Annotated in this window: 53 protein-coding genes and 5 pseudogenes (2 of these 58 running past the window's edge); 33 read left to right on the top strand and 25 right to left on the bottom strand. The window is 61.4% G+C overall.

The window, feature by feature from the left end; translation table 11 throughout:
- From ACFSNN_RS18600 to fnr, 7 genes and pseudogenes are all read left to right on the top strand, one after another.
- Nucleotides 1-449, top strand: partial view of an oleate hydratase gene (locus ACFSNN_RS18600; RefSeq protein ID WP_134462781.1) — the end only. The gene continues 1183 nt to the left of window position 1, outside the view; the window shows 449 of its 1632 coding nt (coding positions 1184-1632); its start codon lies beyond the left edge, outside the window; the stop codon is at nt 447-449.
- A gap of 72 nt (nt 450-521) precedes the next feature.
- Nucleotides 522-836: pseudogene (locus ACFSNN_RS18595) on the top strand (divalent metal cation transporter); the annotation flags it as partial.
- Between the two features lie 196 nt (nt 837-1032).
- On the top strand, nt 1033-1869 hold the full coding sequence (locus ACFSNN_RS18590; RefSeq protein ID WP_134462779.1) for a universal stress protein: 837 nt from the start codon (nt 1033-1035) through the stop codon (nt 1867-1869).
- A gap of 223 nt (nt 1870-2092) precedes the next feature.
- Complete coding sequence (locus ACFSNN_RS18585) at nt 2093-3439, top strand: PAS domain-containing sensor histidine kinase (protein ID WP_134462777.1); 1347 nt, start codon at nt 2093-2095, stop codon at nt 3437-3439.
- A complete protein-coding gene (locus tag ACFSNN_RS18580; protein ID WP_106312983.1) occupies nt 3436-4086 on the top strand; it encodes a response regulator in 651 nt (216 codons plus the stop codon). The genes ACFSNN_RS18585 and ACFSNN_RS18580 overlap by 4 nt, the downstream gene beginning before the upstream one ends.
- Nucleotides 4087-4307: 221 nt before the next feature.
- Nucleotides 4308-4643 (top strand): annotated as a pseudogene (locus ACFSNN_RS18575) (response regulator); the annotation flags it as partial.
- An 87-nt stretch (nt 4644-4730) separates the two neighbouring features.
- The gene (gene fnr / locus ACFSNN_RS18570; protein ID WP_166799351.1) at nt 4731-5519 is read left to right on the top strand and encodes a fumarate/nitrate reduction transcriptional regulator Fnr; all 789 of its coding nucleotides are present in this window, start codon (nt 4731-4733) and stop codon (nt 5517-5519) included.
- An 81-nt stretch (nt 5520-5600) separates the two neighbouring features.
- On the opposite strand, the gene ACFSNN_RS18565 is transcribed toward fnr, so the two are convergent.
- A complete protein-coding gene (locus tag ACFSNN_RS18565; protein WP_134462773.1) occupies nt 5601-6587 on the bottom strand; it encodes a zinc-dependent alcohol dehydrogenase family protein in 987 nt (328 codons plus the stop codon).
- Nucleotides 6588-6680: 93 nt separating this feature from the next.
- The gene (locus ACFSNN_RS18560) at nt 6681-6965 is read right to left on the bottom strand and encodes a DUF1488 family protein (RefSeq protein ID WP_134462771.1); all 285 of its coding nucleotides are present in this window, start codon (nt 6963-6965) and stop codon (nt 6681-6683) included.
- 235 nt (nt 6966-7200) lie between these two features.
- On the opposite strand from ACFSNN_RS18560, the gene ACFSNN_RS18555 reads away from it, so the two are divergent.
- The 3 genes from ACFSNN_RS18555 to ACFSNN_RS18545 all read left to right on the top strand — a co-directional run bounded on the left by ACFSNN_RS18555 (nt 7201) and on the right by ACFSNN_RS18545 (nt 8450).
- Nucleotides 7201-7536 (top strand): c-type cytochrome, encoded by a 336-nt coding sequence (locus tag ACFSNN_RS18555; protein WP_208949567.1) that lies wholly within the window; start codon nt 7201-7203, stop codon nt 7534-7536.
- A 70-nt stretch (nt 7537-7606) separates the two neighbouring features.
- Nucleotides 7607-7981 carry a DUF3564 domain-containing protein gene (locus ACFSNN_RS18550; protein ID WP_134462769.1) on the top strand — a complete coding sequence of 125 codons (375 nt, stop codon included), beginning with the start codon at nt 7607-7609 and terminating at the stop codon, nt 7979-7981.
- 37 nt (nt 7982-8018) lie between these two features.
- Nucleotides 8019-8450 carry a hypothetical protein gene (locus tag ACFSNN_RS18545; RefSeq protein WP_134462767.1) on the top strand — a complete coding sequence of 144 codons (432 nt, stop codon included), beginning with the start codon at nt 8019-8021 and terminating at the stop codon, nt 8448-8450.
- A gap of 142 nt (nt 8451-8592) precedes the next feature.
- On the opposite strand, the gene ACFSNN_RS18540 is transcribed toward ACFSNN_RS18545, so the two are convergent.
- Nucleotides 8593-8922 carry a chaperone modulator CbpM gene (locus ACFSNN_RS18540; RefSeq protein ID WP_134462765.1) on the bottom strand — a complete coding sequence of 110 codons (330 nt, stop codon included), beginning with the start codon at nt 8920-8922 and terminating at the stop codon, nt 8593-8595.
- Nucleotides 8919-9860: a DnaJ C-terminal domain-containing protein gene (locus ACFSNN_RS18535; RefSeq protein ID WP_134462763.1), complete on the bottom strand. Its 942-nt coding sequence runs from the start codon at nt 9858-9860 to the stop codon at nt 8919-8921. The genes ACFSNN_RS18540 and ACFSNN_RS18535 overlap by 4 nt, the downstream gene beginning before the upstream one ends.
- A gap of 508 nt (nt 9861-10368) precedes the next feature.
- On the opposite strand from ACFSNN_RS18535, the gene madL reads away from it, so the two are divergent.
- The 3 genes from madL to ACFSNN_RS18520 are packed head-to-tail and all read left to right on the top strand — an operon-like array spanning nt 10369 to nt 11697.
- Nucleotides 10369-10764: a malonate transporter subunit MadL gene (madL, locus tag ACFSNN_RS18530; protein WP_134462761.1), complete on the top strand. Its 396-nt coding sequence runs from the start codon at nt 10369-10371 to the stop codon at nt 10762-10764.
- Nucleotides 10765-10778: 14 nt separating this feature from the next.
- Nucleotides 10779-11546 carry a malonate transporter subunit MadM gene (gene madM, locus ACFSNN_RS18525; protein ID WP_134462759.1) on the top strand — a complete coding sequence of 256 codons (768 nt, stop codon included), beginning with the start codon at nt 10779-10781 and terminating at the stop codon, nt 11544-11546.
- Nucleotides 11547-11568: 22 nt separating this feature from the next.
- A complete protein-coding gene (locus ACFSNN_RS18520; protein ID WP_279631171.1) occupies nt 11569-11697 on the top strand; it encodes a hypothetical protein in 129 nt (42 codons plus the stop codon).
- Between the two features lie 11 nt (nt 11698-11708).
- On the opposite strand, the gene ACFSNN_RS18515 is transcribed toward ACFSNN_RS18520, so the two are convergent.
- From ACFSNN_RS18515 to ACFSNN_RS18495, 5 genes are all read right to left on the bottom strand, one after another.
- Nucleotides 11709-12623, bottom strand: coding sequence for a LysR family transcriptional regulator (locus ACFSNN_RS18515; RefSeq protein ID WP_134462757.1), 915 nt, complete (start codon nt 12621-12623; stop codon nt 11709-11711).
- A 285-nt stretch (nt 12624-12908) separates the two neighbouring features.
- Entirely contained in the window at nt 12909-13217 is a 309-nt protein-coding gene (locus ACFSNN_RS18510) for a hypothetical protein (protein ID WP_134462753.1), read from the bottom strand.
- Nucleotides 13218-13272: 55 nt separating this feature from the next.
- The gene (locus ACFSNN_RS18505; RefSeq protein ID WP_134462751.1) at nt 13273-15039 is read right to left on the bottom strand and encodes a RecQ family ATP-dependent DNA helicase; all 1767 of its coding nucleotides are present in this window, start codon (nt 15037-15039) and stop codon (nt 13273-13275) included.
- A 292-nt stretch (nt 15040-15331) separates the two neighbouring features.
- Nucleotides 15332-17119, bottom strand: a complete 1788-nt coding sequence (locus ACFSNN_RS18500) for a glycoside hydrolase family 15 protein (protein WP_134462749.1) — start codon at nt 17117-17119, stop codon at nt 15332-15334.
- 106 nt (nt 17120-17225) lie between these two features.
- Entirely contained in the window at nt 17226-18224 is a 999-nt protein-coding gene (locus tag ACFSNN_RS18495) for an SDR family oxidoreductase (RefSeq protein ID WP_134462747.1), read from the bottom strand.
- Nucleotides 18225-18461: 237 nt separating this feature from the next.
- On the opposite strand from ACFSNN_RS18495, the gene ACFSNN_RS18490 reads away from it, so the two are divergent.
- The 5 genes from ACFSNN_RS18490 to ACFSNN_RS18470 are packed head-to-tail and all read left to right on the top strand — an operon-like array spanning nt 18462 to nt 24764.
- A complete protein-coding gene (locus tag ACFSNN_RS18490; RefSeq protein ID WP_134462745.1) occupies nt 18462-20306 on the top strand; it encodes a thiamine pyrophosphate-requiring protein in 1845 nt (614 codons plus the stop codon).
- Between the two features lie 10 nt (nt 20307-20316).
- On the top strand, nt 20317-21438 hold the full coding sequence (locus ACFSNN_RS18485) for an enolase C-terminal domain-like protein (RefSeq protein ID WP_134462743.1): 1122 nt from the start codon (nt 20317-20319) through the stop codon (nt 21436-21438).
- Between the two features lie 17 nt (nt 21439-21455).
- The gene (locus ACFSNN_RS18480; protein ID WP_134462741.1) at nt 21456-22451 is read left to right on the top strand and encodes a hypothetical protein; all 996 of its coding nucleotides are present in this window, start codon (nt 21456-21458) and stop codon (nt 22449-22451) included.
- Entirely contained in the window at nt 22448-23113 is a 666-nt protein-coding gene (locus ACFSNN_RS18475; RefSeq protein ID WP_134462739.1) for a gluconate 2-dehydrogenase subunit 3 family protein, read from the top strand. Before ACFSNN_RS18480 ends, ACFSNN_RS18475 begins: the two co-directional genes overlap by 4 nt.
- A complete protein-coding gene (locus ACFSNN_RS18470; protein ID WP_134462737.1) occupies nt 23103-24764 on the top strand; it encodes a GMC family oxidoreductase in 1662 nt (553 codons plus the stop codon). The genes ACFSNN_RS18475 and ACFSNN_RS18470 overlap by 11 nt, the downstream gene beginning before the upstream one ends.
- Before the next feature lie 59 nt (nt 24765-24823).
- Here the strand turns inward: ACFSNN_RS18470 and ACFSNN_RS18465 are convergent, their stop codons facing one another.
- Entirely contained in the window at nt 24824-25585 is a 762-nt protein-coding gene (locus tag ACFSNN_RS18465; RefSeq protein WP_377688789.1) for a DUF72 domain-containing protein, read from the bottom strand.
- Nucleotides 25586-25756: 171 nt separating this feature from the next.
- Entirely contained in the window at nt 25757-26194 is a 438-nt protein-coding gene (locus ACFSNN_RS18460) for a hypothetical protein (RefSeq protein ID WP_134462733.1), read from the bottom strand.
- 150 nt (nt 26195-26344) lie between these two features.
- Here ACFSNN_RS18460 and ACFSNN_RS18455 point away from each other — a divergent pair, with 150 nt between their 5' ends.
- On the top strand, nt 26345-27649 hold the full coding sequence (locus tag ACFSNN_RS18455) for an ATP citrate lyase citrate-binding domain-containing protein (RefSeq protein ID WP_134462731.1): 1305 nt from the start codon (nt 26345-26347) through the stop codon (nt 27647-27649).
- 10 nt (nt 27650-27659) lie between these two features.
- Complete coding sequence (locus ACFSNN_RS18450; RefSeq protein ID WP_134462729.1) at nt 27660-30359, top strand: CoA-binding protein; 2700 nt, start codon at nt 27660-27662, stop codon at nt 30357-30359.
- Nucleotides 30360-30478: 119 nt separating this feature from the next.
- Here ACFSNN_RS18450 and ACFSNN_RS18445 read toward each other — a convergent pair whose 3' ends face one another.
- Entirely contained in the window at nt 30479-32593 is a 2115-nt protein-coding gene (locus ACFSNN_RS18445) for an acetate--CoA ligase family protein (protein WP_208949566.1), read from the bottom strand.
- Nucleotides 32594-32616: 23 nt separating this feature from the next.
- Nucleotides 32617-33399, bottom strand: a complete 783-nt coding sequence (locus ACFSNN_RS18440) for an enoyl-CoA hydratase/isomerase family protein (RefSeq protein WP_134462727.1) — start codon at nt 33397-33399, stop codon at nt 32617-32619.
- 285 nt (nt 33400-33684) lie between these two features.
- Here ACFSNN_RS18440 and ACFSNN_RS18435 point away from each other — a divergent pair, with 285 nt between their 5' ends.
- Nucleotides 33685-35016, top strand: coding sequence for an MFS transporter (locus tag ACFSNN_RS18435; RefSeq protein WP_134462725.1), 1332 nt, complete (start codon nt 33685-33687; stop codon nt 35014-35016).
- Between the two features lie 13 nt (nt 35017-35029).
- On the opposite strand, the gene ACFSNN_RS18430 is transcribed toward ACFSNN_RS18435, so the two are convergent.
- Nucleotides 35030-35821 carry an IclR family transcriptional regulator gene (locus ACFSNN_RS18430; RefSeq protein WP_134462723.1) on the bottom strand — a complete coding sequence of 264 codons (792 nt, stop codon included), beginning with the start codon at nt 35819-35821 and terminating at the stop codon, nt 35030-35032.
- A 226-nt stretch (nt 35822-36047) separates the two neighbouring features.
- Here ACFSNN_RS18430 and ACFSNN_RS18425 point away from each other — a divergent pair, with 226 nt between their 5' ends.
- The 3 genes from ACFSNN_RS18425 to ACFSNN_RS18415 all read left to right on the top strand — a co-directional run bounded on the left by ACFSNN_RS18425 (nt 36048) and on the right by ACFSNN_RS18415 (nt 37653).
- On the top strand, nt 36048-36875 hold the full coding sequence (locus ACFSNN_RS18425) for a substrate-binding domain-containing protein (RefSeq protein ID WP_244322928.1): 828 nt from the start codon (nt 36048-36050) through the stop codon (nt 36873-36875).
- Nucleotides 36876-36939: 64 nt separating this feature from the next.
- Complete coding sequence (locus ACFSNN_RS18420) at nt 36940-37155, top strand: hypothetical protein (RefSeq protein WP_134462721.1); 216 nt, start codon at nt 36940-36942, stop codon at nt 37153-37155.
- Between the two features lie 318 nt (nt 37156-37473).
- On the top strand, nt 37474-37653 hold the full coding sequence (locus ACFSNN_RS18415; RefSeq protein WP_134462719.1) for a hypothetical protein: 180 nt from the start codon (nt 37474-37476) through the stop codon (nt 37651-37653).
- Nucleotides 37654-37862: 209 nt separating this feature from the next.
- On the opposite strand, the gene ACFSNN_RS18410 is transcribed toward ACFSNN_RS18415, so the two are convergent.
- Nucleotides 37863-38540, bottom strand: a complete 678-nt coding sequence (locus tag ACFSNN_RS18410) for a carboxymuconolactone decarboxylase family protein (protein ID WP_208949565.1) — start codon at nt 38538-38540, stop codon at nt 37863-37865.
- A 167-nt stretch (nt 38541-38707) separates the two neighbouring features.
- A pseudogene (locus ACFSNN_RS18405) lies at nt 38708-39019 on the bottom strand (xanthine dehydrogenase family protein molybdopterin-binding subunit); the annotation flags it as partial.
- Nucleotides 39020-39322: 303 nt separating this feature from the next.
- Between ACFSNN_RS18405 and ACFSNN_RS18400 the strand changes: the two are divergent.
- From ACFSNN_RS18400 to ACFSNN_RS18385, 4 genes and pseudogenes are all read left to right on the top strand, one after another.
- Nucleotides 39323-39676, top strand: a pseudogene (locus ACFSNN_RS18400) (MFS transporter); the annotation flags it as partial.
- 352 nt (nt 39677-40028) lie between these two features.
- Entirely contained in the window at nt 40029-40217 is a 189-nt protein-coding gene (locus tag ACFSNN_RS18395; RefSeq protein ID WP_341868459.1) for a hypothetical protein, read from the top strand.
- 121 nt (nt 40218-40338) lie between these two features.
- Nucleotides 40339-40958: pseudogene (locus ACFSNN_RS18390) on the top strand (aldo/keto reductase); the annotation flags it as partial.
- A 203-nt stretch (nt 40959-41161) separates the two neighbouring features.
- Nucleotides 41162-41929: an SDR family oxidoreductase gene (locus ACFSNN_RS18385; protein ID WP_134462717.1), complete on the top strand. Its 768-nt coding sequence runs from the start codon at nt 41162-41164 to the stop codon at nt 41927-41929.
- Nucleotides 41930-41950: 21 nt separating this feature from the next.
- Here ACFSNN_RS18385 and ACFSNN_RS18380 read toward each other — a convergent pair whose 3' ends face one another.
- Nucleotides 41951-42859: a LysR family transcriptional regulator gene (locus tag ACFSNN_RS18380; RefSeq protein WP_134462715.1), complete on the bottom strand. Its 909-nt coding sequence runs from the start codon at nt 42857-42859 to the stop codon at nt 41951-41953.
- A 45-nt stretch (nt 42860-42904) separates the two neighbouring features.
- Here ACFSNN_RS18380 and ACFSNN_RS18375 point away from each other — a divergent pair, with 45 nt between their 5' ends.
- The 3 genes from ACFSNN_RS18375 to ACFSNN_RS18365 all read left to right on the top strand — a co-directional run bounded on the left by ACFSNN_RS18375 (nt 42905) and on the right by ACFSNN_RS18365 (nt 45086).
- Nucleotides 42905-43096 carry a hypothetical protein gene (locus ACFSNN_RS18375; protein WP_134462713.1) on the top strand — a complete coding sequence of 64 codons (192 nt, stop codon included), beginning with the start codon at nt 42905-42907 and terminating at the stop codon, nt 43094-43096.
- 233 nt (nt 43097-43329) lie between these two features.
- Nucleotides 43330-43653, top strand: a complete 324-nt coding sequence (locus ACFSNN_RS18370) for a carboxymuconolactone decarboxylase family protein (RefSeq protein ID WP_134462711.1) — start codon at nt 43330-43332, stop codon at nt 43651-43653.
- Between the two features lie 251 nt (nt 43654-43904).
- Nucleotides 43905-45086, top strand: coding sequence for a porin (locus ACFSNN_RS18365; RefSeq protein WP_166799403.1), 1182 nt, complete (start codon nt 43905-43907; stop codon nt 45084-45086).
- 111 nt (nt 45087-45197) lie between these two features.
- On the opposite strand, the gene ACFSNN_RS18360 is transcribed toward ACFSNN_RS18365, so the two are convergent.
- Both ACFSNN_RS18360 and ACFSNN_RS18355 read right to left on the bottom strand, forming a co-directional pair.
- Nucleotides 45198-46223: an NAD-dependent epimerase/dehydratase family protein gene (locus ACFSNN_RS18360; protein ID WP_134462707.1), complete on the bottom strand. Its 1026-nt coding sequence runs from the start codon at nt 46221-46223 to the stop codon at nt 45198-45200.
- Nucleotides 46224-46324: 101 nt separating this feature from the next.
- On the bottom strand, nt 46325-46582 hold the full coding sequence (locus tag ACFSNN_RS18355) for a hypothetical protein (RefSeq protein WP_244323100.1): 258 nt from the start codon (nt 46580-46582) through the stop codon (nt 46325-46327).
- On the opposite strand from ACFSNN_RS18355, the gene ACFSNN_RS18350 reads away from it, so the two are divergent.
- Together ACFSNN_RS18350 and ACFSNN_RS18345 are read left to right on the top strand one after the other, a co-directional pair.
- Nucleotides 46464-47741 carry an MFS transporter gene (locus ACFSNN_RS18350; protein ID WP_244323068.1) on the top strand — a complete coding sequence of 426 codons (1278 nt, stop codon included), beginning with the start codon at nt 46464-46466 and terminating at the stop codon, nt 47739-47741. The two genes, ACFSNN_RS18355 and ACFSNN_RS18350, sit on opposite strands and share 119 nt — an antisense overlap.
- 111 nt (nt 47742-47852) lie before the next feature.
- The gene (locus ACFSNN_RS18345; protein ID WP_377688790.1) at nt 47853-48911 is read left to right on the top strand and encodes an amidohydrolase family protein; all 1059 of its coding nucleotides are present in this window, start codon (nt 47853-47855) and stop codon (nt 48909-48911) included.
- A gap of 266 nt (nt 48912-49177) precedes the next feature.
- On the opposite strand, the gene ACFSNN_RS18340 is transcribed toward ACFSNN_RS18345, so the two are convergent.
- The 6 genes from ACFSNN_RS18340 to ACFSNN_RS18315 all read right to left on the bottom strand — a co-directional run.
- Nucleotides 49178-50608, bottom strand: a complete 1431-nt coding sequence (locus ACFSNN_RS18340) for an aldehyde dehydrogenase family protein (protein ID WP_134465559.1) — start codon at nt 50606-50608, stop codon at nt 49178-49180.
- On the bottom strand, nt 50608-52362 hold the full coding sequence (locus tag ACFSNN_RS18335; protein ID WP_134462703.1) for an NAD(P)-binding domain-containing protein: 1755 nt from the start codon (nt 52360-52362) through the stop codon (nt 50608-50610). The genes ACFSNN_RS18340 and ACFSNN_RS18335 overlap by 1 nt, the downstream gene beginning before the upstream one ends.
- A 20-nt stretch (nt 52363-52382) precedes the next feature.
- Nucleotides 52383-53357 (bottom strand): Bug family tripartite tricarboxylate transporter substrate binding protein, encoded by a 975-nt coding sequence (locus ACFSNN_RS18330; protein WP_244322927.1) that lies wholly within the window; start codon nt 53355-53357, stop codon nt 52383-52385.
- Between the two features lie 100 nt (nt 53358-53457).
- On the bottom strand, nt 53458-54951 hold the full coding sequence (locus ACFSNN_RS18325; protein WP_377688791.1) for an MmgE/PrpD family protein: 1494 nt from the start codon (nt 54949-54951) through the stop codon (nt 53458-53460).
- A gap of 258 nt (nt 54952-55209) precedes the next feature.
- The gene (locus tag ACFSNN_RS18320) at nt 55210-56274 is read right to left on the bottom strand and encodes an amidohydrolase family protein (protein WP_377764981.1); all 1065 of its coding nucleotides are present in this window, start codon (nt 56272-56274) and stop codon (nt 55210-55212) included.
- Between the two features lie 85 nt (nt 56275-56359).
- A protein-coding gene (locus ACFSNN_RS18315; protein WP_134462697.1) for an NAD-binding protein crosses the window boundary here: on the bottom strand, nt 56360-56465 show its end. The gene runs 1745 nt beyond the window's last position; 106 of the gene's 1851 nt are visible here — the last part of the coding sequence; the start codon falls outside the window, past its right edge — the gene reads right to left on this strand; it ends in the stop codon at nt 56360-56362.

The raw sequence follows: 56465 nt of genomic DNA, 5'->3' as shown, positions 1-56465 counted from the left end.
AGCCGAAGGACGTCGAGGTGTTCTGGGGCTATGGGCTCTTCGTCGACAGACCTGGCAATTTCGTCGGCAAGCCGATGATCGAATGCACGGGGCGCGAAATCATGATCGAGCTGCTCGGTCATCTGCACGTTCAGGCGGAGGCGTCGCGTATTCTCGACGACGCGATCTGCATTCCGTGCCTCATGCCGTTCATCACCAGCCAGTTCCTGCGGCGCAAACGCGGCGACCGGCCCAAGGTGGTACCCGAGGGCTGGGCGAATCTCGCGTTCGTCGGGCAGTTTTGCGAGTTGCCGAACGACGTCGTGTTCACTGTCGAATATTCCGTGCGCTCCGCGCAGACCGCGGTGTACACGCTGCTTGGGTTGAATCGCTCGGCGCCGGAGGTGTACAAAGGCCAGCATGACCCTCGCGTGGTGTATGGCGCTGCGTCGGCGCTGCACAGCCACTAAGCGTCGCAGTTTTCGCGCCTCGTGCCGACGCGCTGACAGACCCTACGGCACACGTACGCTGAGAGAAACGCCGTGGATCTCGACGGAACCCCGCTGAAACTTCGCGGCTTGCTTCTAGCGCGCCTCAAGGAACATCCGCTTGCGCGGCTCGGACCCGGCCTCATCACGGGCGTCGCCGACGACGATCCGAGCGGCATCGCCACCTATTCGCAGGCCGGCGCGCAGTTCGGCCTGAACATGCTGTGGACCATGCCGCTCGCGTTCCCATTGATGGCGGCCGTCCAGTCCATGTGCGCGAACCTCGGCCGCGTGACGGGCAAGGGTCTGGCCGCGAACATCAAAGATGCGTTTCCGCCCGCCGTGCTCCATGCCGTGGTGTTGCTGCTGCCGGCCTAGACGCGGCACGCGGATCAGCAGGCCCACCCTTGCGCTTCGTCATGCGCGAGATGGCGTTTCAGCCCGCCGGCGAAAAGCCGCGCGGCGCCGCAGCCGCCGTTGATCTGCATCAAAGGGGCCGCCGCCATCGTTCCTAGACTCAAGCTCACTTATCCGCGCTTCACCGTCCCTTCCAGGAGCGACTGCCATGAGCTACAAAACCATCGTTGTCCACCTCGACACCAGCCCGAACGCCCATCCGCGGCTCGAAATCGGGCTGCGTCTGGCCAAACAGTTCGGCGCACATCTGACCGGCGCCTTCGCCGTCTTCAGCCCGGACCCTCGCTCGCTCTATGTCATGGCCGGGACTGCCGAGTATTACCGGCAGCATGAAGAGACGCGCGCGGAGCGGCGCGCGGCGCTCGAACGGCTGTTTCACGCCGAATTGCGGCGCGCCGAGGTGCCGGGCGAATGGGTCGCCATCGACGAGCCCGCCAGTCTCGCCGTGCCGCGTGCGGGCCGCTGCGCCGACCTCATCGTGGCAGGCCAGGACAATCCGGGCGATCCGGAATCGTATGTCGGCGACTTCTTTCCGGAAAACCTCATTCTGTCGTGCGGCCGGCCGGTGTTGCTTGTACCTTACGCAAGCAATGAAAGGTCGACGGGCGGGCGGGTCCTGGTTGCGTGGGACGGCAGCCGGGAAGCCACGCGCGCCGTGCACGACGCGCTGCCGTTTATGCGCACGGCGAGCAGCACGACAATTCTTACTGTCAACGGGATCCACGAATTCGAGCCCGCCCGAATCCCCGGCGCGGACATTGCCACCGTGCTCGCACGGCATGGCGTGCAGGTGGAAATCGTGGACATCGAAACCGGACCGGGCGGCTCGGTCGGCGAGGTGCTGCTGTCACAGGTAGCCGACAGCGGCGCCGATCTGCTGGTGATGGGCGCCTACGGCCACGCCCGCTGGCGCGAGCTGGTGATGGGCGGCGCCACGCGCACGATTCTCCGCTCGATGACCGTGCCCGTGCTGATGTCGCACTGAGCGGCGCCGGAAGCGCCCCGGTACGTCGGCGCCCACACTGGCGCAACGGCTACGCCGCCCGGCTGCACTGGCGTGTAGCGGGCGTTTCACGGAAAATGAACGCAAGCCAGTTGCTAGCCAGGCGCAAATGCCGCCGAACAAACGTGTCCGCCTCACGCGCCGCCGTGCGGGCATCGGCAGGCAACGCGACCCATCCTTTCGCAGCCTTTCCAAAGAGGCGCACATGCCCGTCAGTGGTAACCCGCCACCTTCCCGCACTGCCGCTTTGCGCGGGCTGTCTGGTTCGCTTGCGGCACCGCCGGCTCTCGTAGCGGCGACAGTGTTCGTCGTGACACTGGGCGTCATGCTGGCCGCACGGCGCTGGTTCGATCCCGTGCTGTTCATCTGTGTCGCCGCCGCTTGGCTCTTCGCCACGAGCGCGTTTGTGCTCGTGCGCACGCATCGCAATGCCGCTCATGCAAACGGCGAAACGAACGCAAGCATTAGTCAGTCTGCCTTGAACGAGGCTCGCATGATGGCGATCATTCGTTCGTCGATGGAAGCGATTATCACTATCGACGACCAGCAGCGAGTGGTCATCTTCAATCCCATGGCGGAACGGGTTTTCGGCTGCTCCGCCATGGACGCGATAGGCGCCCCGCTTGCTCGCTTCATTCCAGAGCGGTTTCGGGCGGCGCATGCGCAGCATGTCGCCCAATTCGGCGTGACCGGCGTGTCGGACCGGCAGATGGGCAATCAACGCGTGCTGGCGGGCTTGCGCGCCAACGGCGAGGAATTCCCGCTCGAGGCCTCGATCTCGCAGATTCGCGATGGCGACACGCGGCTCTACACGGTGATGCTGCGCGACATCACGGAACGCGTCAAAGCGGAGCGCGCGCAACGTCAGGCGCGCGAGGAACTGCGCGAGCTGTCGGCCAATCTGCAGAAGATCCGCGAAGACGAGAAGACGCGCATCGCCCGTGAACTGCACGACGATCTTGGCCAGCAACTTACCGCGTTGAAAATGGATATCTCGTCGGTCGAGCAGGCGCTGGATGCCTCGGCTGGCGCAGCGGTGCGCGACCAGTTGCAAGGCATGCGCCGGTTGATCGATACAACCGTCGCGTCGGTCCGCCGCATCGCGGCGGATCTGCGGCCGGTCATGCTCGACGACCTCGGGCTCATTCCAGCGATCGAATGGCTCGCCAACGACTTCACCAACCGCTACGGCATCGACGTGGAGCGTCAAATCGAGACCGGCGACGCTCGCTTCAGCCCGGCAGGCGCCACCGCGCTGTTCCGGATCGTGCAGGAGGCGCTGACAAACGTTGCGCGCCATGCGGACGCCACGCTGGTGACACTGAGCCTGCAGGCGAAGGAGCAGGCCTTCGAGCTCAGCATCGCCGACAATGGCCAGGGCGCGCACCGCACGGCCGAGCCGGCGGCCAAGTCCTTCGGCCTGCTCGGCGTTCGCGAACGCGCGCACATGCTCGGCGGGGCGGTCGATATTCATACCGCGCACGGCAAAGGCTTTGTGTTGACTGTCACCATTCCGGCGGAGACCGTACAAATGCAGGAGATACAAACATGACGCGCGTCCTGATTGCCGACGACCACGCGCTGGTGCGCGACGGTCTGCGCCATATCCTGCAGGGCGCGAGCGGCTTCGAAGTCACCGGCGAAGCGAACGATAGCGTCAGCACCGTCGCGCTGATCCGCGAGCGCGCAGCCGACGTGCTGGTGCTCGATCTGTCCATGCCCGGCCGCAACGGCGTCGAGCTGATCAAGCAGATCAAGGAAGAAAAGCCGGCCCTGCGCATCCTGGTGCTGACCATGCACGCCGAGCAGCAATACGCGGTGCGCGCGTTCAAAGCCGGCGCGTCCGGCTACCTGACAAAGGAAAGCGCGAGCGCCGAACTGGTGGCGGCCGTGACCAAGGTCGCCGCCGGCGGTGTGTACGTGAGCCTTGCGATGGCCGAGCGGTTCGCGCAAAGCCTGAACGAACCGACCGATCTGCTGCCGCATCAACGGCTGTCGGATCGGGAGTTCGACGTCCTGAAGCGTATTGCAGCCGGTCAAACGATCACCGAGATCGCGGCCGAACTGTGCGTGAGCAGCAAGACCGTCAGCACGTACAAGACGCGCATCCTCGAAAAAATGCAGATGCCACACGAAGCGGCGCTGGTGCGCTATGCGATGCGCCACAAACTGGTCAGCGACGAAGAAGACGGCATCTGAGCGCCTTCGCAGCCTTCCCCTGGCGGGTGGCGCCGCACTGTGCGCGCCCCGGAAACCGCTCGCCCCTCTGATCTGTAGCTCGATACACGCGCAGCTCGCGGCATCTTCCTCATCCGCCTGACCATCGTGTAGGAAACCCCCTACACGCCTTCCCGCTTGCCTACTCGAAGCTCATTCGGCGCCGATTTTATTTTGAGATAGCGCGGCCGATACTTCGAGCCATGAACTCAAGCCCTGAACACCGCGCGCTGCGTGTTTTTCTCGTCGACGATGCCGTGTTGGTGCGGCGCCGTCTGGCCGCGCTGCTCGGCGCACTCGACGGCGTGGAGATCGTCGGCGAAGCCGAGGAGCCCGCTGCGGCATTCGCCGGCATCGACACAGGTATGGCCGATCTGGTCGTGACGGAGTTGCATCTGAGCGGCGGCACCGGCATGGAGTTGCTAGGGCTGCTTGCACAAGGAATGCCGCATGTGATTGTCATGGTGTTGACGAATCATTCCGGCGCCTGGTTTCGGCGCGCATGCCTGAAAGGCGGCGCCCGCTACTTTTTCGACAAGACCGGCGAATTCGATCTCGCACTAAGCACGATCCAACGGATTGCTGGCGAACATCGCACGCACGCCGTCTTTCAACAGGAGCACACCATGTCTGACGTCGCCGCATCTCCCGCCATCGCGCCCGCGCTTGCCCGTCCGCAAGGATCGCCGCTCCCTGGACGAGTATCGGCAAACGCAAGCGCGTCGCGCAAGGGCGCACCGCGCTGCACGGCCTGCTCGATGCGCTCGATCTGCATGCCGCACGGCCTGACAGCCGAAGAATTGCAAAGGATCGAATCGCTTATCTGCCCGTCGCGAACCATCAAACAGGGCGAAACGATCTATCGCGCGAACGACGCGTTTCAGAGCATCTACGCAGTACGCGCGGGCTCGTTCAAGACCGTCGTCATGCATCGCGACGGCCGCGAACAGGTCACCGGCTTTCATCTCGCCGGCGACTCGCTGGGCCTGGACGGCGTCTGCTCCGGCCACCATAGTTGCGATGCTGTCGCACTCGAAGACAGCAAGGTTTGCATCATCCCCTTCCATCTTCTCGAAGCCATGTGCCGCGAAGTCAAAGCGGTCCAGCAACACGTGCACCGCATGATGGGCGGCGAGATCGTGCGCGAGTCATCGCAGATGATGTTGCTCGGCACGATGTCCGCCGAGCAGCGGGTGGCGACATTCCTGCTAAATTTGTCGGACCGCCTGAGAAAGCGCGGATATTCGCCGGCGGAATTTCACCTGCGCATGACGCGCGAGGAAATCGGCAGTTATCTGGGAATCAAGCTCGAAACGGTCAGCCGGATGCTCTCTAAATTTCAGCGCGACGGACTGCTCGATACGCACGGCAAGGACATCCGGATTCTCGATCACGAAGGCCTCGTGCGGGTTTGAGTACGGACGTCGCTCGCGATCCGGCCGTCGGCCGCGAACACCACGATCGTGAGGCGACGCGGACCGCCGGGCCCGGCCACGCTAACGGACGGCGAGCACTGCCGCACCGGTGAGCCTGCCATCGCGCAGGTTGCTTAAGGCCTGATTGGCGTCCGTCAGCGGATACGTCGTCGTTTTGATCTCGAGGCGCGTCTCGCCAGCAATGCGCATGAAGGCGAGCCCGTCATCGCGGGTCAGATTCGCAACCGATACCACGCGACGCTCGCCCCACAGAAACGCGTACGGAAACGACGGGACGTCGCTCATGTGAATCCCGCCGCAGACCACCACGCCACCTTTCGCGACCGCTCGCAATGCTGACGGAATGAGTGCACCGACCGGCGCGAAAAGCAAAGCCGCATCGAGCTCCTCCGGCGGTGCCTCCGCGCTGCTGCCCGCCCACGCCGCGCCGAGACGCAGCGCGAGTTGCTGGGCCGCGTGATCGCCCGGGCGCGTGAACGCGTACACGGTGCGCTGTTGATGACGCGCGACCTGCGCGACGATATGCGCCGCGGCCCCGAAACCGTAAATGCCGATGCGTTGCGCGTCGCCCGCCATGCTCAACGTGCGATAGCCGATCAGGCCTGCGCATAGCAGCGGCGCCGCTTCGATGTCGCTGTACTGCTCCGGCACGTGAAAGCAGTAGCGGCTGTCGGCAACGGTGCGCTCCGCGAAACCGCCGTCGATCGTGTAGCCGGTAAAACGGGGATCGTCGCAAAGATTTTCCCGCGCCGACAGGCAGTAGCGGCAATGCCCGCACGTGTGGCCAACCCAGGGCACTCCCACCCGGTCTCCGAGGACGAACCCCGTCACGCCCACGCCGAGCCCGGCTACCGTGCCGACGATTTCGTGACCTGGAATGACAGGCTGTTTGGGATGCCCGAGCTCATGGTCAACCAGATGAAGATCGGTGCGGCACACGCCGCACGCGTGAATATCGATCAGGATCTGGCCGGCGCCGGGCACGGGATCCGGCAACTCCTGCTCGCGCAGAAACGACGTACTGCCGTCGAATAGCATCGCACGCATTGGCTTCTCCTCGAACTTGCTGAGCGGCGAATAACCGGCTTCGTGCCGGCGTGACGCATCGAAAGAGGCGTGCGCTCCGCCGTCCCACGGGATTCACTCGCAAAAACGGAAGTAGCCGCTGTGCATCAGCACCGGCTTGGCACCGATCTCGTTAAGCAGTCGCCTTACTGCGTGTTCGATCGGATGCCGGTTGGAGTTGAATGCGGTGATCAGATCGTCTTCGCGCAGCGAGACGGCGCCGAAATGATCTTCTAGCGCCTCCGCGGTAATTGCGCACTGCACGCGCGCTCCATCCACCTCGGCCGGAAACGCGACGACGAGATCGCGCGCGCAATACTCCGGATGTTCCTCGGGAAAATAAATCTTCATGACCGCCACCTGGTTCGTTGCGCAGGATGAGAGGCTGGGAGCCTGGGACGGCGTTTCTGCACGCCCACGCGTCGTGCACCGCGTTCTCGGGCAGCCCGTTGCGTGCGACGCCCATCTGTCATCAGCATAGGAGCTAGGCACGATACGTCAAATTCAGGGCCTGCGTTCTGGTTGACCGAGGTCAACGGCACGCAAGCCACCGCTCCTACACTGAACTCATGCCCGTTGCAAAGGAGCGCGTGCCTTGAACACCCTATCCCGAAGCTGCCTGGCGGCATGCGCCGTGTTCGTGCTGGCTGCCTCCACCGCGCACGCCGATCCGGAGCCGACCGCGTTAGTCGATCAGCAGCATTGCATGTTTTGCCACACGCGCGATGCGCCGTTCCTCGCGCCGTCGTTCCAGCAGATCGCCGAGCGCTACCGCAATGTGCCCGACGCGCAGTTCATGCTGGAGCACAAGCTGCGCCTCGGCGGCAAAGCGCATTGGGGCGACATGGCGATGCCGTTGCCCGCCGATCGCGGCGGCCCGTTGTCGGCAGAGGATGCGCACACGCTGGTGCAATGGGTCCTGAGTCAATGACCATCCTTTAAGTCACGACTTTCGCGGTCCAGTTCGCTTGAACGCGACTGCATGTTACGGAGAATTCTCCATGCGCCTCACCGTCCACCTCGACACGTTCGACCGTGCCCACCCGATGGCATTTGCAATCCTGTGGCTCGACAAGGATACCCGGCAATGGTCGCGCGAAGGCCACCACGGCTTTGACCTGCCCGAATGGGGCGTGCTGCACGTAGATTGCGGCAATACGCTCGTATGCGGCCCGGACGGCTCGGCGCCGGTTTGCGTGCTCGAAGGGCTCGATCTTAACGCCTGCGCCGGGCCTTTCGAGGGCGAGACCGGACGTGCACAGTGGTGCGCGGAACGCGGCCGCGACCTGATGTCCGGCCACTGGCACGTGCAATGTATCGACACCGATCAGATCGCACCGGAACACGGCCTGTTTGCCGCCGGGAACGACATGTGAGGCACTCACTTCTCCGACACCTCAAGGAGCTGACGTCATGGGACTCACGACCGATCTGGACGGTGCCCGCCACGCTTATGGGCTCTGTTTCGTGCGTGCACCGTGGGCTTATTTCACGCGTTTGCCGCTCGATCAGCAATGGGGCGACGGATGGGAGCGTGTGCCTTATGAAAAACACGCCGGCCCGCCTTACGACGATGCGGCGCAGCAGATCCTGACCGTCGCATTCGATGGGCCGCTGCTGCCGCCCGACGCGGGTTACGACGGCCATGCGCGCAGTGTCAACGAAATCAACCGAGGCGATGCGCCATGGCTGCGCACGCAGAATTTCATCAGCAACGCGCCGGTTCGGATTGCCGCGGGCGTGTCACTCGATAAATTCGTGGAACTGGTCGAACTGGCCGGCGGCCGTGTGTTTGCCCCGCTGGGCTGGGGTGCGCTGCGGTTGGAGCCCAACGACGTTTCGTAGCGGGAATTGATTCGGCTTACAAAAATGCGTCTGCACGTCGTGGGTGAGACTGCAGACTCAACATCAGTGGAAACACTTCAAGCCGCGTGATAACGGTGGCGGTAGTGGTTGGCAGTGCATCCATACATCACGCGCAGACGCGCTAGCCGCCACGAACACGCTTCGCACGCGAGCGCAATGAATCGATCTCGTCGAGCAAATCGAGCGCCAGGGCCACGCCAGGGGGATTTATTTCAAAGTCGCGTGCCAGTCGCTGTGCGGTCCGCACGCGCTTCAGCGCCGCGCCGCTGAAGCGCCACTCCTGAGGTCGCTCGCCCTTCGGCTCGAACACGCCTTCGGACACCCAGAGCGTCAATTCCTCCTCCGATGCTCCGCTCACCTGGCTCAGTTCAACAAGGGTGAACTCGATGCTTTCATCGACAATGTGCCCTTGCAAATAGGTCGTCGTACTTGTCTCTTTCACAATGATCACCGATAGAAATGCGCACGCGGGTCGAAGTTGAAGGCTTGCTGCATCGCGCCGTAAGCCGCTTTAGCACTATCGCTATCCGCCGGCGGCAGCACGATATTAAGGATCACATAGAGATCGCCAGGTGGACTGGCGGGGATACCCTTGCCTTTAAGCCGCAAGCGTCTGCCGCCGGCGGAACCCGCGGGCACCGTCATCTCGACAGAGCCGTCTGGTGTCGACACGGCAATTTGCGCGCCGAGAGCCGCTTCCCACGGTGCAACCGGCAATTCGAGCGAGACGTCGCGACCGTCCACCTGAAAACGCGGGTGTTCGCGAAAGGCGATTTCCAGGTACAGATCACCCGCCGTCCCGGGCGTGGTGCCTGCGCCGCCCTGCCCGCCCAGACGCAAGTGCTGGCCCGCGCGAATGCCCTTCGGAATGGTGACATTGAGCGTACGGGTTTCCAGCGAAACATGCCCTTGCGCATCCATCGCCGGCACCTGCAGCGAAATCGAACGCTGGGCGCCGCGATAGCTATCTTCCAGATCGATGAACACCTTCGCGTGATGGTCCTCGCCGCGCGCATTGACAGGTCGCTGCCGCGCATGCGCGCCATGCGCTCCACCAAACATCCTTTCGAAAATATCGTGAAAGTCGGGTTGTCCGCCAGCCTCGTTGCCCGCGCCGCGGAATTCGAAGCCTTCGTCCCAGTTCGGTGGCGGTTCAAAGTCCTCGCCGTTGCGCCACTCGCTCCCCATGCGGTCGTAAGCCGCGCGCTTCTCAGGATCGCCGAGCACGTCGTAGGCTTCACCCAACTCCTTGAACCGGTCTTCGGCGTCCGGGAGCTTGCTGACGTCGGGATGGTATTTGCGCGCAAGCTTCCTATATGAACGCTTGACGTCTTCCTGAGACGCGTCGCGCTCGACATTCAGCGTCTGGTAGTAGTCTTTGTATTTCATACTGACGGCTCGCCTATCGGGTAACGGGGAACAAGCGCGACAATGCGGACACTTCGGGCGGAGATGGTGGATTCACTTTATACGAATCCGGATAAGCCGGTAAAGTCGCGCGTTCCGCCTCGGCCTTCATAGGGACGGGCCTGTCGGAGCCCCGGACCCGCGCACCCGGCTCCCCCGCTCACCAAATAGGGGCCGGCAAGCCCGGGAAGACCCCAGGGCAACGAGATCCGTCGCGCCGGCCCGTCCAGTCTGGCTTTCAGCACTCACCTCCCAAGATCGTTACGCTTGGGATAACAGTCGCATCCCGAACTTGATTGAACCGGGATTTCTCGCTTCCTAGACTCGCCTCATGTCCTGAGCAGCGCGCACCGGCCGCATCGGTTACGGTACGCCAAAAATTATGGGAGCAATCGCAATGACGCCACATTGATTCAGCCGTAATGGCGCCACGAGCGGCTTTTTCGCATCCATTCACCACAAACCAATAGCGCTATTCAGGAGACACAACATGATCATTTACGGAACCGCGCTGCTCGCGTTCTGCCATCTGGCGGGACTCTTTCTCGGCGATCTGCTCGGGGTCGCCATCGGTGTCAAGACGAACGTGGGCGGCGTGGGCATCGCGATGCTCCTGCTGATCTTCCTGCGCCTATATCTGCACAAAAAGGGGCTGCTGCCCAAGGAAACCGAAGCCGGCGTGGCCTTCTGGGGCGCGATGTATATCCCCGTAGTAGTCGCCATGGCCGCCAACCAGAACGTCGTTGCGGCGATCAAGGGCGGCCCGGTGGCACTGCTGTCGGCATTCGCCGCCGCCGCTGTGTGCGCGTGCTGCATCGGCGTCCTTACCCGCACCGGCCGCGATAGCACGTCGTTCGTGAACGCCCCGCAACTCGAAGAGATCTGAAGCAGGAGCCCATCATGTTGCACATGCTCGAAAAAATATTCGTTCAGAATGGCCTCGTGACTTCGTTCGCGCTGGTCGGTCTGATCATGTGGGTGTCGTCGCTGATTTCACGCAAACTGACGTTTGGACGCGTGCACGGCTCGGCCATCGCGATCGTGATCGGCCTCGTGCTCGCCTGGCTCGGCGGCGTCTTCACGGGCGGACAGAAAGGTCTCGCCGACCTGCCGCTCTTCACGGGCGTCGGCCTGATGGGCGGCGCGATGCTGCGCGATTTCGCCATCGTCGCCACCGCATTCGAAGTGCAGGCTAACGAGGCGCGCAAGGCCGGGCTGATCGGCGTCGTGTCTCTGCTGCTCGGCACCTTGTTGCCGTTCATCGTCGGTGCGAGCATCGCTCATGCGTTCGGCTACACCGACGCGGTCAGCATGACGACCATCGGCGCGGGCGCGGTCACGTATATCGTCGGTCCGGTGACGGGCGCTGCGATCGGCGCCAGCTCGGACGTGATTGCGCTCAGCATCGCGACGGGGCTGATCAAGGCAATCATCGTGATGATCGGCACGCCGATCGCGGCCGGCTTCATGGGATTGAAGACGCCCCGTTCCGCGATGATCTTCGGCGGCCTTGCGGGTACGGTGAGCGGCGTGAGCGCCGGCCTCGCCGCGACCGACCGGCGGCTCGTGCCGTACGGCGCGCTGATCGCGACATTTCACACGGGCATCGGCTGCCTGCTCGGACCTTCGGTGCTGTTCTTCGCGACGCGGGCATTAATGGGCGCGTGATAGCTTAGGCAAGGAGAGACTGATGCCGGCCGGCAACGTGTCGACCCGCTTGATCAGCGCGACATTCGACGAAGCCATCGCGGCAAGCTGCGGCGACACCGCACTGCCTCGCCTTCGCATGGTGATCGAGCGTGAATCGGCGCGCGACTGACGGCCTGAATCTCAGCCGACGCTTCTCGTGCGCAAACGGCAGACGGCCATCAGCGCGAGCAGATTCGGATCGCGCTCGCGAGCGCGCAGGAAGCTGACGCCGATGGTCTGGCGCATCAGGTATTGCGGCTTGAGCGGAATGAATTGCACCTTGTCGCCGAATACGCCGCGCACCCGGCCCGGCAATAGCGTATAGCCGACTCCGCCGCTCACCAGGTTCATCAGCGAGAAGATGTCACCGACTTTCATCGTCACGTTCGGTGTGAAGTCCGCGACGCGAAACGCCTCGACAAAGCCGTGATAGGTGACGAAACCCTCGCCGAGCGAAACGAATGTCTCGTCGCGGCAGTCACGCAGATCGACCGCTTCGAGGTTCGCGTACGGCGAGTTGGCAGGGGCGGCGAAAAAGATGTCGTCTTCGAAAAGCGGCAGCGCGCCGACTTCGGGTTCGGTCTCCGGCACGGCCATCAGGGCCGCATCGACTGTGCCTTGCTTGAGCTTGTCGAGCAGCTCGGCATTCGAACCGAGCGCGAGTTCGACCTGAAGCGCCGGCCGCCGCACCTTGAGGTCGACGACGATGCCAGGCACGGTGTTGATGGTCAGCGAGTACAGCGAGCCGATCCTCAGGCGGTCCGACGAGTAGCCTGCTGCATCGCGCGTCGCGCGAATGCCATCGGACATCAGCGCGAGGACCTCCTGGGCGACATCGGCGAGCATTTGCGCCGCTTCCGTCGACTTGAGGTTGCGGCCTTCATGCCGGAACAGCGCACAGCGCACGCCTTGTTCGAGCGAATGCAGCGCCCGGTGCACGCTGACCGTGCTCACGTTCAACGCCTCGGCCGCCTTCGAGAGGTTGCCGGTCTCCATGAACGCGAGCAGAACTTCCAGCTTGCGGAAGGTGATCTCCTCATCGATTCGGTCGCGCATCTGGGGCTATTGAATGGTTGAAATGAACCATTATGGGCGTGTGAGCGCGCGGGACCAATAGCGACTACCCCGCATGTTTCGGGCAGCCGCTGCGAACTGGTGAAACGCTTCCCTGAAGCCGGGCGTCGCGGTGACCACGCTGTCTCTCCAGCTGCTCGGGTTGCGATCGCCTTCGACATTCAGCGGCGCCCGCACGCCACCGCACAGTTTCGCCGATTCTTCGAGGACGGCCTGCGCCGTTCCTGCCTGTCCACCGGTGTGCCTCCGCACGCGCCACCGTGTCGTCTACCGTACGTCAGTATCAGCCGGCGCCGCCAAGGGCCGTTTGTGGAGATCAGCCCTCACGCTAAACACAGGCTCGTTAATCCAGTTCGCAAAGTCTTCATGCCAGTGGTTCCATTCGTATTCGCCCAACTCGAATTCATCGTCGATCTGCTCAGTTCCGTCGTTGTCCGAAATGAATGCATAGACAACACGGGCGCCATCCCAGAAGGCAATCGCATAGTCCGTCAAATCGGCACTCGTGCCATAAGGGATGCGACGGAGCATCACCGCCAACTGTGTCTTGAACTGTTCCAAGGTAAGGGGCTTCATCGAATACTCCGTTTAAACGCTTGTGATGGTTTGACGTAGCTTGTTCCGTGTGGCGCTATGACAGGCTACGGCGCGCTGCTCGCACATAGTTCGACATGAAGGTGCGGGTGCGGCCGTCCGGAAACTGCACCGCGACCTGCTCGCCGCTCGCCAGCGCAACTTCACCGACCCCGTAGCGTGGCACACGAACTGGATCGCCGCGCGCCCATCGATGCGGCTCGCGCGGCTCAGATGCATGCGGTTTTATAGGCGACGATGTGTCGGAGATCAGGGTGTCGGTGTCGAACCGCACGTCGATTTGCGGCGGGCTCACGCAGTTGTCGCACACGCCGCAGCGCTCCATGTTTGGCGTATCGCCGTAATAATCGAGAATTGCGCGCCAGCGACATTGACCGGTCTGCGCGTAGTCGATCATCTTCTGCAAGGTATCCTTGTCGTGTGCGCTCATTTGCTCGAATCGCGCGGCAGCTTTTGCCACGAGCTCGCGTGGCGTTTCGGCGGTTTGCTCCGCTGCTGGCCGCGTGAGCAGCCGGTAGCGGTGCTGCCGGTCACGTCCTGCAATACGCGCGTCCACCAGCATGTTCAACGCAACTTCCAGCTTGGCGCTTCCGACATCGGCCAATACCTGTTTGAGCGCCGTGAGCGTTGCGCCCTTCGCGTTCTGATTGCAACACGCCGCCAGCGCGTCGTACACGCGCTGTGCGAGTTCGACGCTCGGATAACGGCCGGCCAGAAAAAACTGCTGAATTCGCCGGTCGCCGAGATCGAACAGCAGCACACAGTCGGCCGGTTCACCGTCCCGGCCCGCGCGGCCCGTTTCCTGGTAATACGCGTCGAGGCTGCCGGGCATCTGATAGTGGATCACGAAGCGGATATCCGCTTTATCGATGCCCATGCCGAATGCGTTGGTGGCAACCATCAAGCGCGTCGCCCCGGACATGAACTGCTCCTGCGCTGCGTCGCGCACGTTCGTGGCAAGCCGGCCGTGATAACGCGAGACCGACTCGCCCGCCTCGACGAGCCAGCCGTAAATGCGTTCGACATCCGCCACCGTCGCGGCATAGATAATGCCGGTGCCCGCGAGGGAGTGGGTCAGTTCGCGCAGTTGTTCGCGTTTTGCCTCCATCGCGCGAGTGTTATCGTCTTTGCCGCCCGCCGTGCTGACCTGCACGACCCGGTAGCGCAGATTCTGACGCAGCGTACCGGTCCGTACGATTCGCGGCTCGCGCAGGCCCAACGAGCGCACGATGTCGTCCAGCACCTCGGCGGTGGCCGTCGCGGTCAGTGCAAGTACCGGCGGCCGGCCAATAGCTTTGACCGCGCTCGCGATTTCGAGGAAGGCCGGGCGGAAGTCGTGACCCCAATGCGAAACGCAATGTGCTTCATCGACCACCACGAGTCCAATGCGGCGATCGGCATGGGATCGCAAGATATCGATAAAAGCCGGCTGCGTGAGGCGCTCCGGCGTAACAAATACGATGCCACCCTCCCCGCCCGCAATCCGTTCCAGCGCTTCGCGCTCCGCGCGCCGTCGCAACGTGCTATTCACAACCGTGCAATCGATACCGGACGCAGCAAGTTTGTCCGCCTGATCTTTCATGAGCGCGATGAGCGGCGATACGACCAGGGTCGTGCCGTCGAGATGCAGCGCGGGTAGCTGATAGCACAGCGATTTGCCGGCGCCAGTCGGCATCGTGGCGAGCGTGTCGCGCCGTTCGAGCACGCTGCGAATGATCTCTTCCTGGCCGGCGCGTAAGCGGGAGATGCCGAACATTTCGCGCATGGTTCTACGCATGCTTCTAATACGCTGGTCGAGAGTCATGACTGGTTTCGGCGGGAAGAGAGGAGCGGGAATGTTGTGCGGACGGTCACTCGCTGCCTCCGGTATTTGCAGCCGGTTCTTGCGCCATCTGGCAACCGCACGCGGCTCCTATGCCTGTCATTTTTTTCATGTTGCCTCTTCGAAATGAGGTCGAGCGAAGTGCGTCGGCGACGCAACATCCTCCTCTTTTCAAGTACCACGCAAGCGGCGTGCCGCTCCGTCCGGAAGCGAGGCATGTTGATGCCGAAGAGCGCTGGAGCCTGTAGACATCCCTCGGGCTCGACGCTGGTCGCTAATACCGCCCGCGCCGCAGCGTCGGCCCACTAAGCGCAAGCGCCGTATTGACAATAGCCAGATGCGTCAGCGCCTGTGGAAAGTTACCTGCCAGATGCCGTCCCGGCACGTTGTACTCTTCGGCGAGAAGCCCAAGATCGTTCGCCACATCGAGCACGCGCTCGAACTGTGCCCTCGCCTCCTGATCGCGGCCTTGCAGTTGCATGCACTCGGCCATCCAGCATGAGCAAGCCAGAAACGCGCCTTCATTCGGTCCACCTGCAGCGGCTTTTCCACGTCGAATCAAGCCGCCTTCCGTCAGTTCCCGTTCGATCGTCGCGATCGTGGACGCCATGCGGTAATCGTCGACCGGAAGGAATCCGACTAGCGGCAGCAGCAGGACACTGGCATCGAGTGTCTGCGCCCCGTACTGCTGCGTGAAGGTACCGAGCCCCTCATTCCACCCCTCGCGACAGATCTCGCCGTGAACGATCCGACGCAATCTGATGATGCGCTGGAGCATGTCCCGGCTGACCAGGTCGCGCGTTTCATGGCGTTTGATAAATCGGTCGAATGCCACCCAGACCATCACTTTCGAATAGGTGTAATGCCGCGGTGTGGAGCGAGACTCCCACATTCCCGAACCCGCGGTTTGCCAGATCGTTTCGAGGTGCTCGATCAACCTGCGCTCGACCACGAGTTCCTGGTCCGATGTCGAAACCCCGCCGCGACTAGCAAGATCGAGGCACTCCAGCACTTCGCCGTAGACGTCGAGTTGAAGCTGCGTGGACGCAGCATTGCCGATCCGCACCGGCTTAGCACAGCGATAGCCGGGCAGCGACTCGACTGTCCACTCCGGGAGGTGACGCGCGCCATCGACGCGGTACATGATCCGCATCTTGTCCGGGGAACCTGCGATCGCGCGCAGCAGCCAGTTTCGCCAGCCTTCGGCTTCTTCATGGTATCCGGCGTTCAGCAGCGCTGTCAGCGTGAAGCTCGCATCGCGCAGCCAGCAATAGCGGTAGTCCCAGTTCATCTCGCCGCCGGGCGCTTCCGGCAGCGAAGTGGTGGGCGCAGCAACCAGACCACCGCTGCGTTGATGAATCAACGCCTTCAGCGTGATGAGCGAGCGGCGCACCTGGCGCGGCCAATGCGTCTTGCGATCGTCAAAGTGGCCGATCCAGTCGCGCCAGAAATGTTGCGTCGACGCGAGCGCGGCTTCGGCGTCGATCGGCGCAGGCGCTCCCTCATGTGGGTCGGCATAGCTCATGACAAAGGGAATGCGGTCACCGGCTTTGATTTCAAATCGAGCGTCGATCGAATCGTAGTCAATACCGAGCTTTACCGGCGCACGCAAGACGGCCAGATTGGGACCCACCTTTGCGATCACATCATCACCCGCCGATGCCAGCCACGGCGACAGCGCACCATAATCGAAACGCAGACGCATGCGGCTGTGCATCCGCACGGTCCCGCGAAGTCCGACCACGATGCGCACAATCGACGAAAACGTCTTTCGCACGGGCATAAAATCGATAATCCGCACTTCGCCGCTCGACGTCCGGAAGTCGGCTTCCATGACCAGCGTGTCGTCCTGATACCGTCGACTACGCTCAATAACAGCGTCGCACGAGTCCGCAGGCGCGAGCGTCCACTGCCCGTGCTCGTCCGTTCCAAGGAGCGCGGCGAAGCAGGCGTCATCGTCAAAGCGCGGCCAGCACAGCCAGTCGATTGAACCGTCTCTACTCACCAGAGCCGCTGTTTCACCGTCACCCAGCAGCGCGTAGTCCTCTATCAGCTTGCTCATGATTGCCGCCTTGCCGTGCTGCGCCGTTTTCGAGCGGCTCGCGACGCATCGCGAATCGGTGTACGCCGGTCACCATGCGATCACTCTTGCCGGCAAAGAACAACACTCACATCTTGCCTTTTCTCCTGATGAGCAAGCCGATGCCACTCACAGCTCCGACTCCCACCACCGCCCAGAACACGTTGCGATGCCTGCTCGTCAGCATCTCCCAACTGCGCGGCCGCGCCTGCTTGTCGAAACGCCCGTGCGCTCCATAGTCGCCGGGCACAGGATCGAAAAGATTGCCGCGTGCGTCCGGTTCGAGCGGCTCGTCGGTGAGTTGTCCGTCATAGCCTGCTTTCGCGAGATACCGGTCGATCCACGTCGGCGCAATCCGGTTCGCGAGAATTGCCTTGACCGTCGAGAAGCCCACCCAAACCTGTCTTCGCCGATGCGTCGCGGCAAAAAAGATGGCCCGCGCCGCCACCTCGGGTTCGTAGATCGGGGCGACGGGTTGCGCTTTTTTCCCCATCTTGTTCAACGCCCAGTCGAACTGCGGCGTGTTGAGCGCGGGCAGGTCCACCATGGTCAGATGAACGTTCAATCCGTCATGGATGATCTCGGAGCGCAGCGCGTCCGTAAAGCCCCGCACGGCGAATTTCGCGCCGCAATAAATCGACTGGAGCGGCACCGAGCGATAGCCCAATGCGGACCCGACGTTGACGATCGTGCCGCGGTTGCGGGCTCGCATGCGCGCGAGCGCCGCCATCGTGCCGTGGACCTGTCCAAGGTAAGTGACCTGGGTGCCGCGCTCGAACTCCCGTGCGGTGAGTTCCGACACCGGCGCGAAGACGGTGGCCATCGCGACGTTGACCCAGACGTCGATCGGCCCGAGCTCCTGTTCGATGCGCGAGGCCGCTGCTTCGAGAGCATCAGAGTTCGCGACATCCGTCGGAATGCCAAGCGCGCGCACGCCATACGTCGCCTGCAAATCTGTGACCGCGCGATCGAGGCGCCCCTGATCGCGCGACAGTAGCGCGACGTCGTAGCCATGCCGGGCAAACTCCTCGACCGCGGCCCGCCCCACTCCGGCGCCAGCGCCGGTGATTACGGCAACCTTGCTCATTGCGCATTCCCATCAAGTAGCGAATCAGTCTGTGATGACCTGCAGCTAAAGCTAAAGCAGTTCCCATTCCTGGCAATTGTCGCGATGGAGCCAATCCCGCATGCTTGATCGCGATCTCACACTTTCGCGAAGCGCGAGCTATTCATGCCACGCGCCGCAAAACATTACCTTTTGAAAGAACGCGGAACGTCCCTTGCGTGACCTTTGACAATCCACTTCCCTACGCAGGAGATGTCCATGTCTCAAACCGTCGGCGACTTCATCATCGAGCGTCTTCACGCCTGGGGAGTACGCCGTATTTATGGCTATCCCGGTGACGGCATCAACGGCGTCTTTGGCGCCCTCAACCGCGCGCAATCCGCAGCGAAAGGGGAAGCTAAGAAAAGCAGATCCGGCAACCCCACCGCGCCAATCGAATTCATCCAGGTTCGCCACGAAGAGATGGCCGCCTTCATGGCGTCCGCGCATGCCAAATTTACCGGCGAGCTCGGCGTTTGCATCGCCACCTCGGGGCCCGGCGCCTCGCACCTGATTACCGGCCTGTACGACGCGCGGATGGATCACATGCCGGTCCTCGCCATTACCGGCCAGCAAGCCCGTGCGGCCCTCGGCGGCCATTATCAGCAGGAACTCGACCTCGTCTCGATGTTCAAGGACGTAGCCGGCGCCTTCGTCGAACAGGCCAGCGTTCCCGCTCAGGTGCGCCATCTGGTCGACCGTGCCGTGCGCATTGCGCTCTCCGAGCGCAAAGTCACCGCGATCGTGCTGCCCAACGACCTGCAGGATCTGCCCTACGAAGCCCCCGGCCGCAAGCACGGCACGCTGCACTCGGGCGTGGGCTATCGCGCGCCGCGTCTCGTGCCCTATCCGGACGATCTCCAGCAAGCCGCCGACGTCCTCAACGCCGGCAAGAAAGTCGCGATCCTCGTCGGCGCCGGCGCCTTGCATGCCACCGACGAAGTCATCGCCGTCGCCGACAAACTCGGCGCGGGCGTCGCAAAAGCGCTGCTCGGCAAAGCCGCCCTGCCCGACGATCTGCCGTGGGTCACGGGTTCGATCGGCCTGCTCGGCACCAAGCCGAGCTACGACCTGATGGCCGAATGCGACACGTTGCTGATGATCGGCTCGGGCTTTCCTTACTCGGAGTTTCTACCGAAAGAAGGCGCGGCGCGCGGCGTGCAGATCGACCTGAAGGCGGACATGCTCAGCCTGCGCTATCCGATGGAAGTCAACTTGGTCGGCGATAGCGTGGAGACGTTGCGCGCGTTGCTGCCGCTGCTCGAAGACAAGCCGGACCGCGCGTGGCGCAAGAAGATCGAAGGCTGGACCGCGGACTGGTGGAAGACGCTCGACAAGCGCGCGCAACAGGCGGGCAAGGACGCGGTCAATCCGCAGCGCACGGTATGGGAGTTGTCCAAACGCATTCCCGCCAATGCGATCGTGACGAGCGACTCGGGCTCCTGCGCGAACTGGTATGCGCGCGATCTGAAAGTCCAGCGCGGCATGATGTGTTCGCTGTCCGGTGGACTTGCGTCGATGGGCGCCGCGGTTCCTTATGCGATCGCGGCCAAGTTCGCATTCCCCGAGCGTCCGGTGTTCGCGCTGGTCGGCGACGGCGCGATGCAGATGAACAACATGGCCGAACTGATCACCGTGTCGAAGTACTGGAAAGATTGGGCCGATCCGCGCTGGATCTGCATGGTGCTGAACAACAGCGATCTGAATCAGGTCACATGGGAGCAGCGCGCGATGGAGGGCGATCCCAAGTTCGAGGCATCGCAGGATATTCCCTCGGTGCCGTATCACAAGTTCGCGGAGCTGATCGGGCTCAAGGGCATTTACGTCGACAGCGACGAGCAGATGGGCGCGGCGTGGGACGAAGCATTGGCGTCGGACCGGCCGGTCGTGATCGAAGTAAAAGCCGATCCGAACATCGCGCCATTGCCGCCGCATATCACGCTTGCTCAGGCCAAAGCATTCGCGTCGACGCTGATGAAGGGCGATCCGAACGAAGGCAACGTCATCGTCGAAACAGCGAAGCAGGTACTCGGCGCAGTCCTTCCCGGGCATCACGACAAATAGGCGTGCCAACATGACGAATCGGATTGCAACCCACGGCACGCCGCATGCGCCGGTTAGCGCGATAAAAGCGAGTGCCTACCGCATTCCGACCGACGCGCCGGAAGCGGATGGCACGTTCGCGTGGCAAGCAACCACGCTGGTCGTCGTCGAGTTGCAGGCGGCCGGGGAAACCGGAATCGGCTATACGTATAGCGATAAAAGCATCGTCGCGCTGATTCACGACACGCTCGCAGAATGCGTGCTGCAGCATGACGCGTGGGACATCCGCGCGAACTGGCAACGCATGCAGCGTCAGGTGCGCAATCTCGGGCGCTCGGGTCTCGCGGCCACCGCGATCTCCGCCGTCGATTGCGCACTGTGGGACCTCAAGGCGAAACTGCTCCGCGTGCCGCTCGCCCGGCTCCTCGGAGCGGCGCGCGATGCGGTGCCCATCTACGGCAGCGGCGGTTTCACCACCTACACCCGGCAGCAGATGCGCGAGCAACTGGCCGGCTGGCTCGAGCGGGACGGCTGCCGCTGGGTCAAGATCAAGATCGGCAGCGAGCCGGACGCCGATCCCGGGCGCGTGGAACTGGCGCGCGCAGCCATCGGCAATGCTGGGCTTTTCGTCGACGCCAACGGTGCATTCACGCCTGCACAGGCATTGCACTGGGCACAGCGATTTTCGGCGCAGAACGTGACGTGGTTCGAAGAGCCGGTGTCGTCCGACGATCCTGCCGGCTTGCGTTTCGTGCGCGAGCACGCGCCCACCGGCATGGAGATCGCCGCCGGCGAGTACGGCTACACGCTGGATGATTTCCGGCATCTGCTGGAAGGGCAATCGGTCGATGTCCTGCAGGCTGACGCGAGCCGCTGCGGCGGCATCACCGGCTTCATGCAGGCCGCCGATCTCTGCGACGCCTTTCACGTGCCGCTGTCGGCGCACTGCGCGCCCGCGCTGCATCTTCATGTCGCTTGCGCGGCGCCACGCCTGCGTCACCAGGAATGGTTCCACGATCACGTGCGGATCGAGTCGATGCTGTTCGACGGCGCTCCCCGGCCCGTCGACGGCGTTATAGCGCCCGACCTGACACGTCCGGGCTGCGGGCTCGAATTGAAGACATCCGACGCTGCGGCCTATCGCGTCGACTAGCAAAGGGACCCACAAGAATGAGTTCGCAACGAATGGTGGGGCTGCTATGCACCGCAGTGGGTGCAGCCGCGGTCGCGGCGCTTGCGGTACGCCCGGCAAGAGAGGAAACCGCGCAGCGCCGGACAGCGTACGCTGCGCGCAGCCTCTCGGGCCGTGCCGCGCCCACGCGGCGCATGCCGCCGGCGACGCCCGCGCCTCGCGTCACCGCCCACATCGAGGCAGCCCGCTCGTTCAACCACAGTTCCGCGCTGCTCGCGCTTTCCGTGCTCGCCGACAGCGCGATGGAGCACTATCGCGGCTCGTTCGACAACCCGGCGATGTATGTGCCGCTCGTCTCGTCCACCCTTTCGTTGCTGGCGGGCCTGCATGGCGGCCGGGACCGGCGGCAGCAGAGTCATCAGTTGCGTCATGCGATCTATCTTGGCGCCGCCGTTGCCGGCATGGCGGGCACCGGCTTCCATCTGTACAACGTGACGAAGCGCCCCGGCGGCTGGAGCTGGAACAACCTGTTTCACGCGGCGCCGGTCGGTGCGCCGATGGCGTTGCTGCTGTCGGGCTCGCTGGGCGCGGTCGCCGAGCTATTGCGCAATGAACCCGCACGCGATCCCCGCTTGCTGGGGATGCCCGCAGGCCGTGCGCTCGGCTTGCTCGTCAGCGCGGGGCTGCTCGGCACGGCCGGTGAAGTTGCGCTGCTGCATTTTCGCGGCGCGTTCCAGCATCGCGCGATGTACGCGCCGGTGACGGTGCCGCCGCTCGCCGCCGCACTGCTCGCTCAGGCGGCATTGGCCGAGCCCGGCGAGCGCTGGTTCACGCGCTGGTGCCTGCGCATCACCACCGCGCTCGGCGTCGTCGGTGCCGGCTTTCATGCACGCGGTATCGCGCGCCGCCAGGGCGGTTGGCGCAACTGGAGTCAGAACCTGTTCAGCGGCCCTCCACTACCCGCGCCACCGAGCTTTTCAGCTCTGGCGCTGGCAGGGCTCGCGGCGCTGCGCCTGAGGGAGACCGAAACATGACCGACACCACCAGGCCGCCTCGGCCCACCCGCTACCCCGGCTACGACGTACTCGCTAAACGCGCTACGCCATCATGGGACGACGCGACCCGTGAGGTCATCGCGGAACGCCTCGCCACGCCAGCGGAGCCGCGCTTTTTCAATGCCGTCGAATGGCTCGCCGCGCGCGCCCTGTGCGCCGCTATCGTGCCGCAAGCCGATGCACATCCGGTGGTCGCGCTGGCCGCATTGCTCGATGCAAAGCTCGTGAAAAATACCGGCGACGGCTACCGCGACGCACGCCTGCCCCCGCTTCAGGATGCATGGCGGACCGGCCTCGCCGCGCTCGACGCCGAAAGCCGCGCCCGTCACGAGCTGCCGTTTGCCAGCCTCGAAAAGCCCCTCCAGCTGGCGCTGCTCGAATCGATGCAACGCGGCGAACTGACCGGCGATGCGTGGCTCGGGATGCCGGCGAAGCTGTTCTTCGCCGAACGCCTGCTGCACGACATCTGCAGCCTCTACTACTCGCACCCGCACGCATGGAGCGAAATCGGCTTTGGCGGCCCCGCCAATCCGCGCGGCTACGTCCGCATGTATTTCAACCGGCGCGACCCGTGGGAGGCCGCTGAAGCGAAGCCCGGCGACGAAAGCCAGGCTCGCGAGGAGAACCAGGGTGCTCGATGAAGCCCAACACTCTCCGCGCGGCAAGCATGGGCGAGCTCCCGACGTGTTCGAGCGGGGCGGCTGGATTCCGATGCGAGAGTATCCGAATGACGAAGAAGTCGATTTCGCGATCGTCGGCACCGGTGCGGGCGGAGGCACGCTTGCGTGCCGGCTGGCGGAACAGGGCTTCAGGGTCGTCGCGTTCGATGCGGGCGCATGGTGGCGTCCGCTTGAAGAGTTCGCTTCCGACGAAACCCATCAGTCGAAGCTATACTGGACCGATGAGCGCATCTGCGACGGCGCCAACCCGCTCAAGCTGGGCAATAACAACAGCGGCAAAGCTGTCGGCGGCAGCACGGTGCACTTTGCGATGGTGTCGCTGCGCTTTCGGCCCGAGTGGTTCAAATCGCGCAGTCTGCTCGGCTACGGCGCGGACTGGCCGCTCGACTGGCAGGAGATGTGGCGCTACTACGCACAGGTGGAAGACGCGCTGAACATTTCGGGGCCGGTCAACTATCCGTGGGGGCCGAAGCGGCCCCGCTATCCCTATCGCGCGCATGAACTGAATGCCGCGGCACTGGTGCTCGCGCGCGGCGCCGAAGCGCTCGGCATCGACTGGGCCGCCACGCCGCTGGCGACGCTGTCCGCGCCGCGCGGCAAAGCGCACCCGTGCGTGTATCGCGGCTTCTGTACCTCCGGATGCGCGACCAACGCCAAGCAGAGCGCCCTCGTCACGTGGATCCCGCGTGCGGTCCGCGCCGGCGCCGAAATACGCGATCTGGCGATGGTCGGCCGGATCGCCACCAATGAGGCTGGCCTAGCGACCGGCGTCGAGTACTTGCGCGAAGGACGCTGGCAATTCCAGCGCGCGAAACACGTCGTGGTGGCGGGCTATGCGATCGAAACGCCGCGTCTTCTGCTGATGTCCGGCAACGGCCGCTTTCCGGACGGCCTTGCGAACAGTTCCGGCCTCGTCGGCAAGAACCTCATGGCGCAGTCCAATCAAGCCGTCTACGGCTCGTTCGACGACGAGATTCGCTGGTACAAGGGTCCGCCGTCACTCGCGATCACCGAGCACTGGAATTACAAAGACACCGGTAAAGACTTCTTCGGCGGTTACGCTTATATGAGTCAGGGACCGCTACCTGCCGGCTGGGCTGCGGTGCAAAACGGCCGGGGGCTGTGGGGCGATGCGCTGAGCCGCGAGATGCAAAAGTACAACCATCAGGCGGGGCTGAAAATTGTCGGCGAAATGCTGCCGCAGGAACACAATCGGGTGACGCTTGCCGACGAGAAAGATCAGTACGGGCTGCCCATCGCGCGGGTGACCTATTCGCTGTGCGATAACGACAAGCGGCTCATCGCGCATTCGCTCGACTTCATGGAGCAGGCGCTTGGCGCGGCGGGAGGACGCGAAATCTGGCGCGAAGAGGACGATACCTGTCATCTGAACGGCACGGCGCGCATGGGCGACGATCCGTCGACCAGCGTGGTCGATGCCGACTGCCGCAGTTGGGACATCCCCAATCTCTGGATTTGCGATGGCTCTGTGTTTCCGACCGTTGGCGGGGTGAATCCATCGCTGACGATTCAGGCGATCGCGTGTCGAACGGCTGATCGCATCGTCGCATTGGCTGCGCGCGGCGAGCTTGAGCCGACACGGCGTCGCTGAGCGAAGGCGACGCAGCAAGCCAATTATGGCCATGACCGACTTCACCACATGCGGGCATCTTAAGGCGACTCACTTTCCCTTAGTCGCTCCATCAACGTGAGAGCATTGGGTATAGCCTCGCCAGCTGCCGTATTGTCGAAAATACACCAGACTTCCGAGCATGAGTTTCGAGCTTCGGCAATCCGGGCGGCCACCGCTTCAATGAACGATTCGTCGTAGGCTGAATAGTAAATTCTGGGCGCCCCATGCAGGCGGATGTATAACGTAGACGGATCGCCAACCGGATCGGCAGCGGCGGCTGGAGGCGGATTGGAGCGCACACAGCCGACGCCTGCATCTTTCATCACCTGGGCACCCTCTTCAGTGAACCATGTCGCGTGACGCGGTTCACACACTACACAAGTGTCTGTGAGGCTCCGCAGCCGGCGAAAGAAACGTCGCGCAGTGACCTCGTCCAACGCCAGACTGGGAGGCAATTGCAATAACAGACACCCCAATTTATCGCCCAATTGCATGACCTGCTGCAAAAATTCGTCCATGACGGCGTCTGCGTCAGACAGCCTGAGTTCGTGGGAGACTTTCTGTGGGATTTTGACGGAAAACCGGAACGCATCGGGCACGCTCGCGGCCCACCGAGCGTATGTTTTTGGTTGATGCGAATGATAGAACGACGAGTTGATTTCAACCGCCGAAAAGATCGTCGCGTACCGTTCAAGATGAGTCCCCTGTCTGGGAAATCGCGCCGCGATCGCGCTCGACAATCCCCAGCCCGCACACCCGATGCGGATCGGCGGCGCGTCCAAAAGGTTCTTACGAAGCATCTTGGAGATCATGAAGTCTATGAGAAGAAAAATTGGCAGAGAGGAGTTTCGGATGATGTCATGTCGTTAAAGAACGTGAACTTTTCGCTCCACTATGTTGCGGGCACGCCATGGTCAGATTTGCAACTTTGTCCCGTCGACAAACAGCCAAATCGTTCACCGTAAATAGAGCTACTGCGTCCAAACCATCCACATCGCAAACCATGTGCCGCCCACCTGTTTGTAGACGGTCACTGATCGGAAAGACGAAACCCTCTCCTCTGATGGCTGTGCTGCAATAAGGCGATCGTCCAAGAAGTGCGGAACGACATAAACGACTGAAAGCTTGATGAAGACGTTGAACACGGCGGCAGCACCGCCGCGACGAAGACAGAGATTGATCGCGGTGCAAGCGGGACATTGATAACCATTAAACATCAATGCTTCGAAAAATTGCACTTCTCCTTTGGGGCGTCCTGGGCAAATATCGATGCTCAAGACGTTCATAAAACGCATCGACAGACAACGAATCGGAGACAGGCGCGAAGCGCAGAACAGCGTTTTCGCCGCATCCCGGCGCAAGCCCCATGACGAGCGCCGCCCAACGGTCACCGATGCGCCGATGCGCATTTCGCATGACCCGCCCCGCTAAGTGAATCCTGCCGACGCTTAAGAGCGTATCCACGGGCAGCGGTGTATCTCGCGCCTGCCGCGGCGAACTGAACGAGTACGCAGTACCTGCTTCCTTCGTCATTGCCTTTAAATTCAGGAGACACTTATATGCAGATCACCGGAATGTTGCACGGCGCGCATCTGTTGCAATTCGTCGGCTTCCCGTCCAGCGAAGTGCTAGGCCCAAGCGCGAGTGAAGAAGAGATCAAGTCGCTTATTGATCGCCACGGACAGATATTTATCAAGCCGGTATTCAAGGGTGGCGTGGGGAAAAAAGGCAAAGCCGGCCTGCTCGGCCGCGCGACCGATCTCAAGACGGCGCTTGAAGAAAAAGAACGGCTGTACTTCGCAGAACATGCCGTGGGTCATGTGAGAGCCAAGGCGAACGGGGTCACGTTTGAAGCGGGTGTACCGGCCAAACATGAAGTTTACTTCTCGATCACCGACTCCACCCGTTTTCGCGCTCCTACCATGACGCTCTCACACATGGGCGGCATGGACATCGAGGAGGTCGATCCAAAGCACGTCGCCATGGTGCCCTTCGACGCGTTGACCGGGTTGAAGGCGTTCGTCGTCGCCAATGCGCTGAGCGAGATTGGCGCGCCACGCGAGATCATTTCCCCGCTCGTGCAGCAATTGCCGAAGCTCTGGGAGCTCTTTCACGACTTCGGCATGACGACGCTCGAGCTAAATCCGATCCGCATGCGCGAGGACGGCAAGGGGCGACTGACGCCGGTGGCCTGCGACTTCAAGTGCGGGTTCGACCGCGACGACCCGCGCGTCTCGCGTCTCGGCCTGCCGGCTCACCTGTTCGCCGCGGACTACTCGGACTTTGAGCAGGAGATCAACCAGCTTCGCACTCACCAGGGGCAAAGTGATGTCTATGTGATCAACGAGAAGGGAACGATCCTCGCGCCCACGTTCGGCGGCGGGGCCAACTCGCTCGTCACAGAAATGTTGGGGGACGCGGCCATCATCTCTTCGGATTTCGGCGGCAATCCACCCTACGAAAAGATGAAGGAAGTGGCGCGCATCTGCTTCCGACATTGGCTGAAGCAGTCCAACGTACTGTTCATCATTGGCGGCAAGTCCAACAACACTGACATCTACGAAACACTGCGCGCAATGGCCGATGCGCTACGCGAGCACTTCAGCGAGCACGGCCCGACGCCGCTCTATGTCGTCCTCGGGCGCGGCGGTCCGAACCTTGTGCGTGGCATGTCCGCACTGCGCGACACCTGCGATTCGCTCGGCCTTCCTTATCGCCTCTTCGGCTTTGACTCCGATATCAGCGAAGTGATCCAGTACGCACGCAAAGCCGATGCATGGATGCAATCGGGAGGACGAGCGCAGATCGCCGCGCATATCGGCGCGCGTCAGGCGCAATCGCGGGCAACCACGGCACAGGCGTAAGGAGATCGACATGGTCAAGCAAGGCAACAATCATTTCAGGTACTTCGTCGGCGTGCAGTCGCTCGCGCAAATCGCCACGCGCGAGGACCGCGTATGCGTGCTCAACATTCTGGGGGGCGAGTCGTCGGACGTGACTCCGGTGAGCCACGCGTTTTCCGGTGGCAATGTCGTATTCGGTACCGCGCCCGGCAAGGGCGGGCAGGTACTCGCGACGCCCGCCGGCGACATTCCCGTCTATAACAACGTGCGCGAGGGCCTCGAAGCCGGGCATCGTTTCAATTGCGGCGTTGTCTACCTGCCGCCGTCGGCCGCGCGCGATGGCGTGGCCGAACTGATCCGTGTGAATCCCGAACTGCGCAAGATCTTTATCATCACGGAGAAGGTCTCCGTGCACGACGCCCGGGAAATTCGTGCGATGGGCCAGCAGGCAGGCATCGACATATTTGGTGCGAACGGGCTGGGCGTCGCGGATTCCTGGCAACAGGTACGCATTGGAGGCGCGCTCGGCGGCGATGATCCCGGCGCGACTTTGCGGGCGGGCTCGATCGCGATCTTTTCCAACTCGGGCGGCTTTAGCACCACTATCGCGCAATATCTGCGCATGAGCGGCTGGGGCACATCGACTGTCGTATCAAGCGGCAAAGACGTGTACATCCACTATGCGGCACCGGAATTTGCGTTTGCCCTCGCCAACGACGCGCGCAGCAAGGCTGCCGTACTGTACTGTGAGCCGGGCGGCTACTACGAGGCCGACGCCACATTTACGAAGCCCGTAGTCGCCTGCGTGGTGGGTCGCTGGAAGAGTCGGCTGACTCGCGCGGTGGGCCATGCGGGCGCGATGGCGGGCGGCGCCGACGATGCTCTCGCAAAGGAGCGCTGGTTCATGGAGAAATTCGGCGTCGAGCGTCTTTTTACGCCGGACGATCCATGCTGCTCGGTCAAGGGCGCCGTTGTAACGAACATCGCGCACATTCCCGCAGCACTCACGGCAGTGATGCGCGCCAACGCGTCGATGCCCGACTTCGAGCCGGAAGGCAGCCTGTCGCTCAAGCCGTGGTTTGGCTCGGACCAGGGAATCGAACCGCCAGACTACCTCGCCCTGCCGGTCGTGGAAGCGGTCGCGCCGTACAACGAACAGGTTGCGCGAGTGAACAGCCAGATCGGCGCAATCCCGCCGCGCCAGCCGTTGAAAGACGCCTCGGGCGCCTCGAAGATGGACGCCAGATCGCAGGTCAGCAGCCTGCACGGCGTATCGATGCTAGAAGCAGCGACGCGCTCGCTTGAAGAGAACGTCTGCCTCGCACTGTTGCGCGAGTCCGGGGGTGCAAACGATGCAAAGCTTATCGACGTGGCGGTTGGCGCGGCAGTGAATCTGCATGGGACACCAGAACTGGCAGCCGCCCAGGCCTCGCGCGAGGCGGGCAATGCGCCCAACGCGGTGCTTGCAGCCGCGGCGGCGATCATTGGGCCGAACCGCCAGCGCGCCGCGCGCGAGGCGGCGGCGCTGATGATTGATCGCTTCGCGACAGCCAAGCTTGCGGACGTGTTCGACGAGACGTTCGATGTCAATAGCGTCCCCACCGCTGACTGTGCCGCGCTGTTCTGCGATGAACCCGACCCAGACGCCGAAGCGATGCTGACCGGGCTCGCCTCACGCGGTGTGAGTTCGGCAATCATCCGGTGGCTGTTGTGTGGCCCAGCCCATCCGCGCTCGGAAGCAGTACTCGCGGCGATTACGACGACACTCGCCTGGGGCCCGCTCATGCGCAAGCGGATCTCACGCCTGACAGCGGAAAGCTTGCCGTGGTGGACGAAGCTCTTCGGCACCATGATCGGTGCGTCAGCGGATGCCTCGCGGCATCGCCCAGACGGATTTTGCGGATTCGCGACCCAGGAATTGCTTGGCGAACGCACTCTGACCGAGATCGCTTTCGCGGCGCTCCTCAACCAGAAACCGAGCGCCGATGACCTTTTCGCGTTCAGGACCCTTGTCGGTTTGTTGCTCACGAACGGACCGGGCGCAATTTCGGCGCAGGGAGCAAAGGGCGCAGTGTCCGCCGATGGCCCGGAAAGCCCCGAGCGGGTGCAGCTCAATAAGGCTCTGGTGGGGTTCCTTACGCACACTGGATATACACATGGAGGCAACGGTTACGAAGGCATCGCATTCCTCAACGAGGCATTTCGCGGCAGCGGCCTTGAAGATCCGACCGATGCTCACCATACCGTGGACCTCGAAGCGCTCGCGCGGTGTTCCGTGGAGCGATACGCGCAGTACAAGGCGCGCCAGAAGCAGGTGGGAAGCCTCGACATTGCCAAGCTTCCGGGCGTGAATCACCCGGTCTTCAAGGACAAGCCGGTGAATCACGATCCGCGCGAGTTGTTCATCGCCGAGCTTTACGAGGCGCGCGGCGAGTACAACGCGTTTCATGCCTACTACCGCGCGCTGGTGCAGGCATTGTTCGACGCGGGCGTCTCGCGTAACGTCTATTGCGTCAATGTCGATGCCGTGATTGCCACGCTGCTTCTGAAGATGTTGTGGCAGCCGCTCAGGCGCGGCGAGTTCAGCGAGGCCGATCTCGAAACCGCGGCTTTCACGATCTTTCTGTATCCGCGCATGCTCGGCTGCGCTGCGGAAATTGACGATCATTTGAACCGCGGACGCAATATGGACACGCGTACGGCCGCTTCCCAGTGTCGTTTCGTGGCCTGAGCGCTGGGCGCTGAAAGTCGCACCGCGCGCCGGTGAACGGGTCACGCGCGGCAGCGGCCAACGCCCAGCGCTGCGCCGATTGATACCAGAAAGCATCAATCGTTCCGGCGCCCCTTCGATCAGCCCTCCCGACTATTGCGCTCAGCCAGCACGGCAACTCCATCGGCGGCCTTCACACCCCGCCCCGCAGGGAGTACGAAAACCGGATTGATTTCCGCCTCGACGAGGCGGCCCCCGAGTTGCGCGGCCATCCCGGAAAACGCGACGATCGCCTCCACGAGCGCGTCGACGTCCGCACGCACGCGACCTCGATACCCGTCCAGCAGCGGCCACGTCTTCAGTTCATGCAGCATCTGCAGCGCATCGTTCTGCCTCAGCGCGGCGCCGTCAGGGAGCAAACGCATCGTCGTATCCTTGAACAGTTCAGCTGTGACACCGCCCATGCCGAGCAGCATCGCCGTCCCAAGTGAATCGCGGTGCAGGCCGAAGATCAATTCGACGCCGCCAGCCACCATCTCCTGAACGAGGAACGCATTCGGTACGGTACCGGTCGCCGTATGGACGTCATCGCGCATCCGTTCGAGCCGCGCTTCGATCGTTTCGACGCTCAAGCCGACCGCGACACCACCCACCTCACTCTTGTGGGTGATTTCGTTGGACAGAAGCTTGAGCACGACCTTGCCGCCAAACGCTTGCGCGGCTGCCTTCGCCTCGCTCGCATCGCTCACGATCCGTTCTTGCACCGGCGTGATGCCGAACCGGCTGAACAAAGACTTGGCCTGTGCTTCATTGAGGGAGCCAACCGGAAGGTCATCCAGTGCCACTTTCTCGAGGGCCACCGCATTAACCTGCTGCGGGACATCGAGCCGATTCCGGGTGTGCCGCCACATGGCGCCCAGTGCCGCCGTGACACTCTCCGGATCGACGAAAGCGGGCACGCCCTGGCGATTGAGCAACGCGGTGACTTCCGGCGCGTGTGGGCTGACGAATGCGACAAGGGGCTTGTCGCTTCCAGGCAGTGCATCGCGAATTGCGCCGGCCATCAGATCCGGCATCGCCAGACCGGACGACCCGACGATCACGACCACCGCGTCGTAACCCGGGCTTGCCAGCAAGGTCCGGATGGCGCCGCGCAGAAGGTCCGGCTGAAGGCCGGCAAGCGTGACGTCGATAGGATTGCGATCGAGCACGGCGTAATCCCCGGTCTGCAGCGCACGCAATGCGGTTGCGGTCGCCTCGTCGGGCGCTGGTGTATCGAAGCCGCCCATGCCGAGGCTGTCAGTGACCAACGTGCCGGCGCCTCCTGTAGAGGTGAGGATAGCGACCCGCTTGCCCGATAGCGGTCGGCGTACAGCTAGCGCAGCGGGAATGTCCAGCAGATCCGAAAACTTCTCCGCGCGAATCACGCCGAGTTGCTGGAACAACGCGTCATACATCCGGTCAGCACCCGCGAGCGCACCCGTGTGAGAAATGGCGGACCGCGCTCCCGATTCCGAGCGCCCGATCTTGAACACGACAATCGGCTTGCCTGCCGCCGCCGCGCGCATTGCGGCCAGCCGGAAACGCTCAGGATGGCGCAGACCTTCCATATACAGCGCGATCACCGACGTCGCGTCGTCATCGACGAGATAGTCGACGAAATCGGCCACATCGAGGTCAGCTTCGTTGCTTGTCGACACCAGTTTGGACAGGCCAATACCACGAGAGGCGGCTCTTGAGAGAAGTGAGCCGAGAATGCCGCCACTCTGGGAAACAACGCCAATGCCGCCAGCCGTGAATGAAGACGTCTCAAGCGCGCCGCTTGCCGACAGCATGATGCCCTCGGTCAGATTCACCAGTCCGATGGTATTGGGACCGAGCAGACGCATCGAACCGGCGGCTTCAATCAACTCCGCCTGCCGCCGTGCGCCCTCTTCGCCTGTCTCCGCGTAGCCGCTGGCCAATACAATAGCCGCGCCGGTACCAAGGCGCGCCAGTTCCCTGACCGCCGCGTGGGCGCGCTCCGCACCGAGCAACACAATGCCTACGTCCGGCGCTTCGGGCAGCGACGCAACGTCCGGGTAACAACGCAGGCCGCCGATCGTCTCGCTTCGCGGGTTGACGGGATAAATCCGTCCCTCGAACCCGTGCTTCTTCAGGTAGGCCACGGGGCGACCAGACGTCTTCGCGGCATCCGCCGATGCACCGATGATGGCCACGCTGCGCGGGCTGATAAGGCGTGAAATTGCATTCATCTTGACCACTCCACTCATGACATTCACCGGCTCTTGTTCAAAAAGGCGAGGACGGATTCCCGATGCTCGTGGCTCGTATAGCAGACCGCCTGCGCCTGGCTGCCTTGCGCAAAGATTTGATGGGCCGACAGCTCATAACTCTGATTCAGGATCGACTTGCCAAGCGCGAGCGCGGTCGGCGAGCCTTGACCGAGTTCTTCAGCCCACGCCTGCGCATCGGCGAGGAGCGCGTCCGACCGGCTGACGCGGTCTGCAATCCCGAGCGCGAGTGCCTCAGGCACCTCGACCTTACGGCCGCTAAAGATCAGTTCCTTGGCCCGCGAAAGACCCACACGGCGCGGAAGGAAATACATGCCACCGCCGTCGGGAATCAAGCCGCGCTTGATGTAACTCCACGCAAAGCTGGCCTCCTCCGACGCTACGACAAAGTCGCAACTGAGCGCCATATCGGCACCGAGTCCCGCGGCCGCGCCGTTCACAGCGGCAATCGTTGGCTTCGGCATGGAGAACAGCAGGTTCACGGTGTGATGCACGCGTTGCTGACGCGACCATCCGTTAAAGGCCACCTCACCGGCAGGCGCCTCCATTCGTTTCGCCATGCCACTGACGTCGCCACCCGCACAGAATCCTTTTCCGCTACCTGTCAGTACGACGGCTCTAACCTCCGGGTCGGTCGAAACCTGGGTCAACGCTTCAATGAGTTCCGTGCGCATATCGTCGGAGATTGCATTGCGCTTCTCGGGACGATTCAGCGTGATCGTCGCGATGCGCGACGTGATTGTCAGTTCGATATTCGATGTGCCCATGACTCTACCTTTCAGGAATGTTTATGTGAGCGGCGGCATCTGCAGGCTTGCCTGTCCGTCGGCCGATGCCAGGAAGAGTAGCCCTCGTCGGTCGGAAAGACACCCCGTCAGTTCCATCTAGTGAAACCACACTGCCTACCCAAACCATCGCGTCGAACCGCGCTGTTTCACTGTGTGAAACGAGGCTCTTGGCACGGCTCGCATCCCGCCGATAATTGACTCACAGGCAAACGCGGCGCCGCACAATCGAGAGGCGTCGCAACACGACATAAAGACGGAGACATCATGCAAGCGAGCCGGACCACATTGATTGAACCAATAGCGATCGAGCCACATGCGGAGGCACGTGCGATCTACCGCAAAGTCACGTGGCGGCTGCTGCCCTTCCTGTTTGTCTGCTACGTGTTCGCGTACCTTGACCGGGCCAACATCGGCTTTGCACACCTGCAGTTTTCGCGCGACATCGGCATGTCGGAGGCTGCTTTCGGGCTAGGTGTCGGACTGTTCTACGTCGGCTACATGCTCTTCGAGGTGCCGAGCAATCTGTGGCTTCAGCGGGTCGGCGTACGGCGCACCTTGTTGCGTATCATGGTGTTGTGGGGCCTGGTGTCGACGGGCACGGCTTTCGTACAGACTCCTACCCAGTTTTATATCGCAAGAGTTCTTTTGGGTGCCGCTGAAGCCGGCTTCTTCCCGGGTGTCATTCTCTACTTCACCTACTGGTTTCCGTCGGCTCGTCGCGCGCGTATCACGTCGATTTTCATGACAGCAATCTGCGTGTCCGGAATTATCAGCGGCCCCCTGTCTGGACTGATCCTGCATAGCCTGTCCGGTGTGGGTAATCTGAAGGGATGGCAGTGGATGTTCATCATCGAAGGCCTGCCGTCTGCTGTCGCCGGGCTCTTTGCGTATGTCTACCTGACCGATAGACCTGAAGACGCCACCTGGCTGAGCTCCGCCGAGAAAGAATTTTTGATTGGCGAACTGAAGCGCGAGGCACTCGCCAAAACGGAACGGGCACAGGCATCCATCTGGGTGGCGCTCAGGGAACCGAAATTCTGGGCGTTGACCTTCGCCTACTTCAGCGTGCCGTGGGCGAGCATCGTCGTGCATATCTGGGCCCCGAGCGTGATCCAGAAGAGCGGCGTTACAAACTTCTGGCACATCGGCTTGTTGTCCGCCATTCCGTACATTACCGGCGCCATCGCGATGTACCTTTTCGGTAGAAACTCGGATCGCATGCTTGAGCGTAGATGGCACTTCATGGTGAGCGCACTCCTCGCAGCACTCGGCGTTGTTTTTCTCCCGTGTGCCGCGAACAATCTGGTTCTGCTGATGGTGTTGTTATGCGTCGCGACTGCGGGCTATCTGGGCATGCTGTCGCTGTTCTGGACGATCCCGCCAGCGTACCTGTCCAGCACGGTCGCAGCCAGCGGTATCGGGCTTATCAGCAGTCTCGGCCAGTTCGGTGGCATTTCGGCGCCGACGGCAATCGGCTATGCGTCCACACACTTTGGGAGCAACGCCATAGGGCTTTACGCTGTAGCGATCGTATCCGTGCTGGGCGGCCTGGCGGTCGTGCTCTGCATTCCCGCTCGCGCCATTAATGAACGATAGGCGTGCCCGGCAGTCAGCTTTCCATCCTCGCGACTTCGGCCAGGATCTGATCGCGCAATTCGAGCAAAGGCTTTGACAGCTCGGTGACGATGGTCTGCATGGGCTCCACGGAACGCACGCTGAAATTGACGACGACCGTGCGATGACCGGGGATTGCCAAAGGTGCCGCGATCGCCACCACCTCTGGCTGCCAGCTTGCTCCGCAATAGCCATGAGCGTGGACGCTGTCCACTGCGTCCCGGATTTCGGCACGGACGCGGGCCCATTGACCACGCTCCCGTTTCTCAAACCTGGCCATCATCCTGACGAACTCTTCTTTCGATAGCGTCGACAGATGCGCGCGCCCGAGCGCAGTCAGGTCCATCGGAATACGTTGTCCAGACACGATCGTTCGCAACGACGCGCGTTGGTTGTATCGGATAGATTCCAGATAGACCATGTCTTCACGGTCCGCGGCAGCGAGCCCCACGTTGATGCGACGCTCCTGGGCAGCAGCGCGCATCAACGGGCCGGCTGCAAGAAGGATTGTCGAGCCGCTTCGCATCGCTTGCGCGACGCTCAACACAGGTACACCAAGCCGATATGCCTTACGGCCCACGTCATGTTCGAGATAGCCAGCCTCAGCGAGCGTGCGGGTGAGGCGACTCACCGTCGCTTTGGCCAGACCCGTGCGTTCGACGAGGTCACCGTTGCCGAGCAAGGCGGCACCCGGACCAAACGCGCTGAGTATCTCAAGGCCACGTTCGAGTGACCGGTTCGACACTGTTCCGCGTGATTGCTTTTGAGCTGCCTTTCGCTCCGGCATCGAACAGTCTCCAATAAATTGCGGGGTCCTGAAGTCGGCGTTGTCCTTGCGCTTTTTGCACTTCGATTCGGGACCTCGGGTACCGCATTATCGCTCGACCGAGGTCCGTTGCTGACCGGCTCGTTCAGCGATGCACGAGCCAGGATTCGACCTGGCTCCGCACGACGCGACAGCGACCTGTTCAGCTATCGCGGCAACCAGGCCAAAAACTCACGACTGAAAAATTATGGACAGAACCATCAAGGGAATCAAAAAAATGCGGAAGACCAAAATCAGGAACGCACTGCTGGTTGCAACGACGGCAGCGTTGGTCAGTATTCAGGCCCAGGCAACTGAAATCCAGGTACTGGCAACCGGCGCGGTGTCGGGTGCATTCAGCAAGCTCGTTCCCTTGTTCGAGCGCGAGACCGGAGACACTGTGCATCTCTCCTGGGGGCCGTCATTCGGCGCCTCGAAAGACGCGCTGCCGGTTCGAATCAGGAATGGAGAACCGGTCGACGTCGTGATTATGGTCGGCTCCGCGCTGGACCAGCAGATTAATGCCGGGCAATTCGTTGCGTCCACGCGGGTCGATCTTGCGCAATCAGGAATTGGCGTGGGTGTACGCGCAGGGGCAAGCAAGCCCGACATTCGCTCCGCTCAAGCGCTCAAGGCGACTCTGCTCAACGCGCGTTCGATTGGGTACTCTGAGGGAGCGAGTGGTACTTATATCGCCGGAACATTGCTTCGAAAGCTCGGCGTTGCGGATCAGGTAAGTGGCAAAACCGTCCTCGTCAAAGGAAAGGAGCTGGTCGGTGAAGCAGTCGCCCGTGGCGATGTCGAGGTTGGACTGCAGCAGATCAGCGAGTTGCGTGCCGTCCCTGGTGTCGACTATGTCGGACCTCTGCCTGCAAATCTGCAGAAGAGCAGCCTGATCTCCGCAGCAATCGCGACGAACTCACCGGCGAGAATCTCCGCTAAAGCATTTCTGGCGTTTCTCTCGTCGCCTGAAAGCGCGCAAGCTCTAATCCAGAGCGGGCTCGATCCAATCACGTCAGGACCTGGCCGGAATTAATTTATCTTATGGCAGAAAGCATCCACAGAATCGACAGCCATAACGGAGCAAAAAGGAGCATGCAATGCGCTTCCCGTCCGGCGCTGGCGGGCGCGGCTTGCATTCCCACTCGATTGTTTATCCAGTGGCGGGACCCTTGCGGGACGGCGTTTGCGCCTTGTCACGCGGCGTCGATGCCGTCGATGGCACCGAAAATCATACTCAGCAGTTCACGGCTGTCGTCGGAACGGCCTGGACCGCTTCGTTTGAAATATTGCGAAAGCTCACCGTCTTTTCGTGATTTGTGGGCACGATACCGTTGCCGATACCGTCGGCCTCCTTCGAACGCACTTCACGATACCGTCAAAGCCGCAATGCGGGCTAGCCCGTTTGAAACGCTGGGCGGTTTGAGGCGTTCATGATTCAGGCTTCTGATGCGGACAGCAGCAAATCGGGCTTGAGATCGCCATCGCGAAGATGACCCGGCGTCACCCGACGGACTGACAGGCGCGGAATGGTCCCCAGGTTGAAAGGCTTCTGCCGAAACCTGCAGACCACCGAGACACGCCCGGTGCGCCTTGACGACACACGGCCGCAGGCTACTGTCGCGGACGACGGGATGAAATCAGGAAATATCGTTGTCGTCCATATTTCCATCAACGGCCGGAATGTCAGCCGCATTGTCGCGCCGCTGGAAATCCGCCAGAACCTGCCCCGTCGTTTGTTTTCTGCGCTGCCGCGGCGAGACGGGATGCACTTGTTCGGGGCGGCGGAAGCTGTACGGTTGCCGACCGCCTGATGGCGTTCGGCAACACTGCCATCGCGATGACCGATGTCGAGGAGTTCAAACGAAAGGTCACCTTAGCCTTGAACCGCGGCCGGTATGAAGCAGTACAAGCCTTTCCTGGCCACCACATCGTAGACGGACTGGTGGAGTACGTGACGCGCACTACGAATGTTGACCCGAGCCGAGCCGATCGAACCGGTGCATGGTGTAGCGCAGCGACTCTAGTGACCCATCGCTACCGCAAGTTGTCGCTCCAACGCTCCTTCCGCGCGTCGTGCGGCCTGTTGGTCTACGCGATCGGCCAATACCTCACAGAGCTGTTTTAACTGACCAGCAGAAAGCCCGACGTTCATGCTGATTCGCATATGCGCTTGCAACTGTGAATCGACCCCCGCCAACGCGGCGAGCATGCTTACCGTCGCCAGCTCGCGGCTCTGCCAATCGAGATTGTCGCGCTCGAAAATGTCGCCGAACAGATGAGTCTTCAGGAATCGGTCGATTGCCGGCGCGAAATCGAACAATGCGCCTTTCACCGGCCCGCCGGACAACTTCGTCTGGTTCGCCGTGCCGGCAACGAGCAATGCTTCGCCGGTCGGCACGGGACGACCAGGCGCTTGACCTTCCGCGTCTTGCAGCCCCGCCTGCTGGCGCGTCTCCACCACCTTCATCAGCGCTCCGAGCGCATTGAGGCTGCGCGGAAAGCCGGCGTACGCATAAAGCTGCACGAGGATTTCTCGTACCTCGCTGATCGTCAGACCGATGTCCAGCCCTTCGTTCAATGCGGCAGTGAGTTGGTCGATGTCCGCTGCGGCAGCGAGTGCCGCGATGGGCACGATCGCTTGTTGTCGAGCGGTCAGCGCTTCAGCTGCATTTGAAAGAGACGTTTCCGTGTTTGCCATGTCGTTGGATTCCTCATGTGAAGTTGCCTGCGTCGGCACTGCTGGTAAGCCGACGGCGAGAACCAGTACCGTTGCCCGAAGAATTCTCTGAACGGACCCGTCGTGCCGAACGGCAAGTCTGCGTCGCGAGATAGCCGCTATACCCATGTCGAATGATGGAAGCCGCATTAGCCCTTTGCCCGAAACGTCAAACCGGTGCCGGCAAGTGATCGAGAAACCTTCTCAAGCGTGATCGGATATTGGCGCACACGCACGCCGGTCGCGTCGTAGACGGCATTCGCAACCGCGGGCGCGACACACGTGAGACTGAGTTCGCCAACGCCCTTCGCATTCACTGGCGAAATTACCAGGTCGACCTCGTCGATGAATGCGACGTCGAGATGCGGTATGCCGGCATAAACCGGCACCTCGTAGCCGGCCGCACAGACGGCAAGCATACGGTGCGCACGGATTTCGCCGATGAACGCGTTCACACCGACTCCAGCCTTGCTCCTGTAGGCTTGCACGATGGTGTGCCGCAACGAGGACTTTAGCGGGGAAGGATGCTGTTTGAAAGCCACCCTTCGTTTGATGGCCCTGTGAATGAAGCTCAACAATAGGCGTCCTCAAATCGACGAAGCATCCATTGCGGTCGCCGCCGCTTTGTGAATGGCGCTCATTGGTCCATCAAGCGAACGCCTGCTAAACAAATCGCGACCATTTCGCTAGATTCGACGCCAAGTAGAGCGCGCGATGCGGCAACACGATGCTGACCCGATCGATCCCGACGCGCTCGCCACTCGATGGAAATGCCCGTGACACGACCGCAATACCATTCGGCAGCGACCGACCGCTCTTTGCTTTCGCTGATGAGTTGCGTCTTCACCGTGTCCCTGGTCACGGGTGCGGCGCTGCCCGCTTTGCCGCTGCACATCCACCACGATCTCGGCTTCGGCACATTCACCGTCGGGCTGGTGTCCTGCGCCCAGTTCGCGTCGTCGCTGGTCTCTCGCCTGTGGGCCGGCGCAATTGCAGACCGGTCGGGACCGAAGTTCGCCGTTTCCACGGGGCTTGGGTTGACCACGGCGGCCGGGCCGCTGTACCTGTTGTCGCTAACGTTCTCCCGCAACCCGTCGCTGTCCGTCGCAATCCTTTTCATGGGTCGCGCGCTACTCGGCGCCGCAGAGAGTTTCATCTTGACCGCGTTTTCCGTGCTGCTATTCGTTCAGCGGGGCTGGCAACCCGCATGGCTCTCCTTTACCGCATTTGCCGCAGCGCTGATGGTTGCAAGAGTCTTTTTCGGTGCATCCCCCGATCGCCTCGGCGGTGCGCGCACGGCGGTCATCTTCGTCACCCTCTACAGCGTCGGCATGGCGCTCGTCTGGGCCGCAGCGGCCGCATGGCTCGCGTTTGCAGGCACGGCGCTGGCGGGACTCGGCTACGCGCATCTATCCAGGCTTCGGCATCGAGGCTGTGGCAAGGGCGCCAACAGACGCCAGAGAGCTGGCCATGGGCGTCTACACAGCGTTCATCGATGTCGCGCTCGGCATCTTTGCGCCGCTGCTTGGCCTCGTCGCCGATGCAACGGGGCTCGGCGCCCTCTTCCTGATCAGCGCGATTCTCGCCCTGTGCGCGCTACCCATCGCGATGAGACTTCGTTCGTCTGCCGAAACCGCTCGACATGCACACCTCACATGACAGGCGAGCGCCACGTCACCTGCCCGATAAGTGTATCTGGCCCGTTTCCTGTCCCAGTCGACATCACGGTTTCGTGAACCCGCATCGTCGTTGTACAACACTCGCTCATCCGGAGAAGCTTATGCAATATGTCAATCTCGGCCGAACCGGCCTCAAGGTCTCACGCCTTTGCCTGGGCTGCATGAGTTATGGGGAACCCGCCCGTTTACCGCAACCCTGGTCGCTGGATGAAGAGGCGTCTCGCCCGTTCTTTCGCCAGGCACTCGAGGCAGGAATCAACTTCTTCGACACGGCGAACATCTATTCCGGCGGCAGTTCCGAGGAAATCACCGGGCGTGCGCTTCGCGACATGGCGCGACGCGAAGAAATCGTGGTCGCGACGAAGGCATTCTTTCCGTGGAGAAATTCGCCCAATACCGGCTTTCTTTCGCGCAAGGCGCTATTCCGTCGATCGACGACAGCCTGAAGCGACTCGGCATGGACTACGTCGATCTGTACCAGATTCATCGCTTCGATCCCGGCACGCCGATCGAGGAGACCATGGAGGCGCTGCACGACATCGTCAAAGCCGGAAAGGCGCGCTACCTGGGCGCTTCGTCAATGCAAGCATGGCGTTTCGCGAAGATGCAGCATGCTGCCGAGCGCAACGGCTGGACGCGTTTTATCTCCATGCAACCGCAGCACAACCTGCTCTATCGCGAAGAGGAGCGCGAGATGCTGCCCTTTTGCATCGATCAGGGCGGGAGCACCTTGCAACGGCGATCCGGGCACTCGGCTTCTCGTCGACCGACGATGAGATTAACGCGCTGGAGGCGCCTTATGTGCCTCATCCGGTCGACGGGATCGTTCCCGCCACTGCCCGGGGATTTGCCGCCCCTTACGCCGCCACGTGACTGAAAGCAAAGTACATCGATTTCGACAGCCTTCCAGCAGGAAAACGGAACATGAATCCAATCTATGACTTCAAAGGCCACGTTGCCTTCGTAACCGGGGCTGCGATGGGCATGGGTCTCGCTGCAGCTCGTGCATTCGCGCAATGCGGGGCGTCTGTGGTACTGGCCGATCGTGATGGAATTCTCGCGTCGCGCGAAGCACGAAAGATCGTCGACGAAGGCGGCATCGCGACAGGCGTCGCGTGCGACGTCGCCGACGAAGCCCAGGTCGCCGCTGCGGTTGACCGCGCTGTCGCGGAGTACGGCCGGCTCGACATGGCGTTCAACAACGCCGGCATTCAGGTGCCGCCCAGCGATGCGGCAGACGAGCCGGTCGAGCATTTCCAGCGCGTGGTGGCGGTTAACCAGTTTGGCGTCTGGGCAAGCATGAAGCACGAACTGCGCGTGATGCGCGCTCAGGGATCCGGCGCGATCGTCAACAACTCGTCGCTCGGTGGACTGGTCGGCCTGCCCGGACGTGCTGCCTATCACGGCACGAAGCATGCGGTGCTGGGAATGACGAAGAGCGCCGGCGTCGAGTATGCGTCCCGCGGTATTCGCATCAACGCGGTTTGTCCCGGGACCATCGATACACCGATGGTTCAGGACATGCTGAAGGGGCAAGCCGATGCGATGAAGGCGATACTGAAGGAACAGTCCATCGGTCGCCTTGGCCGTGCAGATGAAGTGGCCGCCGCGGTACTGTGGCTGTGCAGTCCCGGTTCGAGCTTCGTCGTGGGCGTCGGCTTGCCGGTCGATGGCGGTTTTACGGCCCACTGACGCCGAATGCCGCTGCCATTGTCACAGGCCAAGCGGTCGAAGCTCCCGCACCAGCTCGATCAACAAACGGAGGCCCGTAGGGACCTGACGCCGGCTCGAATAGTAGATGTGAAAGCCAGGCTCGCAAGGGGTCCAGTCCGGCAAGACGATGCGCAGACGGCCTGCGTTCACGTATGGCGCGACGAGCGGTTCGGGAAAGTACATGAACCCCGCTCCGCCCAGCACGGCAATGAGTCCCGTCTCGGCATGGTCGACGATGATGGACGATGGAACGGCTACGGCCAGCTTCTCATCGTCCCGTTCGAATTCCCAACGATAGACACGGTCATCGCCAAGCCGATTGCTCACGCAGCGATGACCCAGGAGGTCGTTCGGATGGCCGGGCGCACCGAATCGATCGATATAGCTCGGCGCCCCTGCCACGACCCAGCGAATATTTGCGGAAAGCCGCTGCGCAATCATGTGTTCCGGCACGGTACCGCCGTAGCGAATGCCTGCATCGAACCCGCCCTCCGTTACGTCGACCATCCGGTTGCTTGCAACGATGTCGAGCTCAACGCCGGGAAACCGCTCGACAAACGTGGGCAGTACGGGAGCGACGAGCAGCGTTGCGGCTTCGACGGCAACGTTCAAACGGATGCGACCTGCCGGTGCATCGCGGAAGCGATTCAACGTCTCCATCGCGCTGTCGATCGCCTCGAATGGCTGTCCGATCGATGTTGCGAACGCGTCGCCGGCCGCTGTCAACGTCACGCTTTTCGTCGTACGGTTCAGCAGACGAACCCCGAGCCGGTTTTCGAGCGACTTCAGCGCATGACTGAGCGCGGACGCACTGACGCCCAGCTCGATCGCCGCACGACTGAAACTTCTGTGGCGAGCAATGGCGAGAAAGTAGATCAGATCGGCGATGTCGGTTCGATTGGTTTGCATCACTGGAAAGTCCCTCGGACATTGATGATCTTGTTGCAGGCAGGTATGAACAACAATCTTCTTTTGTTGTCAGCGGTGCACGGATATTCCATAGTACTTTCCCTCACGTTGTTCGATGCCCATAACGACGCCCGACGCGAAATCGCACAGCCGCAGGGGCATGCATTGTGCAAGCGTCTTCTGCCGCACTACCCGACTCATGAGTTGGAACGCGTCGTCGCCTGTTCGCAGAATTAGTTTCATTGGTCGAAACTTGGTTCAATGATTTGATTCCCGCTTCGAAACAGGCATAACCTCCGTCTACCGCGGCCGACCGGTTGCGGTCTCGCCCAACCAAAGAAGCCACCTCGCATTAGGCGACCCGTCGTGCGAAAGTCCCCTCGCTCGAGGCGGCACATCATTCTCTCCAGACGGTCGGTGATATGTAGCGCCACCGCAAGTCAGTGAACATTACCTAGCGCATCCTTTTCATGAAGAAAAAAGAACGAATCCCGTCGTCGCAGAGATTGGCGGACGTGAATGCGGAAGCCATGCAGCACTACAAGAGGATGCGCGTCGCGGTTTCGGCGTCCGCCGCTGTCGACGACGGCCTTCGTGAAGCCGTGCTCACGGCGCAGTTTGCCGTCTTGGGGCATGAGTTCCCCTTCAAGATTCATGCGCGTCGCGCAATGGAACAAGGCCTGACGGTAGACGCGCTGCGCGCGCTGCTGATGGCAGGGCTCGGCGTGACCCTTGTTGCGAGCGAGGTCGGTTGTGCCCTCTCGTGGCTGGAGGAAGCCACTATCGAAGCGTGATGAGTCGTCGTTCCTCCAACTTCGGATCACACTTGTGGTTGGACACAAGTTCCACTCAATGGCACTGATTCCGTTTAATTGACGACGCTCAACACGGCGGATAGATTCGGAAGCGCGTGCTCCTGTCCGGCCATAGAGCGATGGTCGTGGAAGTCCTGGCTCCCGACGCCTGCGACAGTGAGACCGTGCGCATGTCCATTACGGAATGGCATCGCGTCCATGCACCTACTACAAGACATTGGAGACAGATGATGCGAAAGCAGTTGTTTGCGCTTGCCGCGCTTGGCAGTTTCAGTTTGTCCGTCTATGCCCAGAACAGTGTGACCCTGTACGGCGTCATTGACGAAGGTATCAACTACAACAGCAACGCGGGCGGACAGCGTCTTTACAATCTTTCGAGCGGTGTCCTGCAAGGGAGCCGGTGGGGACTCAAGGGCCGTGAAGACCTCGGCGGCGGAATGAGCGCCCTTTTCGTACTTGAAAGCGGCTTCGACGTTAATAATGGCAAGATGGGTCAAGGCGGCCTGCTATTCGGCCGACAGGCGTATGTCGGCCTCGGCAGCCGATATGGGACTTTGACGCTTGGCCGTCAATACGACATGGTTGTCGACAATCTCGGCCAGTTTATAGTCGGCGATCAATGGGGCGGCTACATGGCCGCGCATCCGGCCGATCTCGACAACTTCAACAACACGTACCGCGTCAACAACGAAATCAAATACACGAGCCAGCCAATCGCCGGGCTCACATTCGGAGGCACCTACTCGCTCGGCGGTGTCGCGGGCAACGTCAGCCGCAATCAGATCTGGTCACTTGGCGCCAACTATGCGAACGGCCCACTTCTGGCGGGCATCGGATACCTGAATGTCCGCAATCCCAACACCTCCTTCTATGGAGGCGGAGGTACGCAGGCGGCCACGACTGGCGGAGTGCCGGGGTCCAACCTGGGCTCGTCGCCGGTCATCTCTGGATACGCGTCAGCTCATACGTTACAGGTGATCGGTGCAGGTGCCGCCTATACGTTCGGGGCTGCCACAGTGGGGGCGACATACTCGAACACCCGGTTCATGAGTCTTGGCGACAGGACCAGCGGTCCTGTACCAGCCGGTGGCATCGCTGGTACCGCGGCCTTCAACAACGCAGAAGTGAACTTCAAGTACCAGCTCACTCCTGCTCTCGTAGCCGGTGTCGCGTACGACTACACTCACAACAGCGGCGCCGCGGGTCAAAGCTCAGCAACATATCATCAGGGATCGGCCGGCATGGATTATTTTCTGTCGAAGCGGACCGATGTTTACACTGTCGCAACGTTCCAGCACGCGCATGGCACAGACTCGACCGGCAAAACTGCTGTGGCCTCGATCAACCAGTTGACGCCTTCGACGTCGGACCGCCAATTGGCGATCCGCATTGGCATTCGGCACAAGTTCTAACCGTCACTGCCGCGGCGCCGGTGAGCCCCGGCGCCGTCTCATGCTGAAGCAACAGTTCGCCAAACAAACAGATGACGGCCATACGCCGGCATCGCCGCGTTCGTGACGCCGTCAGGATTCCCTGTAGTTCCGGTAGGTCTCGAGGTATTCGGCAATTCCGCGTTCGATCTGGAACTGTGGTGCCCAGCCCAGCAGATTCTTTGCCATTCCGATGTCGAGTGGCACCCGCGACTTGAGGTTTTCCTCCTCTAGCGGCGTCAAGGTATCCCCGATGTCAATCTCGGCGCCAGGCACCATATCCCGCACAATGCGTGCGATCTCAGCCGGCGACACAAGGTTCCCCGCTGCAATATTGATGACGCGCGACTGGCCGGGCTGCGTGCCGTCGAAGTGAACCGCTGCGGCAACTGCCCGGCCTACGTCCAGCACATGAGTCAGATCCCGCTTCATTCGCCCCCCAGTCGCGAACGTCGTCTTGAGCCCGTCGACTGCATTCTCGATCATCGGCTTGATATAGAGCGGTGTCCGCATGCCAAAACCGTATACGGCAGCAACACGAAGCGCCCGAAAATCGATGCCGTGAAATTGACCATAAGACATTCCGATTGCCTCGGAAATCATCTTCGAAGTGCCGTAGTGAGCGGAGGGATTTGCACGCACTATCGAAAACGCTGGATCGGTTTCTTTCTGCACGGGTCCGACTCCGGCATGACATGCAGTGTTGCTTGAAATCAGAACGACTTTCCGGACACCGAACGCACGCGCAACTTCGCAGACGTTCACGAAACCCATCACGTTAGTCTGGTAGAAACCGCTCGGGTCTTCGAGCGAAGGCTCAAATCCCACACGCGCCGCCGCGTGCACAATGACGTCCGGCCTGACGCTACTGCACGCCGAAGACAGCGAAGCGAAGTCTGCGATTTCGCCGTGAATCAGCGCATCGGGCAAACCCTTGGCGACCCACGCGAGATCGGCTGGAACCTGCGCCCGGTCATACGCATGGACCTCGCTCCCCGCTCGCGTCAGGGCGTCGAAAATGTATGCGCCGAGAAAGCCTGCACCGCCAGTAACAAGTATTTTCAAAATCCGTTCCTCATGATTGTCGCAATCGGATATGAGCGCATCGTGCTTCCTCACGCTGCCCTCGCACTCCCGATTATGACAATCAAAACTTCTTTCAACGAAGTTTCATTGTTCGAAACTAATTCTGGAAAAGTTGACCCTGTCAAAAAAACGGACTAGATTTGGTTCACCTGGTCGAGGGATGCGAAGCCACCGCGACCACGCGAACGGATATCAAAATCACGGAGACAAACGATGGCAAGTCCAGCATCGGCAACGACGCGGCAGAAACGCCTCATCATCGCATCCACGTTCATCGGGTCGACGATCGAGTGGTATGACTTTTTCATCTTCGGCACGGTTTCGGCCCTGTTCCTGAATAAGCTCTTCTTCCCGGCTGTCGACCCGACAATGGGCGCGATGTTCGGCTTCATGACCTTTGCGACCGCCTGGCTGGTCCGCCCGATCGGCGGTGTGATTGCCGGGCATCTGGGCGACAAGGTAGGTCGCAAGACAACGCTCCTGTGGAGCTTTGTCATCATGGGCGCGGCCACCACGCTGATCGGACTGTTGCCGACGTACGATAGCGCCGGATATATCGGCGCCGTCCTGCTCGTGCTGCTGCGGATCGTACAGGGTCTGTCGGCCGGTGCCGAATACGGAGGCGCAATCGTAGCCGTCGTAGAGCATGCTGACGAAAAGCGACGCGGCCTGTTCGGCAGTGTCCCGCAGAGCGCGGCGTTTTTTGGTCTGCTGCTCGGCAATCTTACGTTTCTAGCCATGACGACACTCGACAAGCAGGCGCTGATGGCATGGGGCTGGCGTGTTCCGTTCATTCTGAGTGCCGCCATGCTGATGGTGGGCATCTACATCCGTAACCGGGTGGCCGAGTCTCCCGCATTTGTGAAGGCAAAAGCGTCTGGCAACATCGAAAAACTACCGGTAATGACCGTATTGCGCGAGTACCCGCGTCAACTGCTCGGCGTCCTGTTTGCGCAAGCAGCGCCGAACACGTTCTTCTACACCTGTGCCGTCGCGATGGTGTCGTACGCGGTGTCGAAGCTCAAGATTGCTCAGGCCGACATGCTTATTGCAGTCTCGATCGGGGCCGCAGTCGAGATGCTGACGATCCCGATCTACGGCATGCTGGCCGACGCGATCGGTCGCCGCAAGGTATTCGTGTGGGGCATCGTTGCGCTTCTGGCGGGTGCCATCCCATTCTGCCTGGCAGTGGAAGCACGCTCGTATGCAGGCATGGTTGCCGGTTATATCTGGGTTCTTGGCGTCGGTCATGCCGCATGTCACAGCTCACAGGCGTCATTGTTTTCCGACATGTTCCCCACATCGGTGCGCTATACGGGCATCTCGGCCGGCTACCAGACGTCTGGCGCGATCTTCGGAGGCCCGCTGCCGATTATCGCAACCGCGTTGATTGCTTACCAGAACGGGGGCATCCGCGTGTTTTTCGGCTACACCGTGCTTATTGGCGTAGTCAGTCTGATTGCTATCATGGCTAGCAAACCGCATTACTCGCTGGTGGACAAAGTCGCAACCGCGACGCCCGGAAACCGGCAAGTTAAAACGTCGCTCTGACTTGCCCAGTCAATCACATCGCGGCAAGCAATGCTACGTTGCCCGGCTCGACGAGCCGGATAACGTAACAAGCAATTGCCGTCCTCACTTTTCGCGTCATGGGTAACACGCATGCCTGACGATTCGATAGACGCTGTACTCAAGGCACACCCGTCTGTGAGACATGACTGGCTGGCATTGCGGTCAGAAGACCTTCTCGATCCCGAACTGGCGATCGTGGATCCCCACCACCACCTGTGGGACCACCCTGGCGATCGCTACCTCGCGAACGAGGCCATCGCGGATTTCACATCCGGTCATAACATCATTTCGACCGTACATGTGCAGTGCCGAAGCATGTATCGCGAGCACGGCCCCGAACCATTGAAGCCGGTGGGCGAGACAGAATTCGTCCGGGAACTCGCAGCGGCAACGAACACTGCGCATGCGCCGCTTCGGCTGTGTGCCGGAATCATAGGCACTGTGGATTTGCAACTCGGCGACGACGTTCAGCCGGTGCTCGACGCGCATACCGACGCAGGCGCCGGTCAGTTCAAGGGCATACGGCCGACAGTCGTCTGGCACGAGAGCCGCGACATTCTGCCTGTCAGCAACCCTGAGGGTCTACTGAGGGCAAAGTCGACAAGAGCGGCTATTGCCCGAGTCCAGAAAATGGGATTGACACTGGACCTGTGGGCTTTCTTCACGCAACTCGGCGATGTTGCCGACCTCTGCCGCGACCACCCCGATCTGATCGTCATCATCAATCACACCGGGGGGCCACTGGGTATCGGCCCATACAAAGACAAGCGGGCGGAGGTCTTCGAGGAGTGGCGCGCACGCGTCCAGGAACTCGCCGCCCTCCCGAACACTGTCATGAAGCTTGGCGGGCTCGCCATGCGCTACGCCGGTTTCGGGTTCCACGAACGTCCATTACCACCGTCTTCGGACGAGCTGGTCCACGCATGGGAGCCTTACATGCGGCTTTGTATCGAGTTGTTTGGTGCCGAGCGGTGCATGTTCGAGAGCAATTTCCCGGTCGACAAGGCGATGTGCAGCTACAGCGTTCTCTGGAACGCCTACAAGAAGATCGCTGCCGACCTCACCGCTGCCGAGCGCCTGAATCTGTTTTCAGGCACTGCAGCACGCACCTATCGGCTCGATACGCCCCAAGTCCTGCGTTCGGCATAAGGTCGCGGCACTCATCGCCCCCATAGAAGGACCGAGCCGCGCCCGGCCATAGCTATCGCCATCGCCGGTGGGACTGCAATCCCTGCCCCGCATATGCATGGACAAAAAGCGACGCAACTTGCGTGTTACCCGCAAAAAAAACCGGCGCACTTGCGCCGGTCAACCTTGGGTCTTGCGCCATAACTTCCGTTTACCGCCTGCAACACCACAAGTTGCCGACGCGCCGGCGGCGTCTCTTCACGCCCCCTGGCGGAATCGGGGCCGCGTTATCCTGCGGAGTTCGCAAAGCCGATCATTGCCTTGACCTCCAGATATTCTTCGAGTCCAAAGACGCCCATTTCCCGGCCGTTACCGGACTGTTTGTAGCCGCCCATCGGCGCAACGTTATTCGACGGAGCGCCGTTGAGGAAAATACGGCCAGCCTGCATGCGCTCAGCGACCCGACGAGCCTGCTCCAGGTTCGAAGAGAAGATATAGCCGCCCAGACCGTAGCGCGTACCGTTGGCGATGTCGACGGCGTCATCGATATCGCGATAGCTGATGACGGAAAGTACGGGACCGAAGATTTCTTCCTGCGCAATCGTCATGTCCCGGCTGACGCCCGAAAAGACCGTTGGTCGAATGAAAAAGCCCTTATCGATGCCCTCGGGACGGCCCGGGCCGCCCGTGACGACTGTCGCGCCCTCTTCAATTCCGCGCTCGATGAAGTGCTGAACCCGTTCGAACTGCGCTCGGTTGACAACAGGCCCAATGGTGGTTTCGGGGTTCTTCGGATCGCCAACCTTGACTGATTGCGCTTGTTCCTTGATCAACGCTATCAGTTTGTCTGCCTGAGTTTCCGATACAAGCATGCGCGTTGGCGAATGGCACGACTGTCCCGTATTCGAAAAACCCCGAGAGACATTGAATCGCGCAGCAGCCGCAAGATCCGCGTCGGGAAAGATAATGTTCGCGGACTTTCCACCCAACTCCTGGCATACCCGCTTCACGGTACCGGCCGCAGCCTGAGCCACCATCACGCCAGCGCGCGTGGACCCGGTGAACGAGACCATATCGATGCCGGCGTGCCGCGAGATCGCCTCGCCAACGGTCGGACCGTCCCCATTCACCAGATTAAACACGCCTGGTGGCACACCCGCAGAGTCAAGTGCCTCTGCGAGGACGACAGCACTGAGCGGCGTGAATTCGCTCGGCTTCGCGACAACCGTACAACCAGCTGCGAATGCCGATGCCAGCTTCTGGCACATGAGCTGCAAAGGCCAATTCCATGCGGAGATGAGGCCACAGACCCCGATGGGCTCGCGGCGGACCACGTTGTCGCCAAGCATCTGCTCGAATGAGTAGTCACGTAACGTGACAATTGCCTGACGGAAGGCCTGTATCGCGGTGCCCGTCTGCCCCTTCAGACTGCCAGGCGCCCCCATCTCTTCGGTTACCGCATCCATCAGGTCTGATTCGCGTTTCAGCATCGACTCGACGACGTTGCCAAGCAGCTCCATCCGCCATTCCTTCTTCGACCGGGAGAAGGATGAGAACGCTCGCCGGGCTGCTGCGACTGCCACGTCGACATCTTCTGCGCTTCCGAGCGCAACGTGGCCATACGCTTCTTCAGTTGCGGGGTTGATCAGTTCGAAAAGACCCGTACCTGCGGGCTTCGTCCATTTTCCGTCGATATAAAACCGGTCAAGTTTCCTCATCATTTCTCGATTCCTTGAAAAGATTCAATTCCGTACAGGCGGCCGAGATCATCGATCTGCGCCGCCGGTCCCAACATTCTTGATCCCGCCTCGAGGACCGTCCTTGCCGTATTAAGCAGGGGTATAGGCGACCCGGTCGCACGCCCCATGCGACCGATCAGTTGCTGATCTTTAACCACGGTCCTCAGACTCGCGTCGGCCGTAGGAGAACCCGTCATGATGGAGTGCAAGATCCGGTCAAGCGCGCCCGAGGCGCTCGCCCCCGTCGACAGAGCGGCGCGCAACGTGTCGATCCGCAAACCTGAAGCGGCTGCAACCGACAACATCTCGTAGATGATCAGCCGGTTACCCGCGCCAAGCGAATTTTTGACAAGCTTGATTGCCTGCCCGGAACCTGGCGCGCCGAAATACACAACCTCGCCTCCCATCGCTTCAAGTATCGGCCTCACGCGGGAAAACGCAGCATCCTGTCCGCCGCACATCGTAATGAGAGCGCCGTTTCGGGCTCCGTCGGGCCCACCCGTCACCGGAGCGTCGACCATCGCCACTCCCGCAACCGCGAGTCGCTCGCCTAAGCGAACGGTTTCAGCGGGGCTACACGTCGTCTGGTCGATCACTATCTTTCCGCGATGCAGAGCCGCATACATCCCATCGGTGCCGAAGAGGATCTGTTCAACCTCTTTCGCGCTAGGAACGCAAAGAAAGATCAGATCACAAACTGCAGCAAGAGAGGCGACGTCAGCAGCAGCGCGTGCACCTTGCCTCGTCAGGTGTTCGACCTTCGCCGGATCGGGATCGTAAACATGAAGTTCCCGGGCAACCCGCAGGGCCTGCATGGCCAGAGCACTGCCCATTGCCCCCAGCCCGACATAGCCTATAACCGGCGAAGGCGGGCTATCGACTCCCGCAGGTTCATCCGCGTTACTAGTGACGACCAGATCCCTTCGTAGTCCAACGAGTCGTTCATAACGGGCGAATGGATCGGCGCCAGGCCGCCCGTCGTCGACGTCATCGACCGTTTCCAGGCTTAACAAAGCCAAGGCAGCTGAAGTCAGGGGAAGCGGCAAGCCCAGTGCCATTGCCACATCGACGAGGTGGCCCAGCATCGTCGCAACGGTCCCTGATTCGCACGCTTCATCTCGATCCGGATGAATCAGACCATCAAAAAAGATCTCTGTCTGCCGGCTGCGGCCGCTGCTGCGACCAATCACCGACGCAGCAAGGTCGACAGGTAAACCTGCACGCACGCCCATACCGGCAGCTTCAATTACTACCAAGCGGCCGAGCGCGCAGATTGCGTGCTGGATCAGTGCGATCAATCGGGCGTCCTCTGCACGGGCTCCGCAATAAACCGGCGCCAGCGACATTTGCGCGAAGATCGGCGCAGCAACTTCACTCGCCATCACGTCACCAGACATAAAAACTCGTCCCCCAGCCGTTTCATCGAGCGACAATGCGGCAGATACGACCGGTAGGTGCGCAATCGTCTCAAGACAGGAGTTCCCCTCGCGCGAACACTCGTCAATCAGCACAACGACTACGACGTTCGATGCGGGCTTCCGGCCGGTGAGAATCCGGTTTCTGAACTCAGGACTCACGTCAGCGGAGATCAGAACGCTCGCTGAATCGAGGGCCAACAACTCAGCGCTCCATCGTTCTTCGTCCGCGCTCATCCACGTCAAGGCATCGAGCTTCTGCAACGCACACAACCACCTACCTGATGGCTTTCCGACACACACGACCGATCGCATCATTGCCCCTAGCCTTTACGCGACTACTGCTTCGGAATTCCCATTGTCTTGATCATGTTCTGGTTGTCGGTCAGATCTTTTTTCAGGAACGAAGCAGAATCGGCGGTGGTTTTGTAGAACGGCTCAGTGCCCTGAGCTTCCAGTTTCGCCTTCAAGGCTGGATCACTGAGCACCTTCGCCATGGCGTCATTCAGCTTCTTGACGACATCCGGAGGCGTGCCTGCGGGCGCGAACAGTCCGAGCCAGTAGTAATAGGTGAAGCCCGGCAGGCCTTGCTGGGCTGTGGTGGGCACATCTGCGAGCACGGGCAGACGCGAATCGCTGGTGACGGCGAGTGCCTTGAGAAGTCCTCCGTGAAGACCGGCGGCGCTACTGCCATATGCGTCGATCATGAAGCTCACCCGTCCCGCGATTACATCAGGCATGGCCGCGCCGTTGCCCTTGTAGGGAACATGTTGCATCTGGAGATTGGCCTGTTTGAGCATCATCGCGGCAGCGATATGCGTGGTTGTCCCGATGCCGGCCGAACCATAGCTGATCTGTCCTGGATGCGCTTTCGCATCTGCGACGAGATCGCTGAAGCTCTTGTAATTCGACTTTGCACCTGCGACGACAAGAGCGGGAGAACGGGCGAAAGACCCGACCAGAGTGAAGTCTTTCAGGGCATCAAATCCCGGCTCCTTGTTCAGCGCTTCCTGGATGGATATCGTGCTCCCTGTGGACATCAGGGTGTACCCGTCCGCCGGTTGCTCCTTCGTGTATCGAATACCTACCAATCCACCCGCGCCAGTCCGGTTGTCGACGAGTACGGACTGGCCGAGCACTTCCCCAAGCTTTTGCGCAAAAACGCGGGTCGTTACGTCGCCCCAACCTCCGGCTGAAACAGGAACGATAATCCGTATCGTTCGGGACGGGAAATCGGCCGACGAAGCAATGCCCGAAAAAGCACTGGTCGCAGCGACAAGCATCCCGATTACAACCTTGTTCAACGTTTTCACTTATGTCTCCTCGCTTCAGTTTCGCGCGGCTGCAGGCCATCAAAGCTGAGCTGCGCGACAGTTAAGTCAATTGCGCCAATGCGGCGCAAGTCTCCTCTCACTACGGCGTATCCGCTTTTATTGTGTCGATCAGGTCACGGATGGAAGTCAGCGCGTTCATATCCTGGATCTGGTTGAAGCTTGCCGCCACATGCTTTGCGCTCACCCCGCCGCATGGCATGAGCGCCTCGTACTTCTGCCTGAGTTCGGCCCAGTGAATGCCGCGAACCGCTGCGCCCTTTGGTGCCAGCACAGAAGCTTCGTGGACCGCACCATCAATCGTCGTTATCCGCACAATCGCTCCGCTCTTGAAGCCGGTCTTGTTCGGAACGTCATAGTCGAGCCGCGTGACACGATCGAAGAGCGAGCGGATGCGCGGATCGGCGATCTTTTCAGGAAGGGCATGCTGCCAGCCATACCCGCGGTCTGCGGCCCCTGCGGCGGCAAAGTAAAAGGGACTATGGGCAATACCGATCAAATCGGTTGGATGCTTCGGCCCAGGAAACGGATAGTCGGGGAGTGTGAATTCGATTTCCTTGATGTCGGCCACATCAAGATCACCCTCTTGCGCCGCGATCGCTGCGGCTTCCGCAACCGCATGGAATGGAGAGCCCCCCGGTACCAGTTTGATGCCCAGTTCCGTTTGCAGACTCCACCTTCGGCCTAGCTGCCCCACGACGTCTTGTGCATGGCTGCCCGTGCCAAGCGTGTCGAAGAACCCTCTCGGCATCTCGAACCCAGCCAGATCCGCCGTGTATCCGTGCTTTGCCGCTTCGGCCGCCGACACGCCCATCATTGCAGCATTGCCCGCGTGGTACTCGCGCGCGAGGCTCGTCGCAGCGACCGCATGCAGACCACCCACCGACGTCGCGGCGAGAACCAGCGCATGTGCTGTCTGATCAGGTTGTAGCTTGAGCAGACGTGCCGCCGCTGCGGCCGCAGCGAAGGTCGCGACCACACAACCATGGAAACCCTTGCGTTGCAGTCCGCCGATCATTGCGGTGTTTATGTTTCCCGCAACTTCGTACCCCGCGATGACCGCCTCCAGCACCTGCGCCCCACTTGCCTTGCAAGCTTCACCAACGGCGATAGCCGCCGCGCAGGCTTGTGTGCCACTGTGAACGATGTTGCGAAGATCACTGTCATCGGACGCGGCCGCATCGCTCATGAGGCCGTTCAGGCGCGCGGCGGCTACAGCTGGCAACCTGTCCCATCCACCGAACCAGACCGTACTGACCGGGAACCCACCGCGTTCCTTTTCGAGTTGCCTGATCAGTTTGCTCGATTGCAGCGTCGATCCCAGCGCTGCGCTCGCCAGGGTGCTGGCAACCAGCATCTTTCCGTATTCGGCGACGTCGCTCGGGAAGCTTGCGAGATCCGCGTTCGCGATAAACCGACCGTAGCTCTGAGCGACTGTTTCAGTGCGATGACACAAATCCGTCTCCTGTTGATTTTTTTGCTCACCCTGACTGGCGAATCTGTCGGGTCCGCCTTTCCAGATGCGAACTAACGCTGGTGCAGATGGAACCCGTTCATTTAACTGTACGACCGCCACAGGACCGTCGTCAACATAAAAGAAACTAGTTCCGATGATCGAAACTTAGAAGCTTGACGTAGGATTGCGATCCTTCACGTTGGGAAGTTGGGAAAGGTCGATCGTGGAAGTGAAGGCTCTCGCCTGAATTACCGACCGGCCAACGGAATCGCGCCGATACAGACGGGGACCAGAGCAGGTCCTTCTATCTGGTCTGCACCGACGTCCGTGGCGGCTTAAACACGCAGTAATACAGCGGACGGGACGCTTGCAACTGCGTCACCCGATCGGTTGTTCAAGCCTGTAGACCTGCGCTGCCGTGCCGCCGTAGAGCGCCAGTTTTTCTGACAGCGAGAAGCGCTCGGTGATCCGCTTGAACGCATTCCAGAGAACGCCGTAGCCGCATGTCTGCTTGTCGACCGGAAAGTTGCTTTCGAACATGCATCGTTCGGGGCCAAACAGGTCTATGCAAGTTTCGACGTATGGCCTCCAGCAGGTTGCCAGATCTTCCGAGGACGGCGGCGTATCGCGAAGATGGAAATCCCATCCTGCGTAAAGCATCCCCAGCCCACCGATCTTGACCGATACGTTCGGGCAACTTGCGACCTGCTTCAAGTTCTTTCGCCAGGTCTCGAAGACTGCAGCACGATCAGTGTGCGGATCGATGCCGAGGACACCCCCCGCATGATCCATGACTACCTGCATGTCAGGATAGTCACGCAGAAGCGAGACCAGGTCAGGCAGTTGCGGGTAGAAAAGCCACGCATCGAACGTGAGTCCCATCGGAGCGAGTCTTGCGAATCCGCGCCGGAACGCTGCGTCGGAGAGAAGATGTGACCTTGCGAAGGTCCGCCCATACCCGGCGCTGCCGCTGTCCCAGGTAGCGCCATGCCGGATACCCTTGAGCCGTTTGCCCCCGGCCTCTGCCATCGCGTCGAGCACGGCCTGCACTTCGTCTCCGAGCGTCAGGTCAGCGTGAGCGATGATCCCTTCGCACAGTCGCGGCCCGTCAGGCTTCTGAATCGCGCAGGTATCCGCGAACGACCGCGCGAACTCAACCTCGCCAACCGGCTGCATCGACGCCGGGCCCTCTTTCCGGTATCCGGACTTGAACTGCACGAATACCGTCGCTTCGATACGATGGCCACTCGACAGATCGTTCATCAGTTCTGCGGACATGTACCGTCCGCGTTCGTCATCCCACACGTGATGATGCGGATCGATGATGGGAAGATCCGGTTCAAGTGCCTCTTCGCGCACCAGGTCGGTCCACTTCGCCAGTTCGGCGATCTGACGGTGGGTCGTTCCTTTGAATGCAACGCCTGCCGTCCCGGAGGACGGCATCACTTCATACCTGTTCATGCTGTACCAACCCTTACGACAGTTTCACTGAAGATGAGAAGCCGTTGTGCACCTTGTAGCGCACGTCCTACTGATCCATCTCGACACCGCTCGATCCGGCACTCCTCACTTCAACGCCGGCCCATCGCTCATACTGTCGGGCCACGGTCGTGACATCATCGGTCGGGCAGGCG

Origin of the sequence: Paraburkholderia dipogonis (assembly GCF_042680985.1) — a bacterium.
GTDB classification, from domain to species: Bacteria; Pseudomonadota; Gammaproteobacteria; order Burkholderiales; family Burkholderiaceae; genus Paraburkholderia; species Paraburkholderia phytofirmans.
Note: the sequence above shows the minus strand (reverse complement) of the source record. Positions and strands in the feature narration are given on the sequence as shown.

Bases quoted from the DNA above. Each gene is read 5' to 3' on its own strand.
- madM (WP_134462759.1), top strand. From the start codon at position 10,779: ATGTTGCACATGCTCGAAAAAATATTCGTTCAGAATGGCCTCGTGACT.
- ACFSNN_RS18565 (WP_134462773.1), bottom strand. From the start codon at position 6,587: ATGCGTGCGATGCTATTCGACGGCAGTACGTCGTTTCTGCGCGAGCAG.
- ACFSNN_RS18440 (WP_134462727.1), bottom strand. From the start codon at position 33,399: ATGGGCACATCGAATATCGAACTGACAATCACGTCGCGCATCGCGACG.
- madL (WP_134462761.1), top strand. From the start codon at position 10,369: ATGATCATTTACGGAACCGCGCTGCTCGCGTTCTGCCATCTGGCGGGA.
- ACFSNN_RS18485 (WP_134462743.1), top strand. From the start codon at position 20,317: ATGACGAATCGGATTGCAACCCACGGCACGCCGCATGCGCCGGTTAGC.
- ACFSNN_RS18430 (WP_134462723.1), bottom strand. From the start codon at position 35,821: ATGCCGGAGCGAAAGGCAGCTCAAAAGCAATCACGCGGAACAGTGTCG.
- ACFSNN_RS18370 (WP_134462711.1), top strand. From the start codon at position 43,330: ATGAAGAAAAAAGAACGAATCCCGTCGTCGCAGAGATTGGCGGACGTG.
- ACFSNN_RS18480 (WP_134462741.1), top strand. From the start codon at position 21,456: ATGAGTTCGCAACGAATGGTGGGGCTGCTATGCACCGCAGTGGGTGCA.
- ACFSNN_RS18465 (WP_377688789.1), bottom strand. From the start codon at position 25,585: ATGCTTCGTAAGAACCTTTTGGACGCGCCGCCGATCCGCATCGGGTGT.
- ACFSNN_RS18475 (WP_134462739.1), top strand. From the start codon at position 22,448: ATGACCGACACCACCAGGCCGCCTCGGCCCACCCGCTACCCCGGCTAC.
- ACFSNN_RS18535 (WP_134462763.1), bottom strand. From the start codon at position 9,860: ATGAAATACAAAGACTACTACCAGACGCTGAATGTCGAGCGCGACGCG.
- ACFSNN_RS18585 (WP_134462777.1), top strand. From the start codon at position 2,093: ATGCCCGTCAGTGGTAACCCGCCACCTTCCCGCACTGCCGCTTTGCGC.
- ACFSNN_RS18520 (WP_279631171.1), top strand. From the start codon at position 11,569: ATGCCGGCCGGCAACGTGTCGACCCGCTTGATCAGCGCGACATTCGAC.
- ACFSNN_RS18500 (WP_134462749.1), bottom strand. From the start codon at position 17,119: ATGAGCAAGCTGATAGAGGACTACGCGCTGCTGGGTGACGGTGAAACA.
- ACFSNN_RS18375 (WP_134462713.1), top strand. From the start codon at position 42,905: ATGAACAACAATCTTCTTTTGTTGTCAGCGGTGCACGGATATTCCATA.
- ACFSNN_RS18345 (WP_377688790.1), top strand. From the start codon at position 47,853: ATGCCTGACGATTCGATAGACGCTGTACTCAAGGCACACCCGTCTGTG.
- ACFSNN_RS18435 (WP_134462725.1), top strand. From the start codon at position 33,685: ATGCAAGCGAGCCGGACCACATTGATTGAACCAATAGCGATCGAGCCA.
- ACFSNN_RS18355 (WP_244323100.1), bottom strand. From the start codon at position 46,582: ATGAAGCCGAACATCGCGCCCATTGTCGGGTCGACAGCCGGGAAGAAG.
- fnr (WP_166799351.1), top strand. From the start codon at position 4,731: ATGTCTGACGTCGCCGCATCTCCCGCCATCGCGCCCGCGCTTGCCCGT.
- ACFSNN_RS18460 (WP_134462733.1), bottom strand. From the start codon at position 26,194: ATGCGCATCGGCGCATCGGTGACCGTTGGGCGGCGCTCGTCATGGGGC.
- ACFSNN_RS18335 (WP_134462703.1), bottom strand. From the start codon at position 52,362: ATGATGCGATCGGTCGTGTGTGTCGGAAAGCCATCAGGTAGGTGGTTG.
- ACFSNN_RS18380 (WP_134462715.1), bottom strand. From the start codon at position 42,859: ATGCAAACCAATCGAACCGACATCGCCGATCTGATCTACTTTCTCGCC.
- ACFSNN_RS18495 (WP_134462747.1), bottom strand. From the start codon at position 18,224: ATGAGCAAGGTTGCCGTAATCACCGGCGCTGGCGCCGGAGTGGGGCGG.
- ACFSNN_RS18410 (WP_208949565.1), bottom strand. From the start codon at position 38,540: ATGGCAAACACGGAAACGTCTCTTTCAAATGCAGCTGAAGCGCTGACC.
- ACFSNN_RS18505 (WP_134462751.1), bottom strand. From the start codon at position 15,039: ATGACTCTCGACCAGCGTATTAGAAGCATGCGTAGAACCATGCGCGAA.
- ACFSNN_RS18510 (WP_134462753.1), bottom strand. From the start codon at position 13,217: ATGAAGCCCCTTACCTTGGAACAGTTCAAGACACAGTTGGCGGTGATG.
- ACFSNN_RS18590 (WP_134462779.1), top strand. From the start codon at position 1,033: ATGAGCTACAAAACCATCGTTGTCCACCTCGACACCAGCCCGAACGCC.
- ACFSNN_RS18455 (WP_134462731.1), top strand. From the start codon at position 26,345: ATGCAGATCACCGGAATGTTGCACGGCGCGCATCTGTTGCAATTCGTC.
- ACFSNN_RS18550 (WP_134462769.1), top strand. From the start codon at position 7,607: ATGCGCCTCACCGTCCACCTCGACACGTTCGACCGTGCCCACCCGATG.
- ACFSNN_RS18450 (WP_134462729.1), top strand. From the start codon at position 27,660: ATGGTCAAGCAAGGCAACAATCATTTCAGGTACTTCGTCGGCGTGCAG.
- ACFSNN_RS18545 (WP_134462767.1), top strand. From the start codon at position 8,019: ATGGGACTCACGACCGATCTGGACGGTGCCCGCCACGCTTATGGGCTC.
- ACFSNN_RS18415 (WP_134462719.1), top strand. From the start codon at position 37,474: ATGAAATCAGGAAATATCGTTGTCGTCCATATTTCCATCAACGGCCGG.
- ACFSNN_RS18320 (WP_377764981.1), bottom strand. From the start codon at position 56,274: ATGCCGTCCTCCGGGACGGCAGGCGTTGCATTCAAAGGAACGACCCAC.
- ACFSNN_RS18515 (WP_134462757.1), bottom strand. From the start codon at position 12,623: ATGCGCGACCGAATCGATGAGGAGATCACCTTCCGCAAGCTGGAAGTT.
- ACFSNN_RS18385 (WP_134462717.1), top strand. From the start codon at position 41,162: ATGAATCCAATCTATGACTTCAAAGGCCACGTTGCCTTCGTAACCGGG.
- ACFSNN_RS18420 (WP_134462721.1), top strand. From the start codon at position 36,940: ATGCGCTTCCCGTCCGGCGCTGGCGGGCGCGGCTTGCATTCCCACTCG.
- ACFSNN_RS18365 (WP_166799403.1), top strand. From the start codon at position 43,905: ATGCGAAAGCAGTTGTTTGCGCTTGCCGCGCTTGGCAGTTTCAGTTTG.
- ACFSNN_RS18395 (WP_341868459.1), top strand. From the start codon at position 40,029: ATGGGCGTCTACACAGCGTTCATCGATGTCGCGCTCGGCATCTTTGCG.
- ACFSNN_RS18445 (WP_208949566.1), bottom strand. From the start codon at position 32,593: ATGAATGCAATTTCACGCCTTATCAGCCCGCGCAGCGTGGCCATCATC.
- ACFSNN_RS18425 (WP_244322928.1), top strand. From the start codon at position 36,048: ATGGACAGAACCATCAAGGGAATCAAAAAAATGCGGAAGACCAAAATC.
- ACFSNN_RS18340 (WP_134465559.1), bottom strand. From the start codon at position 50,608: ATGAGGAAACTTGACCGGTTTTATATCGACGGAAAATGGACGAAGCCC.
- ACFSNN_RS18490 (WP_134462745.1), top strand. From the start codon at position 18,462: ATGTCTCAAACCGTCGGCGACTTCATCATCGAGCGTCTTCACGCCTGG.
- ACFSNN_RS18580 (WP_106312983.1), top strand. From the start codon at position 3,436: ATGACGCGCGTCCTGATTGCCGACGACCACGCGCTGGTGCGCGACGGT.